This window comes from Streptomyces sp. NPDC053750 (genome assembly GCF_044544295.1).
Taxonomy (GTDB): Bacteria; Actinomycetota; Actinomycetes; order Streptomycetales; family Streptomycetaceae; genus Streptomyces.
Window position 1 is genome coordinate 1 of record NZ_JBITXB010000011.1, and the last position, 56423, is coordinate 56423.

65 protein-coding genes and 2 pseudogenes (1 of these 67 running past the window's edge) are annotated in these 56423 nt (G+C 70.6%); 41 read left to right on the forward strand and 26 right to left on the reverse strand.

Features of this window, described 5'->3' with window-relative positions; genetic code table 11:
• Window positions 1–235 precede the first annotated feature (235 nt).
• Complete coding sequence (gene serS / locus ACIGO6_RS27470; RefSeq protein WP_334540764.1) at window positions 236–1522, reverse strand: serine--tRNA ligase; 1287 nt, start codon at window positions 1520–1522, stop codon at window positions 236–238.
• 376 nt (window positions 1523–1898) lie between these two features.
• Between serS and ACIGO6_RS27475 the strand changes: the two genes are divergently transcribed.
• A complete protein-coding gene (locus ACIGO6_RS27475; protein WP_366841726.1) occupies window positions 1899–2510 on the forward strand; it encodes an HD domain-containing protein in 612 nt (203 codons plus the stop codon).
• A 10-nt stretch (window positions 2511–2520) separates the two neighbouring features.
• On the opposite strand, the gene ACIGO6_RS27480 is transcribed toward ACIGO6_RS27475, so the two are convergent.
• The 6 genes from ACIGO6_RS27480 to ACIGO6_RS27505 form a co-directional block, all read right to left on the reverse strand.
• Window positions 2521–2988 carry an NUDIX hydrolase gene (locus ACIGO6_RS27480; protein ID WP_399880870.1) on the reverse strand — a complete coding sequence of 156 codons (468 nt, stop codon included), beginning with the start codon at window positions 2986–2988 and terminating at the stop codon, window positions 2521–2523.
• Between the two features lie 7 nt (window positions 2989–2995).
• Window positions 2996–3151, reverse strand: coding sequence for a hypothetical protein (locus ACIGO6_RS27485; protein WP_199880944.1), 156 nt, complete (start codon window positions 3149–3151; stop codon window positions 2996–2998).
• 262 nt (window positions 3152–3413) lie between these two features.
• Window positions 3414–4235, reverse strand: a complete 822-nt coding sequence (locus tag ACIGO6_RS27490) for a DUF317 domain-containing protein (RefSeq protein ID WP_006143135.1) — start codon at window positions 4233–4235, stop codon at window positions 3414–3416.
• A gap of 16 nt (window positions 4236–4251) precedes the next feature.
• Window positions 4252–4542 (reverse strand): hypothetical protein, encoded by a 291-nt coding sequence (locus ACIGO6_RS27495; protein WP_061915897.1) that lies wholly within the window; start codon window positions 4540–4542, stop codon window positions 4252–4254.
• A 102-nt stretch (window positions 4543–4644) separates the two neighbouring features.
• Window positions 4645–4998, reverse strand: coding sequence for a DUF317 domain-containing protein (locus ACIGO6_RS27500; RefSeq protein WP_006143137.1), 354 nt, complete (start codon window positions 4996–4998; stop codon window positions 4645–4647).
• An 829-nt stretch (window positions 4999–5827) separates the two neighbouring features.
• Window positions 5828–7228 (reverse strand): Shedu anti-phage system protein SduA domain-containing protein, encoded by a 1401-nt coding sequence (locus tag ACIGO6_RS27505; protein ID WP_399880876.1) that lies wholly within the window; start codon window positions 7226–7228, stop codon window positions 5828–5830.
• A gap of 248 nt (window positions 7229–7476) precedes the next feature.
• Here ACIGO6_RS27505 and ACIGO6_RS27510 point away from each other — a divergent pair, with 248 nt between their 5' ends.
• Window positions 7477–8655, forward strand: a complete 1179-nt coding sequence (locus ACIGO6_RS27510) for a hypothetical protein (RefSeq protein ID WP_399880879.1) — start codon at window positions 7477–7479, stop codon at window positions 8653–8655.
• Between the two features lie 207 nt (window positions 8656–8862).
• Window positions 8863–10386, forward strand: coding sequence for a gamma-glutamyltransferase (locus ACIGO6_RS27515; protein WP_399880882.1), 1524 nt, complete (start codon window positions 8863–8865; stop codon window positions 10384–10386).
• Window positions 10387–11043: 657 nt separating this feature from the next.
• Here the strand turns inward: ACIGO6_RS27515 and ACIGO6_RS27520 are convergent.
• From ACIGO6_RS27520 to ACIGO6_RS27610, 19 genes and pseudogenes are all read right to left on the reverse strand, one after another.
• Window positions 11044–12084, reverse strand: a complete 1041-nt coding sequence (locus ACIGO6_RS27520) for a SpaA isopeptide-forming pilin-related protein (RefSeq protein ID WP_399880885.1) — start codon at window positions 12082–12084, stop codon at window positions 11044–11046.
• A gap of 53 nt (window positions 12085–12137) precedes the next feature.
• Window positions 12138–12626, reverse strand: a complete 489-nt coding sequence (locus ACIGO6_RS27525) for a hypothetical protein (protein ID WP_399880888.1) — start codon at window positions 12624–12626, stop codon at window positions 12138–12140.
• Between the two features lie 30 nt (window positions 12627–12656).
• Complete coding sequence (locus ACIGO6_RS27530; protein WP_399880890.1) at window positions 12657–13523, reverse strand: DUF317 domain-containing protein; 867 nt, start codon at window positions 13521–13523, stop codon at window positions 12657–12659.
• A gap of 31 nt (window positions 13524–13554) precedes the next feature.
• Window positions 13555–14175, reverse strand: coding sequence for an HAD family hydrolase (locus tag ACIGO6_RS27535; protein WP_399880893.1), 621 nt, complete (start codon window positions 14173–14175; stop codon window positions 13555–13557).
• On the reverse strand, window positions 14172–15317 hold the full coding sequence (locus ACIGO6_RS27540; RefSeq protein ID WP_390830420.1) for an MFS transporter: 1146 nt from the start codon (window positions 15315–15317) through the stop codon (window positions 14172–14174). The genes ACIGO6_RS27535 and ACIGO6_RS27540 overlap by 4 nt, the downstream gene beginning before the upstream one ends.
• Window positions 15314–16540 (reverse strand): ATP-grasp domain-containing protein, encoded by a 1227-nt coding sequence (locus ACIGO6_RS27545; RefSeq protein WP_399881358.1) that lies wholly within the window; start codon window positions 16538–16540, stop codon window positions 15314–15316. Before ACIGO6_RS27545 ends, ACIGO6_RS27540 begins: the two co-directional genes overlap by 4 nt.
• A 213-nt stretch (window positions 16541–16753) precedes the next feature.
• Window positions 16754–17056: a hypothetical protein gene (locus ACIGO6_RS27550; RefSeq protein WP_399880897.1), complete on the reverse strand. Its 303-nt coding sequence runs from the start codon at window positions 17054–17056 to the stop codon at window positions 16754–16756.
• Window positions 17057–17088: 32 nt separating this feature from the next.
• Entirely contained in the window at window positions 17089–18324 is a 1236-nt protein-coding gene (locus ACIGO6_RS27555) for an MFS transporter (protein ID WP_399880900.1), read from the reverse strand.
• Complete coding sequence (locus ACIGO6_RS27560) at window positions 18321–18824, reverse strand: regulator (RefSeq protein WP_399880903.1); 504 nt, start codon at window positions 18822–18824, stop codon at window positions 18321–18323. Before ACIGO6_RS27560 ends, ACIGO6_RS27555 begins: the two co-directional genes overlap by 4 nt.
• A complete protein-coding gene (locus ACIGO6_RS27565; protein ID WP_006143148.1) occupies window positions 18821–19663 on the reverse strand; it encodes a winged helix-turn-helix transcriptional regulator in 843 nt (280 codons plus the stop codon). Before ACIGO6_RS27565 ends, ACIGO6_RS27560 begins: the two co-directional genes overlap by 4 nt.
• Window positions 19664–19705: 42 nt before the next feature.
• Complete coding sequence (locus ACIGO6_RS27570) at window positions 19706–20119, reverse strand: hypothetical protein (protein ID WP_006143149.1); 414 nt, start codon at window positions 20117–20119, stop codon at window positions 19706–19708.
• Window positions 20120–20129: 10 nt separating this feature from the next.
• Window positions 20130–20573 (reverse strand): hypothetical protein, encoded by a 444-nt coding sequence (locus tag ACIGO6_RS27575; RefSeq protein ID WP_006143150.1) that lies wholly within the window; start codon window positions 20571–20573, stop codon window positions 20130–20132.
• Complete coding sequence (locus ACIGO6_RS27580; RefSeq protein ID WP_399880908.1) at window positions 20570–21052, reverse strand: hypothetical protein; 483 nt, start codon at window positions 21050–21052, stop codon at window positions 20570–20572. Before ACIGO6_RS27580 ends, ACIGO6_RS27575 begins: the two co-directional genes overlap by 4 nt.
• A gap of 95 nt (window positions 21053–21147) precedes the next feature.
• Window positions 21148–21441, reverse strand: a complete 294-nt coding sequence (locus ACIGO6_RS27585; RefSeq protein WP_061915846.1) for an SH3 domain-containing protein — start codon at window positions 21439–21441, stop codon at window positions 21148–21150.
• A 179-nt stretch (window positions 21442–21620) separates the two neighbouring features.
• Complete coding sequence (locus tag ACIGO6_RS27590; protein WP_399880910.1) at window positions 21621–22361, reverse strand: hypothetical protein; 741 nt, start codon at window positions 22359–22361, stop codon at window positions 21621–21623.
• Window positions 22362–22377: 16 nt separating this feature from the next.
• Window positions 22378–23076, reverse strand: coding sequence for a hypothetical protein (locus tag ACIGO6_RS27595; RefSeq protein WP_006143154.1), 699 nt, complete (start codon window positions 23074–23076; stop codon window positions 22378–22380).
• Window positions 23077–23094: 18 nt separating this feature from the next.
• Complete coding sequence (locus tag ACIGO6_RS27600; RefSeq protein WP_399880913.1) at window positions 23095–23580, reverse strand: hypothetical protein; 486 nt, start codon at window positions 23578–23580, stop codon at window positions 23095–23097.
• Window positions 23577–24119, reverse strand: coding sequence for a DUF4913 domain-containing protein (locus ACIGO6_RS27605; RefSeq protein WP_399881360.1), 543 nt, complete (start codon window positions 24117–24119; stop codon window positions 23577–23579). Before ACIGO6_RS27605 ends, ACIGO6_RS27600 begins: the two co-directional genes overlap by 4 nt.
• Before the next feature lie 259 nt (window positions 24120–24378).
• Window positions 24379–25128: pseudogene (locus ACIGO6_RS27610) on the reverse strand (DNA-methyltransferase); the annotation flags it as partial.
• A 515-nt stretch (window positions 25129–25643) separates the two neighbouring features.
• Here ACIGO6_RS27610 and ACIGO6_RS27615 point away from each other — a divergent pair.
• The 38 genes and pseudogenes from ACIGO6_RS27615 to ACIGO6_RS27800 all read left to right on the forward strand — a co-directional run.
• Complete coding sequence (locus tag ACIGO6_RS27615) at window positions 25644–26777, forward strand: NlpC/P60 family protein (protein ID WP_365154831.1); 1134 nt, start codon at window positions 25644–25646, stop codon at window positions 26775–26777.
• A gap of 143 nt (window positions 26778–26920) precedes the next feature.
• Window positions 26921–27235 carry a DUF6112 family protein gene (locus ACIGO6_RS27620; protein WP_006143162.1) on the forward strand — a complete coding sequence of 105 codons (315 nt, stop codon included), beginning with the start codon at window positions 26921–26923 and terminating at the stop codon, window positions 27233–27235.
• Entirely contained in the window at window positions 27235–27930 is a 696-nt protein-coding gene (locus ACIGO6_RS27625; RefSeq protein ID WP_399880917.1) for a hypothetical protein, read from the forward strand. Before ACIGO6_RS27620 ends, ACIGO6_RS27625 begins: the two co-directional genes overlap by 1 nt.
• A 37-nt stretch (window positions 27931–27967) precedes the next feature.
• A complete protein-coding gene (locus tag ACIGO6_RS27630; protein ID WP_399880919.1) occupies window positions 27968–29350 on the forward strand; it encodes an ATP-binding protein in 1383 nt (460 codons plus the stop codon).
• Between the two features lie 81 nt (window positions 29351–29431).
• A complete protein-coding gene (locus tag ACIGO6_RS27635) occupies window positions 29432–30904 on the forward strand; it encodes an SCO6880 family protein (RefSeq protein ID WP_365605571.1) in 1473 nt (490 codons plus the stop codon).
• 55 nt (window positions 30905–30959) lie between these two features.
• Window positions 30960–31412: a DUF6238 family protein gene (locus tag ACIGO6_RS27640; RefSeq protein ID WP_362491144.1), complete on the forward strand. Its 453-nt coding sequence runs from the start codon at window positions 30960–30962 to the stop codon at window positions 31410–31412.
• Between the two features lie 28 nt (window positions 31413–31440).
• Window positions 31441–32955 (forward strand): ATP-binding protein, encoded by a 1515-nt coding sequence (locus tag ACIGO6_RS27645; protein ID WP_399880922.1) that lies wholly within the window; start codon window positions 31441–31443, stop codon window positions 32953–32955.
• A gap of 331 nt (window positions 32956–33286) precedes the next feature.
• Window positions 33287–33547: a hypothetical protein gene (locus ACIGO6_RS27650; protein ID WP_399880925.1), complete on the forward strand. Its 261-nt coding sequence runs from the start codon at window positions 33287–33289 to the stop codon at window positions 33545–33547.
• A gap of 106 nt (window positions 33548–33653) precedes the next feature.
• Entirely contained in the window at window positions 33654–33902 is a 249-nt protein-coding gene (locus ACIGO6_RS27655) for a hypothetical protein (RefSeq protein WP_399880928.1), read from the forward strand.
• Entirely contained in the window at window positions 33892–34818 is a 927-nt protein-coding gene (locus tag ACIGO6_RS27660) for a hypothetical protein (protein WP_399880930.1), read from the forward strand. The genes ACIGO6_RS27655 and ACIGO6_RS27660 overlap by 11 nt, the downstream gene beginning before the upstream one ends.
• Before the next feature lie 30 nt (window positions 34819–34848).
• Complete coding sequence (locus ACIGO6_RS27665) at window positions 34849–35622, forward strand: hypothetical protein (RefSeq protein ID WP_399880932.1); 774 nt, start codon at window positions 34849–34851, stop codon at window positions 35620–35622.
• Window positions 35623–35913: 291 nt separating this feature from the next.
• Entirely contained in the window at window positions 35914–36708 is a 795-nt protein-coding gene (locus ACIGO6_RS27670) for a hypothetical protein (protein ID WP_399880934.1), read from the forward strand.
• 141 nt (window positions 36709–36849) lie between these two features.
• Window positions 36850–37365: a hypothetical protein gene (locus tag ACIGO6_RS27675; RefSeq protein WP_360965049.1), complete on the forward strand. Its 516-nt coding sequence runs from the start codon at window positions 36850–36852 to the stop codon at window positions 37363–37365.
• A gap of 48 nt (window positions 37366–37413) precedes the next feature.
• Window positions 37414–38157, forward strand: coding sequence for a glycosyltransferase family 2 protein (locus ACIGO6_RS27680; RefSeq protein ID WP_399880936.1), 744 nt, complete (start codon window positions 37414–37416; stop codon window positions 38155–38157).
• Window positions 38150–39256, forward strand: a complete 1107-nt coding sequence (locus ACIGO6_RS27685; RefSeq protein WP_399880938.1) for a hypothetical protein — start codon at window positions 38150–38152, stop codon at window positions 39254–39256. The genes ACIGO6_RS27680 and ACIGO6_RS27685 overlap by 8 nt, the downstream gene beginning before the upstream one ends.
• Window positions 39257–39294: 38 nt before the next feature.
• The gene (locus ACIGO6_RS27690) at window positions 39295–39753 is read left to right on the forward strand and encodes a hypothetical protein (protein WP_399880940.1); all 459 of its coding nucleotides are present in this window, start codon (window positions 39295–39297) and stop codon (window positions 39751–39753) included.
• Complete coding sequence (locus ACIGO6_RS27695; protein ID WP_399880942.1) at window positions 39750–40940, forward strand: hypothetical protein; 1191 nt, start codon at window positions 39750–39752, stop codon at window positions 40938–40940. The genes ACIGO6_RS27690 and ACIGO6_RS27695 overlap by 4 nt, the downstream gene beginning before the upstream one ends.
• A 951-nt stretch (window positions 40941–41891) precedes the next feature.
• Complete coding sequence (locus tag ACIGO6_RS27700) at window positions 41892–42389, forward strand: hypothetical protein (RefSeq protein WP_399880944.1); 498 nt, start codon at window positions 41892–41894, stop codon at window positions 42387–42389.
• A 99-nt stretch (window positions 42390–42488) separates the two neighbouring features.
• Window positions 42489–42914 (forward strand): hypothetical protein, encoded by a 426-nt coding sequence (locus ACIGO6_RS27705; protein ID WP_399880946.1) that lies wholly within the window; start codon window positions 42489–42491, stop codon window positions 42912–42914.
• Window positions 42911–43699, forward strand: a complete 789-nt coding sequence (locus ACIGO6_RS27710; RefSeq protein ID WP_399880948.1) for a hypothetical protein — start codon at window positions 42911–42913, stop codon at window positions 43697–43699. The genes ACIGO6_RS27705 and ACIGO6_RS27710 overlap by 4 nt, the downstream gene beginning before the upstream one ends.
• Entirely contained in the window at window positions 43696–44547 is an 852-nt protein-coding gene (locus ACIGO6_RS27715) for a relaxase/mobilization nuclease (protein WP_399880950.1), read from the forward strand. The genes ACIGO6_RS27710 and ACIGO6_RS27715 overlap by 4 nt, the downstream gene beginning before the upstream one ends.
• 13 nt (window positions 44548–44560) lie before the next feature.
• Window positions 44561–45262 carry a hypothetical protein gene (locus tag ACIGO6_RS27720; protein WP_399880952.1) on the forward strand — a complete coding sequence of 234 codons (702 nt, stop codon included), beginning with the start codon at window positions 44561–44563 and terminating at the stop codon, window positions 45260–45262.
• Between the two features lie 25 nt (window positions 45263–45287).
• Entirely contained in the window at window positions 45288–46052 is a 765-nt protein-coding gene (locus ACIGO6_RS27725; protein ID WP_399880954.1) for a hypothetical protein, read from the forward strand.
• The gene (locus ACIGO6_RS27730; RefSeq protein WP_399880956.1) at window positions 46049–46252 is read left to right on the forward strand and encodes a hypothetical protein; all 204 of its coding nucleotides are present in this window, start codon (window positions 46049–46051) and stop codon (window positions 46250–46252) included. The genes ACIGO6_RS27725 and ACIGO6_RS27730 overlap by 4 nt, the downstream gene beginning before the upstream one ends.
• Before the next feature lie 275 nt (window positions 46253–46527).
• A complete protein-coding gene (locus ACIGO6_RS27735) occupies window positions 46528–46911 on the forward strand; it encodes a hypothetical protein (RefSeq protein WP_061915785.1) in 384 nt (127 codons plus the stop codon).
• Window positions 46908–47711: a DUF317 domain-containing protein gene (locus tag ACIGO6_RS27740; RefSeq protein WP_399880959.1), complete on the forward strand. Its 804-nt coding sequence runs from the start codon at window positions 46908–46910 to the stop codon at window positions 47709–47711. Before ACIGO6_RS27735 ends, ACIGO6_RS27740 begins: the two co-directional genes overlap by 4 nt.
• Before the next feature lie 29 nt (window positions 47712–47740).
• On the forward strand, window positions 47741–48097 hold the full coding sequence (locus ACIGO6_RS27745; protein WP_360965084.1) for a hypothetical protein: 357 nt from the start codon (window positions 47741–47743) through the stop codon (window positions 48095–48097).
• Window positions 48088–48909, forward strand: a complete 822-nt coding sequence (locus ACIGO6_RS27750; protein ID WP_399880961.1) for a DUF317 domain-containing protein — start codon at window positions 48088–48090, stop codon at window positions 48907–48909. The genes ACIGO6_RS27745 and ACIGO6_RS27750 overlap by 10 nt, the downstream gene beginning before the upstream one ends.
• A 74-nt stretch (window positions 48910–48983) precedes the next feature.
• Window positions 48984–49508: a hypothetical protein gene (locus ACIGO6_RS27755; protein ID WP_399880963.1), complete on the forward strand. Its 525-nt coding sequence runs from the start codon at window positions 48984–48986 to the stop codon at window positions 49506–49508.
• Between the two features lie 2 nt (window positions 49509–49510).
• Window positions 49511–49840, forward strand: a pseudogene (locus tag ACIGO6_RS27760) (DUF317 domain-containing protein); the annotation flags it as partial.
• Between the two features lie 70 nt (window positions 49841–49910).
• A complete protein-coding gene (locus ACIGO6_RS27765) occupies window positions 49911–51704 on the forward strand; it encodes a type IV secretory system conjugative DNA transfer family protein (RefSeq protein ID WP_399880965.1) in 1794 nt (597 codons plus the stop codon).
• Entirely contained in the window at window positions 51701–52159 is a 459-nt protein-coding gene (locus ACIGO6_RS27770) for an XF1762 family protein (protein WP_399880967.1), read from the forward strand. Before ACIGO6_RS27765 ends, ACIGO6_RS27770 begins: the two co-directional genes overlap by 4 nt.
• A 182-nt stretch (window positions 52160–52341) precedes the next feature.
• Complete coding sequence (locus ACIGO6_RS27775; RefSeq protein ID WP_399880969.1) at window positions 52342–52944, forward strand: hypothetical protein; 603 nt, start codon at window positions 52342–52344, stop codon at window positions 52942–52944.
• A 196-nt stretch (window positions 52945–53140) separates the two neighbouring features.
• Entirely contained in the window at window positions 53141–53611 is a 471-nt protein-coding gene (locus ACIGO6_RS27780; protein ID WP_399880971.1) for a hypothetical protein, read from the forward strand.
• Between the two features lie 38 nt (window positions 53612–53649).
• The gene (gene trpA / locus ACIGO6_RS27785; RefSeq protein ID WP_399881362.1) at window positions 53650–54447 is read left to right on the forward strand and encodes a tryptophan synthase subunit alpha; all 798 of its coding nucleotides are present in this window, start codon (window positions 53650–53652) and stop codon (window positions 54445–54447) included.
• Window positions 54440–54955 (forward strand): hypothetical protein, encoded by a 516-nt coding sequence (locus tag ACIGO6_RS27790; protein ID WP_399880973.1) that lies wholly within the window; start codon window positions 54440–54442, stop codon window positions 54953–54955. Before trpA ends, ACIGO6_RS27790 begins: the two co-directional genes overlap by 8 nt.
• Window positions 54952–56223 carry a DNA cytosine methyltransferase gene (locus tag ACIGO6_RS27795; RefSeq protein ID WP_399880975.1) on the forward strand — a complete coding sequence of 424 codons (1272 nt, stop codon included), beginning with the start codon at window positions 54952–54954 and terminating at the stop codon, window positions 56221–56223. The genes ACIGO6_RS27790 and ACIGO6_RS27795 overlap by 4 nt, the downstream gene beginning before the upstream one ends.
• Window positions 56223–56423 carry the 5' end (the start) of a DnaB-like helicase N-terminal domain-containing protein gene (locus ACIGO6_RS27800; RefSeq protein WP_399880977.1) on the forward strand. It continues 918 nt past the right edge of the window, so 201 of the gene's 1119 nt are visible here — the first part of the coding sequence; its start codon is at window positions 56223–56225; its stop codon lies off the right edge, out of view. The genes ACIGO6_RS27795 and ACIGO6_RS27800 overlap by 1 nt, the downstream gene beginning before the upstream one ends.

Consider the following 56423-nt stretch of genomic DNA (forward strand, 5'->3'; position numbering starts at 1 on the left):
CGCCAGCCGGGCAGCGGCCGAACAAGTGAACCTGAAACCACGTCAATCCGCCCTGACCTGCTAGTCAACCACTCCCGCGCAGCGGGGGAACCTCAAGCCCGCAGCAGACTGGTCACCGCATCTTCGCCAGCACCAGACGTGGTGTGGAGAGGTCACACTGCGATGGCTGGCTAACCGGCGTGGTTGGGCATTCTGACCTGGGGCCCACCCGTGTTCGACAGACAGCCCGCTCAGCTCAGGCCGAGGGCGGTGCTGTCAGGACACCGCTCGGGATCCACTTGCGCAACACGTCGGGTACCTCCACCGTGCCGTCGGCCCGCTGGTGCTGCTCCAGCAGCGCGGGCACAAGCCTGCTCGTGGCCAGACCTGAGCCGTTCAGCGTGTGGACGAACATCGACTTCCCCTGTTGCGGCCGGTAGCGGATGTTGCCACGCCTCGCCTGGTAGTCGCGGGCATTCGACACCGAGCTGACCTCGACGTACGCCTCGATGCTCGGCAGCCACACCTCGACGTCGTACGTCTTGGCCATCGCTGCGCTGGTGTCCCCGGCCGCGAGTCGCGTGATCCGATAGTGCAGGCCCAGTCCCTTTACCAAGTCCTCCGCTCTGCCGAGAAGCTCCTGGTGTGCGGCGTCCGAGGCGTCCGGGTGGGTGAACTGGAACAGCTCGACCTTGTTGAACTGGTGACCGCGCAGGGTCCCCCGTTCAGCCGTGCGGTAGCCGCCGGCCTCCTTGCGGTAGCACGGCGTGTACGCGACGTACTTCCGAGGCAGCTCGGTCTCGGGCAGCGTCTCGTCCCGGTGCAGATTGACCAACGCTGTCTCCGCGGTCGGTAGCAGGAACCGCTCCGGACCGTGCTCCCCCTGCTCCAAGGCGAAGACCTCGTCCGCAAACTTGGGGAACTGGCCCGCGGTGTACCCGGCCGCGAAGGTCAGGATGTGCGGTGGCAACACGAACTCATAGCCGTCCCGCACATGGGCCTCCAGGAAGTGGTTCAGCAGCGCCCACTCCAGGAGCGCGCCGTCGCCCCGGTAGATCCAGAAGCCGCTGCCGCCGAGCTTCGTGCCCCGCTCATAGTCGACCAAGCCCAGAGTTCGAGCGAGCTCCACATGGTCCCTGGGCGTGAAACCGAACTCCGGACGCTGGCCGGCTTCACGAATGACCTCGTTGTTCTCCTTGCCCCCGGCCAGCACGTCCGCGTCGGGTAGGTTCGGCAGCGGATCAAGGAAGACCTGACGCGCATGCTCCAGTTCGATGAGCCGCGCCCCGACGGCGGTCAGCTGCTCGCCCACGGCCGATGCTTCACCGTGCAGACTTGCCACGCCCTCGCCAACCCGCTGCCGTTTCGCGATCTCGCCCGAGATCCTCTTGCGCTCCCCACGGAGGCGTTCCATCTCAGCCCGCACCTGTCGGTAGTCGTCGTCCAGTCGAAGAAACTCGTCGAGGTCGACGTGGACCGCCCGCTTGGCTAGCGCCTGCTGGACACGGACTGGGTTCTGGCGAATCAGGGTGACATCGATCATCCTGCCGTGCTCCATTCGATCAGTCATCATGACGTGATCCCTTGGGAGCGCGGGCGAGAAGGGGCAACTCGCGGTGCCACCGCGCCTTCGCCACCAGCAGATGGTGGCCTCATTCACGACCCGGTCACGGGGGTCAACCGGCGGGGCATTGGACCTTCCCTGAGGCCGTTCCTCCCCGCACTCGGGAGGGGATTCACCTGGGGCGCGAGGCTGCCTTCCCAGCTGCCAGCAGCTCTCTCGGCTCGCGTGATCCCTGGCTACTCGTCTCCGTCAACGCGTTGCCCGGAAGGATACGTACGCCGCGATCGGGTCCGCAATCGAGAAACGCTTCGGCGGCTCCCGCAGCGTCCAGGCTCCCCCTTTGCGCACGGCCAGGATGTCCAAGACGTCCTCGCCGTCGCTGCCATATCCTCCCCAGGTGGCAACGACCAAGGTTGACTGGGCGTACGAACTGGCTGGTGAGCTGCTGAGTAGCAGCCTCCCGCGCAGGTGGGCACACTCGCAGGGCGTTGCCGCTTGCGCCCAGACGCTGGCGCCGCTGGCCGGTAACAGCGCCGAGGTGCTGGAAGCCGCTGCGGTGCTGCATGACATCGGCTACGCGCCCCCGCTCGCCTCTACCGGATTCCATCCGCTGGACGGAGCACGGTACCTCCGTGACGTGCACGGGGCGGAGGGACGGGTTGTCCGCCTGGTCGCGAACCACTCGTATGCGCTGCTCGAAGCCGCGGAGCGTGGCCTCCGGACTGAGCTGGCCGACGAGTTCCCCCTCCTGGATGATCCGCTCCTCGTGGACGCGCTGGTCTACTGCGACATGACCACGACGCCGGACGGCCGACGGACGACGCCCCATGAGCGGCTGCAGGAGATCTTGGGCCGCTACGGCGAGGACAGCGTGGTCGGGCGTTTCATCCGCCGGGCCGCCCCGCACATCCACGCGAGTGTGGATCGGGTGCGGGCGGCAGCGGTCGAGGCCGGCGTGGAGCTGTAAGTCCGAGCGGTCAGCCGAGGTAGGGGTAAGCCCCGGTCAGGTAGTGGCCGATCTGCTCGTGCATGCTCGGGTGGATGTCGAGCTTGTCCAGGTCGTCCGGGTGAACCCAGCGCACGCCGTCGGCCTCCTCATTGACGGTGGGCTTGCCCCCTACGGGGCGGCCGATGTACACGGCCTCGTACTGCTGCCGGATCTCGCCGTCGGTGTACTCGATGATGTGCTCCGGGTTGGAGTAGACGCCGAGGAAGCCGGCGACCGCCGCGACGATGCCGGTCTCCTCCTCGCACTCGCGGACGGCGCACTGCGCCGGGCTCTCGCCGATGTCCTGGGCTCCTCCGGGCAGGGCCCACTGGCCGGTGTCGCGGCGTCGCTGGAGAAGGATGGCGCCTTCGTCGTTGACCACGAGCAGGTTGCTGGCGGGGATAAGGGTGTTGGCCTTGGGGGCCTTGGGGTCGTGGTAGTACTCGGTCCTGCCCACGGCAGTGCTACTCCTGTCTGTCGGGCGCCCAGGGGCGCGCGGATGCCCACACGGCCTCGAAGCTGTCGCCGTACCGCTGGAACCACTCCCCGCCGTCTATGTTGCGGAGCTGGAGTAGCGGGTTGGCGCTCGCCGGCTGGCCCCAGATGTGCGGGTTGACCATGAGGTGGTCGTCGTAAGGGTGAACATGGACGAACGATGGCACTCCGGTCTGACAATCGGGGCGAGATCGCGGAACGCATCGTCTGGGCAGGCAAGATGGCACTGCTGGTGGGGATTACGGGTTCTGTCGCCGCTGTCGTCACATACTGCCGTCACGGTCCGAACCCCTCAGCGCACCGGCAAACACAGCAGCATGAAGCCCGCCCTTCCCGAAATCGGGGAGGCCGGGCTTCATGCGTCGAATGAAGGACGGACACCGGCGTTCAGCCAGCCGGGGCGCGCAGGAGCCGGTCCCGCGTGCTCGCCGGCAGCACCCGGCGCAGGACCGGTGCGGTCGAGCTGAGCGAGGCGGCGAACGCGGCGACCAGGTCGTGCGGGACGCTGGCTGCGAAGGACGCCGCCCACAGGCACTGCGTGCCCAGCGCGGGCTCGGCCCATGCCTGCCATCCGGCCGGTCCCGCAGCGTCGGCCTCGGCGACCAGGGTGCGCGGGTCGGCGTCCTGGATGAGCGGCGGCACCTCGCCAAGGCTGATGTGCGAGGTGAACGTCGGGTCCGTCGCTGCCGCCTGGGGCTGGTCGATGTCGCGGAGCCAGCCGTGTGCGGCGACGGTGTCGAGGACCAGCTCGGGGCCGGCGAGCGGCAGGGCGGGCTGGTCGCGGGCGTCGAGCGCGACGAGGAAGTCGGTCACGGCCTCGCCGGGGACGTCGGGGGTGAAGTAGGCCGACCACTGGGCGAGCGGGTTGTTCGTGTCCGCACGGGCGGAGATCTGCCAGGCGATCGGCAAGTCGCCCAGGTGGAACGGCTCGTCCGCCAGGCTCCACTGCGCCCAGCAGCGCGCGTCGGGGCTGATGTGCAGGACGGTGCTGCGCAGGACCTGGCGGTCCTCGGGTGCTTCGTCCGGCTCGTGCCGTCCACGGACGATCGTCAGGCTCGTCCAGCCCAGGCCGGCGAGCGTGTCGGCGACGGTGTCGTAGAGGCGCCCATCGTCACCGGCCAGGTGCCGGGGGCCGACCCAGAACGCGAGCTGGCCGCCGCGTGGAGTGGACGGGTTGGGCGGGAATTCGGGGTACAGGGGCGCCTCCAAAGGGCTCGGTGCGGGTCTAGTTGCCGCCGGCACGGCGGCGGGGGCGGCGCGGCGGTGCCTGCGTGTCGCCCTGCCAGGTCAGAGCGACGGCGACCTCGGGCGGCAGATGGCCGAGCTGTGAGCCCTCGTCTCGGCCTTCGGCGAGGTAGACGACGGTTTGGCCGGTCTCGTCCACGGACTGCACGACTTGCGCCAAGCGGTGTGCCATCGGAAAGAACGGGTTCATGGCCTGGCGGACGGGAGCACTGCGGTCGCAACCAGACAGCAGGTCGATGAGATCGCCGACGGTCATCTCCGTGGACGTCATGAACGGCCTCCTTGGGTGAGGAAAACGGTGAGCGGTGGAATCAGCCGGCGGCCTGGCAGTCAGCCGGCCACCCTCCCAGCGAGGACTACGCGTGGGGCACTGTCATACGCGACGTGAGGTTTCCAGCACGCGCGCCACGGCGGCAGCGACGATGTCGGCCGGCGTCTCGGTGTCGAACGACAGCTGGTAGCCGCGTACGTTGGCCGTGCCGGTGACGGCGATCTTCCATCCCTCGCCGTCGGTGCCGGGACGACCGAGCGGGAACCAGCCGAGGTAGAACCGGCCGTCCTTGGAGCTGACGTGTACGTCCGCACGGTCGTCCACGATGAGGTTGAAGTCCTCCGCGGAGAACTGGTCCATGACGAGCGTGGGCTGGCCAGGACCCAGCTGCCACTCGCGCAGCCGCAGGGCTTCGACGGTGGTGGAGAATCCAGGGCCGGCGGGAGCCACGGTCACGGGTAATCACCTCTCTGACCTGGGGTTTCTTGCAAGGTCGTCTACGTTGACATGCTCTCGCGCACGTTGGCCAGTCCTTCCGCGATCTTTCCTGTCTGCCCCCGGCGAACTGCTGTCCTTCGACACTGAAGTTAGTCGACGTCGTCGCTCTGATCTGGGGCGACTGGCTTCCTTGTCAAGGCGTCTGCCCTCTCGCCACCCGGCACAGGACGGCGAGGAGTCCTTGGCTTCGCCAGGCGCGAAGGGCCAGCCCGTCGCAACGTCAATCCCACCGTCGTGGCAGACGTACTCGGCCCCGGGAAACTCGCGCAGCCACACGGCCAGAGTCGGGGCGGAGCGGTCGGGCAGGACGTCAATCCGCTCAATTGACGGCGTCGATGCCGAGGTGCTTCGCCACCCCGGCGATCTGGCGGCCAGAGGCGCAACCGTCCGGCGATCGCCATCCGGGATCAGGTTAAGGTTTTCCGGGCCAGTCCGGTGGCGATGAGGTGTTCCCAGACCGTGAGACCTCGTCTTTCGCCCATATCCCACGCGATGTCGGTCTCGTCGGGACGCCACAGGGAAGCGGGGGCGATCCCGGGGTCGTTCCAAACCGTCTAGCAGGGAGGCGATTTCCGATTTCGCTGTCAAGGCGTCTGGGTTGGCGACGCGGGGCTTCGGCTTCGCCTGGGGGGAACTGCGCGACCCCAGACGTCGCCGCGGCGACACCCTCAACCGCCCGCGAGGCATGGGGAGCTCAGCACCGGAGTATTCCGGCGGGCGACGTAGTGCGTCAGCTGATCCTCAAGACCGCGAGTTGGCAGACCCCATCAGGCCCGTGTCCGGCGTGTCAGTCTTCCTCGTCCCAAGATTCATCGAGTTCGATGTCCAGGGCTCCGATGCCCATCGGCGGACGGGACGCAGCCGCTCGGACGAGCCAGTCATAGGTGCGGATCTCAATGCGATTCTCTTCCAAGAACTCGTTGCGCATCGCCTCGGTCGGCGCGCCAGGGTTGTCGCGTCCAATGATGATGAGTCCGGGGGGATTCACCCGGATACCTTCAAGCCCTGTGCCGCCGCGGTCCTCGGGAGAGCCAGCTGTGTGGAAGTGTTCTGTGATCCACCGGCGCCAGTCCCGGATCTGCTGCGTGGCCTTGCGGAGCTCTTTTGAGGGTTGCCCGTCGTTGAGGACTAGCCGGGCGGTGGGGCTTTCCAACTCGACGAGCCGCCAGATCACGCCCATGGACGTGACCCCGCCGACTACGAAGTCGGCCACGAACTTGTCAGCGAACCGCACTTGGTGCCTGACGAAGGTGTGGTGGTTGCCGGTGACCAGGTGCCCGAGGATCTGCGGGTGCTGTTCCAGGACGAGCTGCATCGGTCGTTCGTCCGGAGCCTGAGCGAGAGCATCTTCCAGAGCGCGCAGATCACCCAGGTTGGGCGGGTCTTCTACCCTCCACTTGTGCAGCCGCTCCAGCTGTCCAGTGCCCAGCACATGCGCGTTCTTCCGCCGAAGCGCGGACTGTTGCTGCGCCTTGGCAAGGGCATCCACGTACTCCTGCTCGCCTGGCCGAATGATGCGCTGCACGTGCTGTGGCCACGCCCACTGGCCACCACCGCCACGGAAGTAGAGCCTTCCCGAGGCAGCGATCGAGGAGATCACGTCGAAGCGGTCCCCGGGCCCACTGCGGCAGACAACCACCTGGCCGGGCTCGGGCTTCCAGATCTCAAGGCTTTCCGCCACACGCTGAGCGTGTAGGGCACTGATCCATCCGTGGGCGAGCTCCCGATCGATGCCTGCATCCGGCACGACAGCACCGGTCGACTTCGCTAGATCATGCAGATACGAGGACTGCCCATAGGTGCACTCGCGGGCTCTGCCCAGTTCGAGCGGCCCCCGCAGATGCATGCGCAGGATGCCCGCCGCCACAGCAGCTGGAGTGTCTCCTGCTAGGTCCACATCCAGACCGGCAGCAAGCTCCAACTGCGCCGCCGTGGGAGCGGAACGGTATCGCTTCAGTTCCGCCGCGACCGACGCCCACCGTGGTGCGGTCACCGTCATCGCTCCTTTGCCGTACAGGTCATCATTCAGATCACAAAGTTCTTCCTCTCCGGCCAGCAGCTGACTTGTTTTGCGTTCGCTCAGAGCTGGGCGGAAGACACGCTGCGTGAGGGTATCGATACCACCCCGGACGCGGGGAGAGTTCCCCGAAGTCGGCATGTGACGAAGCCGCTGCGCCACCAGCGCCACAGGGCGATCAACCTCGCATGACTGGGTTGCTGTCGCCGACGCCGAACGGCCGGGTTCACTGTCAAACGTCTCGCTCGCATGACGAGGGACAACTGCCGCCCGACGACATCGGATGGCATTCAGATGGCGTCACCGCATCTCACGACCGCTGGCTGCTCGGTGGCCCATCTGCCACAGATGGGAGACCACTTGTTTCCCGTGCCAGTCGACCATGCCTCGTTGTCAGTGCCTTGCGACACACTTCGAGGATGATCCTCGTACTGATCGAAAACCCACGCCTGTTGGTCGCCTTACTCGCTCTGATCGCAGCCGTCTACGGTGCGCGGCGTGCATGGGTGCGCTGGGCGCGCCCGGTGGTACGAGCCCGGGTAGATACCTTCTCGGCCGACACCGAACGCAGGATCTCCACCGCAATGCGGGAGGCCCTGGAAGGCGTCGTGACCCGCGGACCGGAGACTCGTGGCCTTGTCGCTGTATCCGTCCGGCGCTGGGCGCGAGCCATGCCCACGACCATGGTCTGGCAGCTCGCCGTCGTGCTCGTGGTGTTCCTGCTCGTAGACCTTGGCCCCATACCGCACGACATGAAGACCTGGGGTGCCGCAGCGCGTGGGGAGTGGGATGCGATAAAGAGCCTGCCGGGAAAGGCCGTTGCTCTGGGGCAGCATCCGGGCCGGTTCTTGCCGCTTCGGTTTCTCTTTTTCTGCTTGATGTTCGGTCTAGCCCTCTTGGTGTGCTGGCCCGCGCACCTGGCGCGTTCAGGAGGCGAGGCTCAGCTCACCGGTTCGCCGACGCAGACGCATAGGCGCGAGGCCGCCGAAGCTGCCGCACTGAACTGGCCGGTCGTGGCACTGGCCGTGTGCGCGATCCAGTGCGGCCGTGCGTATCACGAGTTGCAGCGACAGTCCCAAGCGCCGACGGGAGTGCTGGAGCGCAAGCCAGTCTCCGTGAGGCGAGCGGAGAACGTGATCAAGCAGGCATGGCGCACGTGCTATCGGGTCGGCCCGTTCAACGGGGTGCGCCGCCACGACCGGAACGTGCTCAAACAGCACGCCGAAAAGGTCATAGCCGCTCTGAGGAGTGCCGAGAGTCGCCAGTACAAAGACCCCTCGGGTGCGCTGCCCGAGTTGGCGACGATGCTCTTGGTGATCGCCGAACGGTACGCACAAGGCCGAGTCTCACAGCTGCTGGACGACGAGCAGCTCGAGAACGTACAGGTCCCGCGGGATTGGGGGTGGCTACGGCTGCTGTTCGGCGGAGTGCTGATCACAGTCGCGCTGGTTGGCGTGGCACAGATAGGGCTACCCGACACCGCCGTAAGCCCTGTAGCGGCACTGCTCATCACGCTGGTTCTCACCATGGTCTACCGAGGACGCCTTCCGAGCCTTGGCGACCTGATCGACATCATGCGGGGTGCGGATCGACGCTAGCCGATGATCATCAGCGCCCAGCACACCAGAGGTTGTCCAGGATTGTAAGACTCACCAGCATGGCCGTGGCGCAAAGAGAATCCAGAACCAGCGGGCCAGGAGCGCAATTGCGGCCGGAGGGCGCTGGAACCTACCTCGGCCCCTGTCCGTGATGCTCCTTGATACCCGGCGCCGGGAGACCTCGAGGCCCGTGCCAGAGTGATCGACATGATCCCCGCAGACGTTCCCGACGAGCCGCCGCTCACGTATGCCGACAGCTTCGACGTGCCGGTCCTGTTCCGTAACGGGCCCGCGAACAAGCCGCGCAGACAGTGGCGGACGGCCGAGCATCAGCCGTGGGCCGGGTCGAACGGCTTCCCGGAGGCCGACGGCTGGTACGCCCCGACCACCACGTGGCGGGAGATCATCAAAGCCGCCACCGAGGTCGGCCGGGACGTCACCCCGCACCTGCAGAACCAACCACGCTACGCACACGGCGAACTGGTCGCTCGGGTTTCCCCGCTGTACGCCTACCTCGGCGCGCACTCCGTCGAGCCCCGTCACCCTGTGCCTGGGTCCAAGGGACGACGCCTGACCTGGAACCCGGTGTACGCGCACGGCACCGAGCGCAGCGCGAAGAACGCCGCCGGCTACCGGCTGGGCATGACGATGACCGAGTGGGCCTGCCGCTCGCTGCTGGGCCTCGGTCAGACTCAGCATCTTGAACTCGGCGGCCCCATCCCGGCTCTGTACGACACGTTCAAGGATCCAAAGAAGAAGCTGCCCGACCTGTGGGGGCGCCACGAGGCAGAGGAGATGTACTGGCTGATCGAGGCCAAGGGGGGCGACGTCGGCCTGGGCACGCTTCGCAAGGGGTGGGCGCAGCTGGCGGCCGGCAGCAAGATCCTCGGCGCGTACGCGCACCGCACCGTCCTGGTCGGAGCATCCGTACGGCCCGGTGACGATCTCTTTCTCACCATCGACCACGACCTGCACCCCGGCCAGCCGCCCATCAGCCCTGACGGGTCCGGCATCGACGAAGAGGCGGTGGGCCCGGGCAACCTGGAAGACCACCTCAGCGACAGCAACGACGCGCTCATCGGCGCGGCCCGCGCCCAGATGCTCACCTACCTCGCCTTGCGCTCCGCTCCCGCCTCGCAACTGCGCACCGTGCCGGTGGCCGCCGACCGCACTTCCCGCCGCCGACGCACCGGGCTCACCACGCCCCTGGAGCACGACGGGCTCACCCTGGCCATGCGGGCCGACGCCCGCGGAGCAGCGCTCCAAGCCGAGCAGCAGACCTTGCGCGCCGGTATCCGCTCCATGGGGCTCGACGACTTCCTCACCTGCCGCATCCCCGGAACCGAAGTGCATCTCGGCATGTCCCGGAAGCTATTCGCCGCCTGCGAGCGCCTCCACGAGGAAGACCTAGCCATCGCCCGGCGCACTCCAGGACTTCGCGCCGAGGACGAGCCGAGCTTCGACCAAGAACTCAGCGACGAAGCCCAGGAAGAACAGCGGCTCACCCAACGGCGAATCTTCCGCGAACAGCAGGAGGAAGCCCGCCCCCGGCTGCGCCTCTTGCTCCGCGACGCCTACGAGCGGGGTGCGACGAGCGACTGGAGCGAACTGCTGCGCCGCCCCCAGGAGCCGGCACTCGACCTGGAAGGCGACGCGAGTCTTCTCGAAGCGGCGACCCCAGAGACGTACCTGGCTGTCAGTCGCTACCACCTGCCCCCGGTACGCGCCTAGATCTCCACATCAACCGACCCCGAACGGTGGCGGTGCGTTCCTGGGAGCCGCTCACCCAACCTGGATGACAGGGCGGTAGGTCAGCTGCGGTAGGTCAGCTGCCGTCGGCCAGCTGGAGCACCGTACGCACGGAGACGATTCGCTGATCTTGGGGCGCGGCCGACAGTCGGAGGCGGGAACTGATCACCGGCCGCTGGTCCTCATCGGCACCCCCAAGGGCGGTCCGCAGCGTCAAGGGCATCACGGGCCGCTGGTGTGGCGGGAAGTTCCCTACCGATTGTGCGTCCGCGAGCGCCGACTGAGCGTCAGCGTGCGTGGTGCTCAGGTGCTCACGCGCCCGCCCCTCAGTGTCCAGGGTGGATCACGACTGCGTGGCGGAACGGCAGTCTACGGAACCGCCGGCTGCACCCTGTTGGTCCTGGCGGACACACAACTCCAGCAGCGTCGCGAGGCGCAGATGGGGCCTCCTCCGGATGGCACCGCCTCCCATCCGGGCGAAGGAAGTATCGCGTGCGCCGCCCGTCTCACTCCCGTGTGAGGTAGCCGACTTGTTCCAGGTCCTCGATGATGCTCTGAACGGTGCGGTTCGGCGTCGATAGACGCCAGCAGGCCCCCGGATTCGCTTCACGGGGGCCTGCGGCGGTGGTTGATGTTCGGCTAGTTGGTCTTGCTGTTGTCGTCGGGCTCGGACTCGGTCGTCGTACGACGGCGGACGGCGACCAGGGTGACGACGCCCGCGATGACGAGGATCCCCGCGCCTGCGGCGATCCAAGGCGTGGCGTCGGCACCGGTGTGGGCGAGGGAGCCTGCCGGGGTCGGCGGCGAGGAGTCGCCGTCCGGGGCCGTGGCTGCGGTGGACGAGGAGTCAGCATCCGCTGTGCCGGTGTCCGGCGCTGAGGGCTTGACCCCGCCGGTCCCGTCGCCCGGCGTGTCCGCAGGAGTCGCGGTGCCGGTGGGCTTGGACGTCCGCTTGTCCGAGGGGTGGGGCTTCGGGCTGGTGGCGGTTTTGGTGTTGGTAACGGTCACCGTCACCGGAGCGCCGGGGCCCGCGGTGAATGTCTTGGACGGCTTGTAGCGGTCGTATCCGGCGGGTGCCTTGACCTGCTTGACCCAGAACTCCATGTTCCGGCTCGACACCGGCAGCTCCCCTGAGGCCGTGCCCTTGTCCCCGGTCGTCAGGGTGAGCAGCGTCGATGTGCCGGTGCCGATGTTCACCGTTGCGCCGGGCAGGAGCTTGCCGGTCTTGTCGTCCTTGGCCTGCAGGAGAACCTTGGCGGCCTTGAATGGGTCGGTGATCGTCAGTCGCGTGGTGGCGCCAGGCGTGATGATGACGTCCTGGTCGGCGACAACCTCGTGGAGCGGGCTGTTGGAGGCGGTCTCCTTGAGTCGGTAGATGCCCGGGGCGAGGTCGGGGAAGGTCAGCTTGCCCTGCGCGTCGGTTGTCCCGTGTCCGGCCTCCTGGCCAGCTGAGTTGAGCAGCAGGAACGCGGCGCCGGGGAGCCCATCGCCGGCCGTGTCCCTGGTGGTGATCTCGACGCTGCCCGCGTCCGGGGCCGGTGTGTCGGCAACGGTGGCCGACGCGGAGGGGGTCGGTTCGGAGGGTTGGGCGTTCGCGGCCGGCGCCCAGGTGAAGGTGCCGGTCACTGCGGCGACGACTGCGGCGGATCGGACGGCGCCACGGACGAAACGAGCGTGCACGAGAAAGGGGGCTCCTTGATCGGTTGGTGGAAGGTCGGTCACCGCACGGGGATTCAGCGGGTGCGGGCTTGGCTGCGGGTGGCTGGCGGGGCGGGCGCCCGGTGCGCTGCGCGGCTCGCCGCGGGGCTTGGCGTGGTCGCGGCCCAGGCGCCGGGGAACCAGACGGTGGTGTACTGCTCGATGGCGTCGCGCAGCCCGGTGGTGACGGCTCCCTCCCAGGGTGGCCGACCGGGGCGGCGGTTGGTGCTGAACGTGCCGTACTGCTTGGTGTTCGGCCGGGTGTTGTGGGCTTCGCCGCGGCGGTGGAAGGTGCCGTGATCGAGGAAGCTGAGGGCGACCACGTCGATTTCACCGCGGTCCGGGTGGATGACCGCCACACGAAGTCCGCCGTAGGTGTCCGCGTGGACGGTGGCGGTGAAGTCGATCCGCAGCCGCAGCGGTGCGCCCGGGACCGGGGCGGCGAAGTAAGTGGCGCCCACGACGGCGTGGTCGTGGAAGGGGAGGCACAGTTCGGCGAAGAACTCGGCGGCGTGCAGGGACAAGGGGGATCTCCGGTCGGGGACGGGCCGGCGCTATCGGCGCGGGCCGGGCAGGGCCGGTCGGCTGTTGGTGCTCCACCGAGGGACACTCGCAGCCGGCAGCGCGGCCGGCCGGCGAGAGGCAGCCCGCTGCACGTCGAGCGGAGTTGGGGCCTGCGGCTGCGGTGGGATGATGGGGGTGAGCTGGGCCATGCCCTCGATGTAGCTGAGGGTGTCCTGGCGCCACCGGGGAAGCGGAGCCGGATCGGCGACGCACTGGGTGACTGCGGTGAGCAGGGCGACGGGGGTGTCGGTGCTGGCCGTCGCGTACCAGACGGGCCGGTCGATGGATCTTCCCGCCCACAGCTGCCAGCGAGCGTCACGGGTGGTCAGCTCGGCTTCCGGATCGAGGTCCCCGGTGGTGAACTCCAGACCGGCGAGGCCGTCCGGGGCCTGGACGGCGAACACGCCCCAGCGGGGACGGTCGATCTCCCAGTCTTGTTGCAGGAGAGGCACGACGGCGAGGAAGGGATCGTGCTCGTCGGTTCCCGAGACCGGTCTGGCGAGGTAGGCGTCCGGCCCCTGTTCGTAGGCGGTGGCGAGGGCGGTGGTGAACGCCTGGACGAACTCGGTGGGGACGCGGTCGTTGAAACAGACGCCCCATGTCGGCGGGCCAAACTGGTCCTTGTAGGCGTTGATGCGCCAGAGCCCGTCGTCCTCGCCTTCGGGCAGGTAGCCCAGGCGCATGCGCCGGTCGGGAGCGTTGACGTACACGTTGCCGAGGTCGTCGTGCTGGACGTCCCAGCCATGGTCGATGAGCGGGGTGAGGGCGGGGTCGCCGGTGTTGGTGCTGCTGGCGAGATGGCGCGGTGAGACGAAGACGTCTCCGTCAGGCGTGTGAGGGTCGTCGTGGAGGGACACGGGTTCCTGATTGGCGGCGTGGGCGGATGAGTCAGTCAGCGGGCAGCAAAGCTGCTCGTAGGGCGTCGGTCGAGCCGGTGTAGTGCAGCGTGCGAAGGCCCAAGCGGGCGGCGGCCTGGCAGTTGTCGGGGCGGTCGTCCACGAACAGGACACGTCGTGGATCACCGACCCCGGTGGCCGCCAGCGCCTGCTGGTAGATAGCCGGGTCGGGCTTGCACAGCTGCAGGCGGGCCGAGTAGAGCGCCTGGGTCATCATTCGGCGCCAGTCGTGGGTGTCCAGCACCGTACTGAGGTGGGCGGGTGCGTTGGACAACGGCACCATCGGCAGTCCGTTGGCATGGGCGCGGCGCAGGACGGACAGGACGCCCTCGTCGGTCGCGGTCCACATGTCGGTGTCTGCGGCGAGGAGTTCGCGCAACAGGCGGGGGCCCGGATGGAAGCCGAGGACGCGGACCCAGTACGCCAGGTCGCTGAGCTGGCCGGCGTCGTAGAGGTCGCGGGCGTTCCAGAAGACGCGCTGGAATGCTGCGAGATCGTCTTCGGGCCAGGAAGCGGTACGGGCCAGCCGTAGCCACTGGGCGCGGGTGGGCTGCAGGCCGAGGACGCCGTTGTAGTCAAGGATGACGGCGTCGGGGCCGGTGGGGCGGGTCAAGGGGCGGTGTTCTCCAGGGCTCGGCGGGTGAGGGCGGCGAGAGCGGCTGCGAGGAGGGCGGGCAGCAGCAGGGCCGTGGGCAAGGTGGTGGCGCTGGCGAGGGCGCCGATGACGGCGGGGCCGGCGAGGAGGCCGAGGTAGCCGGTGACGGAGACCGTGGCGACGGCCCTCGGGCCGTGTCTGCCGGCGGCGGTGATCAGGGAGGGGACGGTGCTGGACAGGCCGAGCCCGAAGACCGCCCAGCCGGCCAGCGCCGCAAGCACGCTGCCGACCAGGACGCCGGTGGTCAGTCCGCCGGCGGCGAGCGCAGCGCCGGTGCGGACCACGGCAGGAGCGCCGAAGCGGGTCGTGAGCCAGTCGCCGGTGAGCCGGCCGATCGCCATGCCCATGCTGTAGAGGGCAAACGCTGTCGCGCTGAGGGCGGTTGTGGCGTGCAGCGTGTGCAGGTGCACTGCGGCCCAGTCGGCCGCCGCCCCCTCCCCCAGCAGGCTCGCAGCCGCCAGCGCACCCAACAGCCACACACCTCCCGCCCGGCCCTGACCGGCCCCCTGGGGCTCCGGCAGCTTGGGCTGGTCGGCGCCGCTCAGCGCGAGGGTGCGCGGCCCGGCCACGAGCACGGTCGCGGTCAGCGCGAGGCCGGTGGCCATAAACAAGGCACTGTGGGCTGTGCGCGCAGTGGCAGCGGCCAGGGCGGCACCGCCCAGGGCACCGATCGAGTACGCGGCGTGCAGGGAGGACATGACCGGCCGGCTGGCGGCGTTCTGGCAGCGAACCGCCGCGGTATTGGCGGCGACGTCCAGGACACCGTGCGCGGCACCGAAGGTGACAGCCGCCGCGAGTAGCGAGGTCAGCGTCCGGCACTGCCCCAGCACGGCGAGAGCCGCTCCCAGTGCGACAGCTCCGCCAATCAGGAGCAGGGGAAGTCGGTCGGGCCGGGCGAGTCGGCCGCCGGCCTGCAGTCCGGCAACCATGCCGACAGCGGCGGCGAGCAGGACGAGCGACAGGCCAGCGGTGGTGAGGTGAGCGGCGTGCTGGACGGCCGGCATCCGGGCGCCCCAGACCGCCATCACCACGCCCAGGCCGAGGAAGTAGCTGGTCAGCAGGACACGGCTGCGGCGCACGGAAGCGTCGGCGCGGGTCATGCGGGGCGGCCACCCGCAGCAGACTCGTCGGCCGTGTGCGGCACCAGGGCGACCTGCAGATGGCGCACAGCCTGCTTGGCGCGGGCCTGTGCGAGGTCCGCGGTGGGCGCGGTGGTGATCAGGTAGCCGATACGGGCGGTGAACATGTTGCCGCCGTCGGCCGGGAGGAGCAGCTGGTCGCCGACCTGGTGCTGGAAGTGCACGCGTTCCAACCAGCGCGGGCTGACGCCGTCGAATCCGAGGCGGAGCAAGGTGCCGGAGGTGTCAGGGTAGAGCAGCTGCATCGCGGCGGCCGAGGACCGGGTCGGGGTGAGGTCGGGGGCACGGCCGCAGGCGATGTCGGCGGCGGTGCGCGGCAGGTCGATGCCGGTGGCGAGCTGGACGAGATGGCCGATCATGTCACCGGCGATCCGGCCGTTGACCTCGACCAGCCGCGGCCGGCCGTCGACCAGCCGCATCTCGACATGGGAGACGCCGTCGGTGATTCCCAGGGCGTGGATCGCGGCGCGTGCCGCCGGTGCGACCACGTCGAGCAGTGGGTCGGCGGCGTCGACCGAGTGGGCCAGTTCCTCGAAATACGGCGGGGCGCTGACCGTCTTGCGGGTGACGGCCACCACGGTGGTCTCACCGCCGTAGGTGACACACTCGGCCGACACCTCGGGTCCGTCGAGATACTCCTCCACCAGCACGCTGGTGGACTCGAGTCCCAGCCCGGCCGCCTGGTCGGCGAACGCGAAGGCGGCGGTGAGCTGTTCGGGGGTGTCGGCGCGGATCACCCCGATGCTGGCCGCGTGCGCGGCGGGCTTCAGCACGACCGGGTAGCCGATCCGCTCGGCCGCCACCTGGGCCTCGGCACGCGTGCGCACGCTCACCGAGGCTGCCGACGGAACCCCGTGCTGGGCGAACAACGTACGGGAGGTGGCTTTGTTGCGGCATGCCTGCATGGCTTCCGGGGCAGTGGTGGGCAGGCCGAGCTGGCGGGCGAGGCGGGCGACCGGGACGAGGTACCACTCGGTCCACGTGAACACGCCGGCAAGGTCGTAGCGGTCGGCCAGGTCCCGGCCGGCGGCGGACAGCGCCGCCTGGTCGGTCGGATCGGACACGACCACGCAGTCCCGCAGGTACGGCGTCTCCCACGAGGGCTCTTCGCCGGTGATCAGGACGACGTCGTAGACGGCGGCCACGGACTGAAGGCAGTACCCGCGGTACGCCTCGGCCTCCATGTCGGATGCGGCGACGACCAGGACGACAGGACGGTCGGGCAAGAACAGGCTCCTCAGAATCTAAAGAGGGGGCAGGGATATGTGGACGGCGGCCCTCGGCGGCGCAGGGCCGCTGAGTGTCCGGCGAGCAGCCGCCGCGAGCGGGGCCGGCGGAGCAGAGCGGCGAAGTCGGTGCCGGCCGAGGATGCTTAGGCGGGAGGAAACCGAGAGCTGTCAGTCGGCACGACGGCGGCGCAACTCGAACGCCGCAGCCCATTGCGGGTTTTCGCTGATCAGCCGACGGGCGTAGAGGGCGGTGAAGTTGTTGTTCAGCCCGGCGACCCCGTACGGGAGTTGGCGGCGCAGGTCCTCGAAGAGGTCCTTCACGCCGACGCGTGTGGCGCCGGAGGCCAGACGTCGGGCGGCCATGCGTTCCAGGGCCCGGTAGACGTTCGGGTTGTGGGCGTCGAAGGCGTGGAACTGCTCGGTGATGGTGCGACCGGTCGCGCGGTGCGATCCGAGGGCGGCGATAGACATGAAGTTCTCCACAGGCTGAGGACGCAGCAGGGTCAGGTGCGCAGGACGGGATCGGTGCGAAGGCGGGCGAAGGAGCAGAACAGGCCGATGGCCTGCAGGGCGGCGCATGCGGTGATGACGTGTCCCAGTGCGTCGGGCGGGGCGAGCGCGGTGAGTACGCCGGCGACGGGGAAGGGCAGCAGGAGGATGAGGATGGTCGCCGACAGGGTGCTGCCGAACTTCTCCGGAGGGATCAGGCGGGAGCGCAGGGTGCGCAGGACGACCGTCATGCCTCCTTCGCCCGCCATGAGGACCGCGACTAGGACGAGGTAGGACCGGTAGTCGGGGGCCTGGGCGGCGGCGAGACAGCCGAGTGAGGCGAGGGCGGCGCAGGCGGCGCCGACCGGCCACAGACCGAGGCGGTCGATCGCAATCCGGCAGAATGTGACGCTGAGGAGCGTCGCTGCGGCAGCGGCGGACCAGACGAGGCCGACGGCGGTGGTGGACTGCCCGAAGTGCTTGACGACGATCACGGGGCCGGCCGCTTGGAGAAGGCCGGTGGCCAGGTTGGACAGGGCCAGCCCGGTCACGAGCCAGCCGAGCGCGGGCAGCGAGCGGATGGTGCGCCACCCGGTGAGCAGTCCGGCGCCGGACTGCCCCTTCGGCGCGCGGGCCGGTGCCACGGGCGAGGGCGGGGTGCGCAGGGCGAGCATGGCAGCCAGCAGCGAGAGCACGCTGATCATTGCGAGCAGCGGCGGCGGCCCGGCGAGCAGGAGCACTGCGGCGAACGCCGGCCCGGCCATGGTTGCGGTCTGGTCGATGCCAAGCAGGACGGCCTGGACACGGTGGGCCCGCCGTCCTGCTCGCCGTCCGGCGGCGGCGCCCGCGGTCTCGGCCGCGATATAGCTGAACTCGGTGAGCACGCCGGTCGTCGCCGCCAGCACCATCACGGTCGCGCCCGCCACGGTGCCGGACGGGTGGAGGTGGAGCAGGACCGCGCCAGCGGCGAGGGCCAGCGCCCTCCCCAGGGAGGCAAGGTGGAAGACCACCGAGGCACCGCGCCGGTCAACGACCGAGCCGGCCCACCCGAACGCAGCCAGCCGCGGAATCCACTCCAGGGCGAAGGCGGCGCCCGTCAGCGCAGCGGATCGCGTCGTGGCTAGGACAAGCAGCGGGATGCCGTAGGTGGACATCGCGAACGCCAACGCGTCCGCCGTGCGCGGCAGGTAGATGCTGCGCATCAGCCCGCCGGTGTGGCGTGCGTGCCGCGGTGTGACCGCTGCGCTCACGCGACCGGCTCAGGCTCGGGCACCCTGGCCACCCGGGGGTTGTCGGCCAGCCACTGGATCAGGAGGGTGCGGGAACGGGCCAGCCCCGCCTCGGCACCGTCGCCGGTCAGCGGAGAGAGAGCGTCGGCGCGCTCGGTGGAGAGCGACGGTGCCAACAGGTCGAGGACGTGCCGGATACGGCGGCTGAACTCGCAGACGGGGGCCGGGACGGCGTGACGCCGGGCCCAGCGAGCCATCGCGTCGTACAGGTCGGCCAACTCCACTCCTGCCTCGGTAAGTTCGAGACCGGAGCCGGGTGCGATCCGGACGAGGCCGTGGGCGCGGGCCGTGTCGGAGGCGCTTCGCAGTTGGTGCGTGGAGAGGCCGGGCAGGGTGCCGGCCAGCCGTCGCGGCGGTATGGCGCCGTTGTCGTCGATCTCGGTGACCAGGCGGATCAAGGAGCGCGAGGCGAGAAGTTCGACGGCGTGGCGTACTTCGGCAGGGGTGAAGGGGGTGCTCATCGGCGCGGGCCTCCCGCCGGGATGGCTGCCTTCGGGCGGGCGGTCGTTGCGTGCGAGAAGAGATCGCGGTGGTGCCACGCCGGAGAGGATGCGGTCGTGCGAGCGGGTGGGAGCGCCGCGGGGGTCGGCCGTGGCTGGCTGCTGAGCCACGGCCTCGGCGCGGGCTTCGCCTGCGGGTGTCCCCAGACCGGGTGTTGGGCCGCCTGGTCGAGGCTCTGCCCGGCGGACCAGGCGGACAGGGCGCCGAGCACGGGGCCAAGGCCGTCGCCGGCTGCGGACAGCCGGTAGGGCTGGCCGATGCCATCGGTGTCGACCAGGCCGTCGGCGACGAGCTGCCGCAGCGGCGGATAAATGTTGGTCCAGTCGCTGCTGGGCATCACGATCCGGGCCAGAGCCCGGCCGCTGACCTCCTGTCGGGACTTGAGCACCCACAGGATGGCGGCGGCGTGGCGCCGGGTGAGCAGGGTAAGGCCGTCCTCGATCTGCTCGATCGCGGGCAGCGGACCGTCCGCCTTCTCCAGGTGTTCCTCGGCCCAGGTGACGATCACCGGCAGGACCGGCAGCAGGGCCGCGCCACGTTCGGTGTGGCGGTAGCTCACGTGCCGTGCGGTGTGTTCGGTGCGTTCGACGAGTCCGGCGTCGCACAGAGACTTGAGCTTGGGGTGGAGCTGGCCGTTCTGCAGCCAGGACACCTTGGCCGCCAGCTCGCTGTAGCGCAGCGGCGGGCCGGAGAGGGCCAGGAGGATCCTCACGTTCCAGCGTGGGGTGATCATGGCGAGGGCCTCGGTGACCCGGGCGATGTCGGCGTCGGTGTCAGGGGGCAGAGCGGTGATGGCCAAGGGAGGAACTCCTGGGTGAAGGAAAGAGAGAGATCGCCTGGGTCAGCGGCTGTGTGCCGGGCTCGGCACCGGTAGAGGCGGAGCTGGAACGGACGGCGAGGGAGCCGGCGGGGCAGGCGTCGGGGCCGGGACGCGGGCCAGGCTCTGCAGGACGGCGGCGACCGACTTGGCCTGGACGTCGCGGACGGCGACGGCTTCGGCGAGCCGGCGTGCACCGTCGAGGAGGTGGGAGACCTCGTGCGGGTCGATCTGCCGCTCGGGGTGGATGAGCCGGGCGAGGTGGTCGCGGTGGACGTCGATGCTGCGCTCGGCGAGGGCGAGGTCGTCGTGCATGCCGAGCAGGGCGGAGAGCATGCCGGGCGGCTGGTCCTGGGCGTGGGCCTCGAGGTCGGCGAGCGGCGCGCCGTACAAGTCCTCGATCCGTCCGGCTATGTCGGTGGACGTGAGGTGGGGCAAGCGTGGGCTTTCACGGTCGGCGGGCCCGGGCCGCCCCGGCACGCTGCGGTGCCGGGGCGGCAGACGGGGGCAGGGTTGCGGTGGCCCTGAGCTGAGCCGTTCGTACGGGCCGAGCCTGCTGGGCAGGCGGGGGCATGGTGCGCAGCAGTCCGCCGAGGGCGGCGCGGTAGCCGTCGCGGGCCTCCAGTGCGGCTTCCAGCCACTGCGCGTCGAAGCGGAGCTTGTCCGCCGACAGTTCGCCCATGTCGCGGTCCGGGTCCATGTCGGCGTGGACGCGGTCGCGGACGCGGGCGACCTGCTCCTCGGTGAGCGCCAGGAACGAACGCAGCTCCAGGGCACGGGCGAGCGCGGGCGAGGCACCTGGGCTGGCAGCCGTCTCGTACAGCTCGGGTAGCGGGTTGCCGAAGACCTTCTGCAGGTCGGCGTCCATGGTGCTGGCCTTGTCCCGGCTCATCGGGCGGTCCTTGCCGGCCGCCAGGCCGATGCCGGTGCGGCTGTGCCGGCGGGCCGGTGGGGAGCGCTGGTCTGCACCGCCGGGCCGGTTCGGGGCCGGAGGCGGGCGAGGCGCTGGGCGGCGAGGTCCTTCTTCCCCGGGGCGTCCGGGTCGAGGAGCCAGCGCACGACCATGGCTCGGCCGTCGCGGGCGGTGACGGCCGCGTTCACCCGGTGGGCGAGGCCCATCGTCGGATCGTCGATCTCGCTGGGCTGGGTTTGCAGCGCAGCGAGGAGGTCGTCCTCCGCACGCTCCAACACGGACTGGGCCTCGACGAGAAAGCCATGCCACTTGACGACGTCGGTGGCATCGGGATTCGCGGTCGGCGCGGCGGCGACCGCGGCCTTCAACTGGTCCATGCCCATGTCGAAGCGCGCTTCGATCCGTTCGGTGAGCACGCCCACGACATCCTCAGACTCATCGGATATGCCATCGGGCAAAGGGAAATCTCCTGTTCTGGAAAGGCCGATCCCTGGGGTGGGAGGGGCTGCCGTACCCGGTGGCTGAGCCGCTTACGGGCACCTGCTGGGCTCTGTCAGTCCAGGCACATTCGGACGTCGCGGTAGACGTACGTGCCGGAGACCCAGCCCTTGACCCCGGTGGTCTTGTCCGTGATGTAGAGCCAGTTGCCGCTCTTCTTGTGCACGGTGAACTTGTGGCTCTTGTAGAGCACGCCGAGCGCGGTGGACTTCGTGGTGGCCTTGGACCGGATGGTCACGGCCTTGGTGTGTACCTCGTACGGCAGCGGCGGCTGGGACGAGCAGCTGCTCGCGGGGGTCGCGCTGGCGGTGGTGGCGGACAGCACAGGCAGAGCGAGTGCGCCGAGCATGGCTGCGGATATGGCAATTCGGGTGGAGCGCATGCGGAAGAAACCTCCGTGAAGGCATAGGGATTGCGGGGAAGTGCCGCGGGTGTTGTCCCGGCGGCTGTATAAGAGTCCGGATATTCGCCGGTTTGGCTAACCGGCGATCGTCGGCTATGTTGCGCCGCCCTGGTCGGCTTTGACGCTCAGCGTGAGCGGCCGGGCGGGCGCGGGGCAGGAGCCTTCGGCAAGCCGGCCGGGCGGCTAACTGCGGCTGCCGGGCGGACCGGCGGAAGAGGGCCGGCCTCGCCCGCGAGGCGGTCGTCGCACCACTGCAGTGCCTCGCCGAGCGTGTCGAAGCCGCCCTCGCGCAGGGTGTGCGTCCACGTCTCGGTGTCGACCTCTTCGACCACGACGCGGAACGGCGAGGGAGCTCGCTCGTCCAGGGCACGCAGGGCCACGACGATGACCATGTCGTCCGGGTCGTCGCTGGTGTAGGAGTAGCCCATGGCGTAGTGGTCGCCGTCGCCGGCGAGGCGCAACTCCAGCGCGCGCGTGGCCTCGTCCGCTGGCGGCGGGCCCAGTGGGGCGAGGGCGATGGCATCGGACGGACAGCCACGGTGGATGAGCCAGGACTGCGCCATCGCGGGCAGCGGCAGAGGGGCATGCTCGAAGCTGAACGTCCGCTTCTCGCGGTCCCGTTGCAGATGCACGGCGAGCACCTGCGGGATGCCGGGGTGCCCCCAGGTGGTGGTGCGGTCGAACAGGACGTAGTAGCTGTGCGGGCCGTCGTGGTGTTCGGCGAGGGGAACGAGCATGTCCTCGTGGACGGCGACCTTGCGGTAGAAGTCGAGGTATTTCTCCTCGTCGGCGTCGAGGTCGTCCAGGTCGAAGTCGACTTCGGGGAGGGACTTCCGGTCCGGCGCCGGGTCGGTGGGAGACAACAAGGGCCTTTCGGTGAAGTCAGCGCCGCTGCGCCGGGGTGGGCCGCGATGCGCCGGGGCGAGCCGGGACCTTCGGCGCCTGCACCGTGGGAGCCCGGCGGGCGGCGAACAGCGCGGCCCGTCCGGCGTCGGTGAGCGCGACCGGCTGGCCTGCGTGCACGGGGTGGCCGGTGTCCCGGACGACCAGGCCGGCGTCCTCCAACTGCTGCAGCTTGGCGTGGGGGATGCGGGTACCGGAGGCGGCTGTGACGGACATCCGGCCGGTCAGCAGGTGTTCGTAGAGCTTGGCGCCGCCGGCGATGGCGAGCAGCGCCGCCTGGTCATCCGTCGAGAGCTGCCGTGCGTCGGGCGCGGAAGCCGCCGCTGCGGCTTCGATGGGCTCCAGGGCGGCGAGCACCGCCCGGGCGGCGGCGTCCCGCGCGGCGGCGGCCTCTTCCAGCTGGTCCACGGTGCGGTCGATGCGCGTGAACAGGGCGCTGTCGACGTCGAACTCGCCGCTGGACAGGCGGTTGAGGAGCCGGAGGTAGAAGGTGACGCTGGTCTGGGCCTTGGCCAGTTCACGGTGCCGGTCGACCAGGTGGGCGTGCTGCTCGTCGAGGACGCCGCGGTCGCGGTAGGCCCACAGGGTGTCGATGTCGTGCCCGGTGACGGCTTGGAGGCGGTGGTCGAGCGGGGAGACCGCGCGCCGACCTGGTGTCGGCGCGGGTGGAGGGGGCATAGGCGGACCTCGGTGCGTTCAGCGGGTGGGATGGTGCGCGGGGTTTGGGGCGGGACGGGGCAGCCCCGGCAGTGCGGTGGGCGGCGGACCGGGCCGGGGCACGGGAGCGCGGGTGGTCAGCTGCGGGGAACGCGAGCGTGCCGCGTGGGTGCGGGCGCTCAGCGGCCGGCGGGTCATCCCCAGGCGGCGGCCGACCTCGTCGTAGATGTCGTTGCCTGCTCGCGGCCGGATGGCGACGACGTGGATCTCCTTGGGATGCGCGGACTCCGCGGGTGTCGGGCGGACGCCGTAGACGACGCGCCAGTCCTTGCGCGAGTCCACGAACAGCTTCCGGAATCCCTCCAGGTCACCGTCGAGACGCAGGCCGAAGCGCTGCGCGTTCACGACTTCCTGCAGGTAGGCGAGGGTGAGGTCGCGGATGTCGCTGGGGGCCTGGAGGAGATCGGTCAGCGCGCGGGGGTCGAAACTGAGTCCGAAGGCGGGCTGTCCCGCTCCCGCGGTCATGACGTCGGCTCGTCCGGTTCGGCGGCTTGTGTCGTGTTCGCCGCCTCCGTGCGCACGGACGGCGGCGGACCGGGCAGAAGGCGGTGCGCGGGCCGGTCGGGTGAGGTCATGCAGGCCGACAGCGGCCCACCCGGCGCGCGGATCGCCGCGACGGCGTGGGTGAGGAAGTCCCGGTGCCACACGAACAGGCCGGACAGCCCGGCTTCGGGATCCTTGTGCTGCTGGTAGGCGAGCCACAGGGCGTGGAGCCAGGCCACGACGTCGTCGTGCTCCTGCCACTGCAGGCACCAGGGTGCCGCGGTGGTGACCTCCGCCCCGTACACCGGGAGGAAGAAGTCATCCACCCAGTCGGACAGGGCGTCGAGTTCGTCCTCGCGTTCTTCTCCGTCGAGTTCCAGGATCGGGCGGGGCTCCGGTGGAGCGGCGGGAGGCGGCCCGCCGAGTCCTGGCATGCCGAAGGCGGCGAACGGTGATCCGCTGGGCGGCGGGGCGGACGCGAGGTGGTCGAGCTGCTGAGCCTGTTGCGCCGACTGCTCCATGAGCCGCCGCACGCTCGCCTCGATTCCCTCCAGCTGTCGATCCGGAATACGAACCGGCTCCAACTCGCCATCGTCAGGCGACTTTGTTGATTCGGGCATTGAAAAGCTCGGCCTCCTACGAGACACGGGATGAGAAAAGAACGGAAGCGTCTGCGCGCGGCCCATCCGGCGAGCTGCACGGCCACTGCGGCGGCATTGCGCCGGCGGCTACGCTTGGGGAGCCGGTCGCCTTGGCAGCAGGCAAGGACGGGGCCCAGCCGGTAAGGTCCACGTCGTCCTGCGTGAGGGTTTCGCGGATCGTCTCGGTGAGCCGGTCGGCCGCGATCGACGCGTAGTGCTCGGTCTTCTCCACACCGATGAAGTCCCGGCCTTCCAGCAGAGCGGCCACGCCCGTGGAGCCGGAGCCGGCGCAGAAGTCGAGGACCGTGCCGCCCTCGGGGCTGATCTTGACCAGCTCGCGCATCACCTCGACCGGCTTCTGCGTGATGTGCCGGCGCTGCGCGCCCGAGGGCTGCGACGCCGAGTACATGCCGGGCAGATAGACCGGGTTCCGGGAGCCGTCGATCGGCCCCTTACTGGCCCAGACGATGAATTCGCAGTTCTGGGTGAACCGGCCCTTCTGCGGCCTGGCCTGCGGCTTGTGCCAGGCAAGCACGCCGCGCCACAGCCACCCGGCGGCCTGGATCGCGTCCGTCGTCGTCGGGAGCTGACGCCAGTCGGTGAACAACAGCGCGGTCCCGCCGGTCTTCGTCAGACGGTGCGCTTCGGTCATGATCTGCGTGAGCCAGAACGCGTAGGACCTCTGGTCCATGTTCTCGCCGGTGAAGTCGGCGAGGTCGTTCTTGGCATCGGCGGAGGTGTACTTCTGCTTCGCGGAGCGGGTGGTGCGCTCCTTCGCGGTCCGGCCACCGCTGTTGTACGGCGGGTCGGTGATGACGGAGTCGACGCAGCCGTCCGGAAGGCCGGAGAGAACGGCCAGGGCGTCGCCCTGGTGAAGGGAAAAAGGCAAAGAGGGGCCCCTATTCGGGTGCGGATTCACGGGGGGAACTAGCCGCCTCGCACAGGAGTCCTCGCGGGCCGGAGGTGGGCGTGCAGAAGCCCAGGGCCGCGGACCGAGGAGGCGAGGGGAGTCCAAAAACTGTAGAGGCGAATCCGCCGACGACCAAGAAGTGCCGTGCGAGGGTGCCGGATTCCGGCACCTCGCGCCAGCTTTTTGGTCAACCGCCAATCCGCATCTACTGTTTTTGAACTGCCCGGCGCACACCGCCGCTGGCTACTCCCCCGCCACACCTCACGGAGGTACCCCCTTGCCCCGGCACACCTAGCTCACGGCCCGGCCAGCTGGGAGCGAGCGGCAACTCGCCCCACATCGGTCCGCCTTGATCGCCCACCCCGGCCGCCGCGCCCTTCCACCACGCCTCGCGCACGCGGCACGCCGGACACCGCACCCCCGAAGGACACGCTCATGACGTCTCGCTACCCACCCCTGCCCGACCTCGCTGACCCACGAGCGGTCCGCTCCGGTTGAAGGCGCTCGCCGCCGGCATCGGCGTCGTCTTCCTCTCCCCGCTTCTGCTCGCCGGCACCGGCATGATGATGGCGTCCTCCGCGGACGCCGTTCAAAGCAGCAGCAGCTCCCTCATCTGCCTGAACGACATCAACACCGGCAAGGTCGCCGAGCAGGTCACCAAGATCCTCGACGGGGCGTCCGGCAAGAACGTCCACGTCGAGGGCCTGGACCTGCCCGCCGAGCAGGTGCCCAATGCCCAGACGATCGTGGCCACCGGTATCAGCCTCGACGTCCCCAAGAAGGGCCAGGTCATTGCGCTCGCCACGGCGATGCAGGAGTCGAGGCTGCGCAACCTCAACTACGGCGATAGGGACAGCCTTGGGTTGTTCCAGCAGCGTCCTTCCCAGGGCTGGGGCACCGCCGAGCAGATCCGTGACCCGACGTACGCGAGCGAGCAGTTCTACAAGCACCTGCTCAAGGTGAACGGCTGGCAGCAGATGACCGTCACCCAGGCTGCCCAAGCAGTACAGCAGTCCGGCCTGCCGGACGCCTACGCGCAGTGGGAGCACCTGGCCACCGCGCTGCAGGAAGCCATCGCCAAGACCTTCCCCGGCGCCGGCAACAACAAGGACGCCAAGGAGCCGAACACAGGCAAGGACCCGGGAGCCGGCACTACCGGCTGCGCTCCGGGCCAGGACGGCTCCGGCTTCGGCCCCATCCCCGAGGGCAGCGTCCCGAAGGGATACAAGATCCCCAAGGACGCCCACCCGAAGGCGCGCAAGGCCATCGAGTGGGCGATGCACCAGCTCGGCACCCTCTACCAGTGGGGCGGATCCTGCACCAACGCCCACGGCCCGGACCCGATGGGCCGCTGCGACTGCAGCTCGCTGATGCAGCAGGCGTACGCGCACGCCGGCGTCACGCTCTCCCGCACCACGTACACGCAGGTCAACGAGGGCAAGGCGGTCTCGCCCGCCCAGCTCAAGCCCGGTGACCTCATCTTCAGCCGCGGCACCGCCGCCCGGCCTGAGCATGTCGGCATGTACATCGGCGAGGGCCTCGTGATCGAGGCACCGCGCACATCAAAGCCGGTCCGGATCACCCCGATCAAGGACTGGACGATTCTCGCCGCCCGCCGCGTCATCTGACGCCACCCCGCCAGGGCACCGCCCGGGCGGGCCGCCGCCGCGGCGATCTCCCGCGCCCCGAGCGCATCTCCCCACCCCCTCTGCTTCCCCTCTTCTCGCCGCCCCTCGTCTGGCCCGCGTATGCAAGGAGCCCCGCCACACCTATGTCCCTCCCTCTCGCAGACCGCGTCATCCAGCTCGCCTACGACCCAGGGATCTCGCCCAAGGGTGGCGGCCTGCCCGGGCTCAGCGTGCTGAAGAACGTCGTCAACTCGATCAACATGTTCGGGATCATCGCCGTCGTCGGCGCCCTCGCCGTCTCGCTCGGCGTGTGGGCCTGGGGCCACCACACCGGCGGCCACCAGGCCGAGGCCAACGGCAAGAAGGGCGCCGTCGTCGCCGCGGGCGCCGCCCTCGGCCTCGGCGCCGCGAACGGAATCGTCGCGTTCTTCTCCACCCTCGGCTCGCAGGTCCACTGATGCGGAACCGATTCCCCACCCTCTCGCTGTCCTCTTACGGCGTCGGCTGGTCGGCCAACCGGCGCGTCGCCATCGTCGCTCTGGTCGTCACCGTCCTGCTCACCATCGCCGCAGCCGTCGCCTGGCTGTCCGGCAGCGGCAACGCCCACCGGGATCCGACCGCTGCCGGGCCGGCCGCGACGCACAGCCCGTCCTCCTCCGAGGCCCCCGCCCCGAAACCCGAGGCCGACTCCGGTTCCGTGCCCAAGCCTCCGCAGATCGCCGAGCCGGTCGCGTACGCCAAGGCAGCAGCCCAGATGCTGTGGTCCTACGACACCCGCGACACCAGCCGCGACCAGCAGCTCGCCGGCATGCGCGCGTGGATGACCAAAGAGCCCGCCTACGCCGACTGGGCGTCCGTCTCCGGCCAGGTCCCTGATCCGTTGCTGTGGTCGCGGATGGCCGACCAGGACCAGCACGCCACCGCCCGCGTCACCGAAAGCCACTACCCGGGCGCGTTCAAGCAGGCCCTCGCCGAGGACCCCTCGGCGATCACCGAGGCGTACATCTACGTCGTCACCGTCAACGGCACGCAGCAGATCGCCTGGAAAAAGGGCGGCGGCGGAGCCGAGGACCGCGCCGTGACCCTCGCCGTGCAGTGCCGCCCCGGCCACGACTGTGCCCTGGCCGCCATCGCTCCGAGCGTCACGCAGTGACCCGCGCCTGACACGAGATAAGGAGGAGTAATTCCCCGTGGGTTTCTGTGATTACCCCCTGGCGGACAAGCTCTGTGCGGTCGGCGACGCGGTCGATTTCGCCTCGGACCCTGGCAAGGCCATCGGTGACTGGATGGCGAAGTCCGCAGGTGAGCTGGCTGCGGCAGCGGCCGACTTGGCCGCCAAGGCGGTCAACACCACCACGAGGGTCGACCTGAACGCCGGATGGTTCCGCGACAACTACGAGATGCTGCTGCCGTTGGGCCTGGTCCTGCTGGTCGCCACCTTCTGCGCGCAGCTCGTCCGGGCCGCCGTCAGACGCGACGGACAAGCCCTCACCCAGGCGTTCACCGGCACCATGTCAGGGGTCCTGTTCGCGTTCTGCGCCATCGCCCTGACCACGGTCGCCGTCGAAGTCGTCGACGCCGTCAGCGACGGCCTGTTCAAGACCGCGCACCTGAGCATCGAGTCGGCCGTGCGCCGCATCGTGAAGGTCAGCCAGATCGGGTCCCTGGCCGGACTCGGCTGGCTCGTCCCGGTCGTCGTCGGTCTCGGCGCCGCCATCGGCGCCTTCCTCTACTGGTGCGTGATGATGGTCCGCAAGGTCGGCATCCTCGTCATGGTCACCCTGGCCGTCTTCGCGTCCGCCGGCGGCGGCTGGGAAGTCGCACGCCGCTGGCGCAAGGGCTGGATCGAAGCCACCGCCACCCTCGTCGTCAGCAAGCTGCTGATGACTGTGATCTTCGTGCTCGGCATCGCCGCCATGGGCACGACCGACGCCACCGACGGCATCGCCGCCCTCGCCGACGTCATGTCCGGCATCGTGATCATGATCCTGGTGCTGCTGTGCCCCTATGCCGTCTTCAAGTTCGTGCACTGGGCGGCCGACGGCACCGACGGCGAGTCCATCCACCGCGCCGGCGGCGCAGGAGCGCAGATCGCCAAGGCCCACGCCGAGAACGTCGCCCGCAAGGCCGCGGCAGCAGCCGCCACCGCCGGAACCGGCGGCGCGGCAGCCGGAGCGGGTGTCGCCGCCGCGCAAGGCCCCGACGCCGCAGGCGGAGGCGGATTCCCCGGCGACATCGCCGCCAACCCGACCGGCGACAGCGGCGGCGGCAAGGACGCTTCGCAGGGTGGCGGAACGGGCGGCTCGCCCGGTGGCGGTGCCATGAAATCCGGCCTGGAGAAGGCCGTCCAGCCCGCGCCGACGAGCGTGTCGGATGACACCAGCGGCCAGGTGGGCGGCAGCCCGGGGCCGGGTGGATCCGGCGTGAGCGCCGCGTCCGGCCAGCAAGGCGGCTGGCAGTCAGTGCCGCCGACCACGACCCCGCCGCCGCAGGGCGCACCGCCGTCCCCTGGGGCACAGAACGCCACGCCCAGCGGGACGGCCTCACCGCCGCCGCCTGCGACCGGCCTCTGATCCCCTGTCCGTCTACCGGGGGCGGGACGTGTACTGCACCCCCGCCCCCGGGTTTCCGCCCGCGTCTTCAGGACCCGCCCCTTGACTGATCTCTCCGTCGCTCCGGTCACGGTGAAGTTTCCGCACCGGTCCCGCCGCGGCATCCTCCTCGGCCTCTCCCTGCCGCAACTCGTCCTTGTTTCCTGCACGCTGGCGCTGCTGCTGATGACGGTGGTCTCCACCGGGCTGGTCGGCGCCGTCGCCCTGGCACCGCTGTGGGCGGCTTCCGGTGCGCTCGTGGTGATCCGTCGGCACGGACGCTCCCTGATCGACTGGGCGCCGATCGTCGCCCGCTACGCACAGCGCCGACGCACCGGCCAGACGCTCTGGCTCGCCCGGCCCGTCACCCGGCCCCGGCAGGATGGCATCCTCCACCTGCCCGGCACGGCCGCCTCCCTCAAGGTGGTCACCCCCGGCGACTCCGCCAACGGCGCCGCGGCCGTGCACGACCCGCACCGGCAGACCCTGACCGCCATCGCCCGGGTCAGCAGCCGCGCCTTCGCCCTCCTCGACCCCGCCACCCAGAACCACAACGTGGGCAGCTGGGGACGCGCGCTCGCGGGCATCGCCCGCACCGGGCACATCGCCACCGTGCAGGTGCTGGAACGCACCGTCCCCGACAGCGGCGACACCCTCACCCGCCACTGGGCCCAGAACGGGCAGCCCCAGACACCGGTCGCCGGACAGATCTACTCCGAACTGGTCGCCTCGGCCGGTCCCGCCGCCGCACCCCACGAGACCTACCTCGCCATCTCCCTCGATCTGAAGGCCGCCCGGCGGCTGATCTCGCAGGCCGGCGGCGGGCTGCCCGGGGCGTTCACCGTCATGGAGCAGACCACCGCGTCCATCGCCCAGGCGGCCCGCAACGCCGGACTGATGGTCACCGGGTGGCTGACCGCGCGGGAGATCGCCGCCGTCATCCGCACCGCCTACGACCCGGGGGCCCTCGCCGCACTCCAGCAGTGGTCCGACACCGGCCGCGCCGAGGCCGATCCCGCAGCAGCAGGTCCCGTCGTCCAGGTCGAGGAGTACGACCGCCTCGCCACCGACAGCGCACGGCACTCCACGTATTGGGTGGAGAACTGGCCCCGCACCGAGACGAACGCCGGTTTCATGCACGGCCTCATGTTCACGGCCGGCGTGCGACGCAGCCTGTCCCTCATCTACGTACCGCAGGGGCTCGAGTCCGCGCTGCGGGACGTCCAGCGCAAGAAGGCCGCGATCATTGCCGACGCCAACGAGCGCGCCCGCCGCGGGCAGGTCGACAGCGAGGAAGACTCCGTCGAGTACGCCGACGTCAAACAGCGTGAGCGCCAGCTCATCGCCGGACACGCGGACGTCGCCCTGACCGGCCTCGTCACCGTCACCGCCGAGACCGACGCCCTCCTGGACGCCGCCTGCGCCCAGATCGAGACCCACGCCGTCACCTCGGGCGTCGACCTGCGACGGCTGAACTACCAGCAGCCCGACGCGTTCGCCGTTGCCGCACTCCCCCTGGCCCGCACCACCCTGTAGCTGCCAGTTCGCCCCCACACCCCGCTCCCGCCTCTTTGGCGGCAAGGACCTCCCATTGATCCATCCCCGTCCCAGCGCGCCCGACGCGCACCCCTACCTTCGGGCCGCCACCGCAGGCGTCCGCCACCACGCTCGTGCACTCAACCGTGCCGCGCCCCCGGATCGCGGGCACCTCGACACCCTCCACGCCCACCTCACCGAACTACACCGGTTCATCGACCAGTTGGTCGAGGTAGCAGGGCCCCCGCATCCTGCAGCAGGCCGCCACCTCGCCACCGCGCACACCCGCCTGTGGCAGGCCGCCACCGAGATCCATGCCGCCTTCCACCTGCTGCCCGGCAATACAGCGCAGGCAGACACCGAGACGAGCGCGTGCCATCCGGAACGGCTGCCCGAAGGGCCGCCCGTGCTGACCATCTGCCAACGCCACCTCGCCACCGGGCACAGCATCCGGCGTAAGACCACCCCCACCGACCTCCGCCCACATACCACGGCCTGCGTGCGATGAGCACCACCCGCAGAATCGAGGGCCTCCGATGAGCCACCGGCCCGCTCGCCGCGCCCGCCGCGCCTCCGCCAGCCCGCTGTTCACCCCCCACGGCACCGACCGGGCCAGCCGCAAGGCAGCCCGCCGCCAGCTCGCCGAAGCCGCCGCCAAGGCCCGCGCCGAAGCCACCGCCCACCAGGCCGAGAGCACACCCGCCGAGCACGAGATGCCCGCTCCGCTCTACCCCCCCAGCGGACGGCCCGGGTTCGCCTCCGCGCGCAACAACCGGCTGAAGCTGCCCGCTCACCGCATGACCACCGCCGTGGCCGCCGGCGCCTACCCCTTCCTCGCCGAAGGCGGGCTCGGCGCCGAGGGCATCTACATCGGCCGCGACGTCCACGCGGAAGCGTCGTTCGTCTTCGACCCGTTCGCGCTGTACGGCAAGGTCGAGGGATTCACCAACCCCAACCTCCTGCTCGCCGGGGTGATCGGCCAGGGCAAGAGCGCGCTCGCCAAGTCCTTCGCGCTGCGCTCGGTCGCCTTCGGCTACCGCGTCTACGTCCCGTGCGACCCGAAAGGCGAGTGGACGCCGGTGGCGCAAGCCCTCGGCGGCCGGTCCGTCGCTCTCGGCCCCGGACTGCCCGGACGCCTCAATCCCCTGGACGCGGCCCCGCGACCGGACAGCGTGACGGAGGCGGACTGGGTCGGCGAGATCCGCAAACGGCGCCTGCTCCTGCTCGGCTCCCTCGCCCGGACGGTCCTGGGGCGGGACCTGATGCCCATGGAGCACACCGCCCTCGACGTCGCCCTCGACGCCGTTGTCACCCGCGCCGCCGCCACCGGCCGCACCCCGCTGCTCGGCGACGTCGCAGCCACCCTCAACAACCCCAGTGCGCTCGACGAAGCCGCCGGCATGATGTCGGGCCAGCTCGGCGACGCCGCACGCGACCTGGCCCACGCGATGCGCCGCCTCGTCCACGGTGACCTGGCCGGCATGTTCGACGCCCCCTCCACCGTCGCCTTCGACCCGCACGCGCCGATGCTCACCATCGACCTGTCCCGCCTCGGCGGATCCGGCGACGACACCGCCCTCGTCCTGGCCATGACCTGCGCAAGTGCCTGGATGGAGTCCGCCCTCTCCGATCCGAACGGCGGCAGGCGCTGGATCGTGTACGACGAGGCGTGGCGACTGATGCGGCACGTCGGCCTGCTGCAGCGGATGCAGGCCCAGTGGAAGCTCAGCCGCGGCCTCGGTATCGCCAACCTCATGGTGATCCACCGGCTGTCCGACCTGCTCACCGCCGGCGACGCCGGATCACAAGGCCGCGCCCTCGCCGAGGGCCTCCTCGCCGACTGCAGCACCCGGATCATCTACCGCCAGGAGACCGACCAACTCCACGCCGCCGCCGCCCTGCTCGGCCTGACCTCTGTGGAAATGGACGCCATCGCGCACCTCAACCGGGGCCGTGGTCTGTGGAAAGTCGCTGGCAGATCCTTCATCGTCCAGCACCTGCTGCATCCCAACGAGCTGGCGCTCTTCGACACCGACGCCCGAATGCATTGAAAGCGTCTAGTTCACGAATCCTGACAACACCCCATCGAAGGACTCTCGTATCTCCCCGCGTGACCCGGACTTCGACCTGTACGACAACGTCGGCCGCGACGCCGACCAGATCCACGCCGCCCGGTACAACCTCGCCACCCGCGGCGACCTGAAGCGGTGGGCGCGACGCGACGCGCAGCCCTTCCGCGACGCGCATCCGCTGCCGGACCAGCCCTGGCCCGCACCTGATCTCACCCCCTACCTGGACGCCCTCGCCGCGGCTCAGACTCCGGCAGAGATCGAAGCAGTCACCGACCACGTCCTGGACGCCGCCGAACCTGCACTGCGCGCCGTGAGCGACTACCTCGTCGCCGCCGCCCGGTGGCGGCGGGAGAACCGCGGTGCGGCCAAGGGATCTCCCTCAAACCTGCTGATGACGGCGGCCAGCCGGGCGCTGTCGGTCCTGGCCCTCGCCGACGAGGCCGGCCTGAGCAGGCTGCGCGCCGCCTACGACCCGGCTCCCACCTCCGCGACACCGACCGGCGGCCAGCCTGGGGCCAGCGCAGGCGTCCCGCCCGCTCCTCCGTCCCCTGGTACCGCACCCCGCCGATAGCTCTCTTTCTGCGATTCCAGTGCCGCCCGACTCTCGCAAACGCGATCCCGAGGGACCACCACTGTTGATCGACACGGCACCGCCACCGCCTGCACGCGGAGTCCTCTTGAAACGTCCCCCTCACCTGAACGCCACCGAATGGGCCGAATACCAACAACGCCGAGCCGAAGTCGACGACCTCATGGCACAGGTCGCCGACCAGGACGCCCAGATGGAACACGACCTGATCGCCACCCACGACGAGTACGAACTCGGCTTCAGTCAGGAGTCGCAGCCGGTAGTCAGCCCCACTGGACGGACGCCTCCACCGCACCGATCTCCCGCCTCCTCCCGCGGGAGGAACCGTGGCCGCTGACGAAGCGAGCACCCCAGACTCCCGCCGCGTTGCCTCGCTCGCACCGCTTCCCGACCACCGCAATGTGGACACCCCGTGGTGGCAGGAGCTGTGGCGTCGCCACGCGCACATCACCACGCCGCTGCGGGCGCGCGGCCTGCAGTGCGACATCGAGTTCGGCCTCAGCGCCTACATCGTGCGTGTCTCTCTCCCCGACGACAGTTACCTGATCATCGGTCCGCCGCAGGAGCCGTCCTCCGAGCGCCCGCCCGGAGACCCCGAGGGCTGGATCGCGACGCGTGAGCACCCCGACGACCCGTCGCTGTTCGAGGTCCTCTACGACTCGGCCCCCTCCGACGACCCCGGCGCTCCCCAGCGGCCCGAAGCCCGCCACAGCGGCAGCGCCCAGCCCCTGATCGAGGTGATCAACCACCGCCTGGCCAAGCTCGGACTGCTGCCGCACCCCGTCTTGCCCGGCGAAAGCCCACACGTGCACTCAGCCCAGCCGACGCCCCCGCCCCAGGCCCAGGGCGTCCCCGGCACACCCGACGACGCTCCCATCTACGTCTACGGCGACGCGCTGCGCGCTCTGACCGACCGGCTCAACGGAGCGGAGTCGCATGCGGATGCCGCTGCCCTGCTGCACCAGATCCTGGAGCCCACCGACGGCCTGCTGGCGCAGCTCGGCGAGTTCTTCGAAGCAGCCGGGGAGAAGGCCAAGGAAGCGGAGGAGGACGACGGCTTCGACCTGTCGTACGACCTCGCCGACGCCGCCGCCGAGATCCGCAACCTCGGAGAGGTCCTGCACGTGGCCGAGGACAGGATGCGGGCCCTCACTCCGCTCGCGTCGGCACCGCGACTGCCCTCCAGCCCGGCCCGTACACCGTCCCTGCCCCCGCGAGTGCTCCCGCCGGCACAGCCGCGGCACACGCGCTGACCCCGGACCATCGCTTCCCTCCCGGAACACATGACCTCACTCCGCACCGACCTGGCCGCCTTCGCCGTCGGCCTTTCCGCGCGCCTGCCCGGCACCTGGACCAGCCAGTACCAGCGCCACTCGCAGTACGCCGACCAGTTCCCCCGCACCGAACAGCTCTGGGACACCGGCCACGTCGACTACGTCGTCAGCCAGTACGTCCTCACCCACGACGCCGTGCTCCAGGGGCCGGCCGACCAGCGGCTCTACGTGACCGACCGGCCTCGCTACCCGCACCAGTTCGTCGTCGCTGCGCTCGCCCCCGACGGCGCGCGCATCAAGCCCCACCACTTCGCCGGAGTCGCGGAACCCAACGGCATCGCCGTTCCCAAGGACCCCGCGCGGGCGGCAGCACGCATCGCCCGGCGGCTGCTACCCCGCTACGAACAGGCCCTGCGGGCGGTCCTCAACAACGCGGAGCACCAGCCCCAGCCTCCGCACCGGCCCGCCCCACCGCAGGTCGACCAGGTCCTCACCCTGACCCTGTACAGCGACGGAGCCCTCGGCGCACCGTACGAGAGCGTGCCGGTGGATGCCCGCATGACCCTGTACACCCACGGCTTCCAGTACCACCCGCACCAAGCAGCGTTTCTCCTGCCCACCGCCTACGGGGACACCGGTCGTGCCCTTCGCGTCCACTCCGTGGTCCAGCAGCTCACGGCCAAGGGCATCGGCGTGAACCTGCGCCACTCGGCGCCCACCACCTGCGCCGCCCTGCTGCCGGCCTCAGCGAAGGCCGTGTCCCCGCTCCGCCGTACGCGCTGACCCCCCTGCCCCTAGATCCTTGGAGTCTCCATCCGCATCGCCCGCCGCACCCTGCCGCTGTTCGTCGGCGCCGCCTGCCTCGCCCTGGCGCTCACCGGTTGTGCCACCGACAACGATGCTGCCGTCGCCAAGCAGACGCCCAGCGCCAGCAGCGCGCCGCAGCCGGCGCCTGCCCTCAGCGCCGCCCAGGCCCGCGCCGTCATCACCCACTACTCGCAGATCAACAACGAGGCCAACGCCGATCGCAACCGCGCCCTGCTCGGCACCATCGAGGACGGCCCGCTGTACGCCATGTCCGTCTCGGACTACGCCGAGACCGAGGGACTTCCCGCGGCCGACCGCACGCCCTACAAGCCCTGGTCCTACGACACCGCCAGCACCAAGCTGTACATCCCGCGCCTGGCCGCCGGACAGGACCGCTGGTTCGCCGCCGCGCTCTCGGACGACAAGGGCAAGGCCCCCTCGCGTCTGGCGGTGTTCGCCGAACGACCCCAGCACAAGCGCTGGGAGATGGTCTCCGTCGTCGACCTCGACAGCCCGAAACTGCCGGACATCGCACTCGACCACGACGGGTACGCGACGGCCGTCGCCGCCGACGGTAACAAGCACCTCGCCGCCGACGTCGGCGTTCTGCGTGCCGCGGTGCTCGACAACTTCGCCACCGGCGGCACGCACACCGGGACGAAGGTCTTCACGCCGACCACGGCGAGCAAGCGGCAGATCGAGGTCCACGACAAGACCGGCACCCGCTACGGGGACCAGGGCACCACCGTCTTCGCCGGCGCCGACAACCGCTACAAGGACGCCTACGCCCTCAAGACCACCGACGGCGGCGCGCTAGTTCTCTTCTCCCACATGCACACGCAGACCGACGCCGTCGCGCACTCCGGCCTGCAGATCAACCCGGGCAAGGAGGACCGGGCCTGGCTCCACGATGTGCCCCGCACCTCCATCAGGTACACGTTCGTGTGCAACGACGCCGCCACCGTCCCCGCGAAGGCTGCCCCGTCCCGCCTGATCGGCTACACCTGCGCCCGCACCGATGCCTCCGGCCCGCCGGTCCCGTCCTGGTCGGACCTCGTGTAGACGCACCCGCGCGCCACCTGATGGCCGCCGAACATTTCCCGCCCCCTGCTTGCTGCGGAGAGCTCCCTGTCCACTCGCTCCTTCATCGCCCGCCCCACCGTCGGCACGGGCTACACCGGCATCCACGTCCAGCTCGACGGCGTGCCCAGCCACCACCTCCCCCTGCTCCTGGCCGCCTACCAGTACAAGTTCGGACGCGACATCAAGGCCATGTGCCGGCACCTCATCGACGACGTCGCCGTCGGCTGGGACGAACTCGGCACCGATCTCCTCGACGATGCCCCGCCCGCACTCGTGACCGCGCTGACCGGCGGCAACCACTGGCCCAGCCGAACCCTCGACCACCTGGTCACCCCGGACGGCTCGCCGCCGGTACGCATGTCGGTCACCGACGAGACCGCCGATGCGCAGGACATGGAGTGGGGGTACGTCCTGCACAAGGAGGGCGTCGAGGTGATCAGCCTCCTGCACGAGGACATCGGCCCCATCGTGAGCTGGGCCATCGACCCGCGCACCGCCTTCAACGACCACCCGGCGGCCTGGTCCTCCCGCGACTCCCCGCCCGCTATCCGGGCATCACGCAGCACGCCGAGTCCGAGCGCTCCTGCCGCAGCCCCGGCAAAGGCCGGCCCCTCGCGCCCCACCGCCCGCCGCTAGCTTTCCCTCGTCTTCCCGGAGCCTTCCCTGCCCCCGCGCACCACGCCCTTGATCACCGTCGTCATCGCCAGCCGCCTGCGCGAAGACCGGCTCGACTACCTGACCGCCATGCACTCGAGCCTGACCCGGCAGTCCGTGCCGTGGGAGGCCGTGATCGCACTCGACGGTGCCTCGCCCGACCGCCTGCCGGCCCCGCTCGCACAAGATGCCCGCGTTCGCACCCTGTCGCTGCCCCGGCCGGTCGGCGCCGCCTGCGCCCGCAACCTGGCCCTGAACCACGTACGCACCCCGTACACCAACTGGGCGGACGATGATGATGAGTTCACCGACGATGCGATGGCTCTACGGCTGAACACCCTGGAGTCCACCGGAGTCGGCTGGTGTGCCGGCTGGAGCGAGGACCAGCACCCCGACGGCTCGACCACCCTGTGGCGCTGCCCCACGCCGCCCGGCCGGCACGAGGCCGGTGACGTGTGGACGTACTGGAAGTCACCGGCAGACACCATCCCCATCGGGCCGACTACGATCCTCGCCCGCACCGACCTCGTGCGCGCCGCGCCGATGGGCGGCCTCGTCCAGGGCGAGGACTACTGCGCGGCCCTCGGCGTCACCGCTTTCGCGCCCGGGATCCTGCTGCCGGTCCCCGTGTACCGATACCGCAAGTGGAACGGGCAGATGACAGCCCAGGTCGGATACGACCAGCTGGAGGCGGCTGCCCGTGAGCACGCCTGGGCGTACGGCCGCAGCCTGCGTGCCGTCCTGCGCGGCGGCGAGGACCTGGTCCGTGACTGAGGCGCAGATCATCCTGGCGCACAGCCGGGAGTCCGGGATCGTCGCCATCGCCTCGGGCGAGCGGTATGCCTGGGCGCACACCGCCCTCGCGGAGAGCGGCTTCCAGCGGGACGACGAGGGCGTCTGGCACCTGCCCCCGGACGGCACCCAGACCACCGTGGTCGACCTGGTCACGTGCGCGAAGCGGCACCGCACCAGCGTGCACACGAGCAGCCGCCGGTTCATCGGCGACGCCGCCCGCGACCTCGCGCGCCTCCTGCCCGGCCAGTGGCACGCCTCGGTCGAGATCTACTCGCACCCCGCCTGGCAGGAAGACCTCGTCCCCTGGATCTGGGACAGCGGCGAACTCGGCCGCGCCGTCCAGACCGAGCGAATCCCCTACGCCGCGCTCCTCACCGACGCGGTGCAGGGCACCGCGCTGCTGTTCATCGAACGTCCCGGCCGTCAACTCGACTACCTGGTCGGAGCCTTCTCGCCCGAGGGACTGGAAGGGGGCTACGGCGATCCCCACGCCCCGCGCAGCATCGTCCTGCCGCCGGTTGCCAGGCGGGCTGCCCAGGCCCTCACCGGCCGGTACCTCCCCGCCTACGAGCAGGCCGTCCACGCCCGCCAGACGGCGGCCATCGCCGCCGTGCTCGGGGACATCCGTTGCGAGCACGACACCTGGCAGGCCATGAACGCCTCCAGCCGCTACAGCGACGCCACCCCGCTGAGCGCCGCCGCTCTCGGCGCCGCGACGGAGTTGTTCCTCGACCACGCCTGGCGCCGTTTCCTGACCGTCGTCGACCACGCCCCTGCGCTGCTCGACCGGTGCCGACCCACGAGCAGCCCGTGGCCCGACGACGCCGCGGCCCTCTCCCGTCTGGCCGACGCCGTGATCGATGCCGAGACCCTGGTCGACGAGATCGTCCACGGCGGTTTCGTGCCGGAGCAGGAGCGCCGAGCACGCGCGTGGCCGGCCATCGAGACCTGGCTCACTGACGGCGAAACGTTCTTGCGGCAGGCCCGCATCAGCGCACCCCACCGCCGCCCGGCCCTGCCCGTCGCCGCGCCGGCCCGCCCCTTCACCACGGCCCGCCCCGCGCACCGCGGCCCCTGACCCCTTCCGCCCCACGCCCCGAGGAGAACACTGCCCCCTTGCACCCCGGCACCCACTTCGCCTTCGGCGACCACGAGGAACACGGCTTCGTCGCCTCCTTCACCGCGTCTATGCCCGCGCACCTCGCCCACTGGTACCTGGAGCGCGAGCAGTTCGAGCCCGTTCCCGGAGAACCCGGCCTGTACCGGCTCAGCGAGCCCGAGCGCGACGGAGTCCGCCGCACCCGCCAAGCCGTCCACGACCTGCGCCGCCAGGGCTACACCGTGCAGGCCGACATCCGGCTTGACCCGTCCCTCTCGGCCGGACCGGCACACCCCGCCCGGCCCCACGGACTCGAGGAGCGCCGCAGCCGTCTCGCCCAGGCCGCTGCCGGCCGGACGACGCAGCGCTCTACACCGCCCACCACCTCCCCGCCAGCGGCCCGGTCGATCCCGCCGAAACCCACCTACGCTCCGACCGTCCACCTGACGGCCGCGACCGGCGGGCGGTCCCGATGACTCCCGCGAGCAGTCCGGCCCCCGAAGACCCCTTGCCGACCGCTCCCGAACTGGCCAACGCGGCAGGCGACTTCCGTTTGCGGCTGGCGGTCATCGACCGCGAGACCGAGGCCGCGCTCGATAGGACACGCGACCGCTACGGTCGTACCGTTAACGCGGGCGCCGCGGCTGCCGCACGAGCCCACCGCGACAAGGCCGCGGTGGAGGCGTACGCCGCCCACCTCGCCCCGCACGCCGAGGCTCTCCTCGATGCCGCCCGCCTGGTGCTCGATGAGCTGCCACCCGCTCGGCACCTGGCCGGGTGGCGGGCCGTCCTGGACGGCCTGGCCGTTTCGGCCGCCGAGATCCGCCGGGCGCTCGACCGGCCAGCCGCCCCCGGTTCCCCGGCCGCGCGCGCTCAGCACGCGGCCCTGTGGCCGCACCTGGCCGCCTGGGCGGACCACGGCTCCATCGCCAGCAACCTCGCCGACCAGCAGGGCGGCCAGCACCACAAAGCTCCGCTGACCGACGAGGAACAGCAAATGTGGACCAAGAAGGCCCAGGCCGCGCAAAGGCGCGGCGAGCTGGAGCTGACCGAGTCGTGGTACGCCGCCGACGGGCAGCCGATCACCCTCGCCTATTTGGTCGAGGATGACGACTCGACGGTGGTCGCGCTGCGCGGCGACCCGGACGCACCGGGCTGGCAGGTTGTCGGGCACTACGCCCACGAGTACGAGGCGGGCAAGGTGCTGCCCGCTCCGGTTCCGCCCGGCGTGCTGCGCGCGGACGTCTCCCGGTTCAACCGCCCGGCACCGGTTCCGGAGGGGTCCCTGCAGGACCTCATCCGCGATGTCGTCGAAGGCCACAGTGCCGGTGACGCCTCCAATGCGCTTCTCAGCGCTGTCCAGCGCGGCTATGACGCCGGCCCGATGGTCCGCCTGCAGGAACTCCTTGAGACCAGCGGCCAGTTCGCCAGCGCCCTGGAGACCGTGCAGTGCCGCCAGATCGCCGCCCGCCTGGCAGCGCTGAGCCGGCAGATCGAGTTCCTCACCCGCGAAGTCGAAGAGGCGGCCGAGGACCTCGGCGCGACCGTCGCCGTCCTGCCCCCGCACCGCACCCCCGTGCTGCGCACCCGTCCGCGCCCCGCCGTGGACACCACACCGCCCACGCCGCCACCCCGCGCCAGCACCACCGCCCGACACCGCTAAGCCCATGTCCCACCTGGTCTTGACGAACACGAGCCCATGGAGCAGTACGCGATCAACCTTGCCCTCGCAAAATACGAGCACGATCGTGAGCTGTCTTGAGCGCCCACGGCCTAGGGGCGGCCATGCCAGCCGCCCCGGAGCAGCGCGGCTACTACTGACGCTTACTCACATGTGACACGGCGTCATGCCGGCGCCGTAGGTGAAGGCAAGGACGGCCCCGCCAGAAGCGACGGCGGTGAGGGCAGGCTGCCCCAGAACAGCGGAGCCGATCCCCGCAACCAGCCCAGCGATGACGGATACCAGCGCAACGACGACAACGTGATACACGCGGTGGTCACAGGTAGAAATGGTGGCAGACAAGTAGGGCCCTCCCATACTCCGTCGGAGCGCCGGCACCTGAATCAGGGCAGGGTGCATCCTGCGCTGGATTCACGTCACAGCGTCGCCGCCCAGCGGGCGTCGCGATAGGGAAGCGCCGGCCAGGCGCGCCTATCGCTCCTCGGATGGAGCGCCGTAGCGGTTGGCCATCATCACCGATGCACCATGCCTTTCAAGGATCTCGTCGACCACGTCCATAGTAGCCAACCCCACTGACACACAGACAAGTTGGTGACCTCGGGGAAGCCCAAGCGCCGATCTGCAGCGACTCCCACTTACCTGGTCTTCACGCGCGAAGCCTCGTTGCAGGCACTGGTGGCCGTGCTCCTGGCCAAGCGTCCCGCCCGCCGCACTGCCCTCGCCGGACACCTCGCCAAGCAGCCGCTCGCCGACCCGGCGCTCCCTGGCACCGGCGCGGCCTTCGCTCTCACCGTCCTTCTCGCCGCGCGCCGACGTCTGGGCCCCGCGGGCAGTCGCGGTGCGGCTGGCGCCGGTGCCTGCTCCGAGGCCGGCATAAGACGCCCTGATCAGGGCGCAACCCCCACCTTGCAACCCCTTTGAGGAGATCGAATTATGGCTGTTCGTAGGCACTGGACCGTGGAGCACCCCTGCTCCCACCGCGTGGATCATGACCTGTCCAATCGCCCTGCCGACAAGCGGGCAGGCTTCGCCCGCTGGCTCGCGTCGAAGGACTGCACCGACTGCTGGAAGGCGGCGCGCGACGCCGACACCGGGTCCAAGGAGGAGTGGCTCGCGGCCAAGCGGGCCGAGGAGCAGGAGGCAGCCCTCGCGTGGGCGAAGCAGTTCGACATGCCGCAGTTGGAGGGCCCGGCCAAGGCCCTGGACTGGGGCGAACGCTCCCGCCACCAGCTGATGACATCCGCGCACACCGCGCTCGTCATCGAGGGTACGTGGGACGAGGCGGACTGGGCGGAGCTGGAGGAGAAGGCCCGCGCCATCACCCGTGCCGGATGGTGGATCGACCAGCGCGACGCCGAAGGCACTGACCTGCTCGAACTCCTCGACGCAGCCAGTGAGGCGGACCGCGGGACGGAGAACCCGTTCCACTGACGGCTGGGCAACATAGCCGGATAACGCCGGTTAGCCAAACCGGCGTTCCTCCGGACTATTGATGCTCCCACCCCGCCAGCACTTGCGTGGAAGGAACTCATGTCCCAGCTTCCGCCCACCTCGGCGTTCGCACCGACGCCCGACCCGCTCACCCCCGATCGAGACATCACCCACGCCCACTTCCAGGCCGGTGACACTGTCGTCGTCCTGAAGGGGATGGCCGGCGGAGAACTGTGGGGCGATGCGATGCGCGTCGTGGCCCCGTCCTGGCACACCCCGACCGACGAGGACGGCTGGCGGCTGCGTGATGCGACCGGCGGCGCCCAGTCCTACGTCACCGCCCACCCCCGCTACCTCGTGCACCTCTCGCGCCGCTGCCCGGACTGCCTGATCTACCTGCGCGCCATGGAGGATGCCCTCTTTACGCGGTTCGCCGACCGCGACGATCTGATCGACTGCGGCTGGTACACCACCACCGCCCTGGGCCAGCTCGTGCACATCGCGGACATCCGGAGTGGCCGATGACTTCCCCCACGCACCGTCCCGGCCGTTCCGCCGCGCTCGACAGAGCCAGGGCCCGAGCCACCGCATCTCCGGTCGATTCTTCCTGGCCGCTTCACCTGGCCGAAGACCTCCGCGACATCGAGGCCGACTGGAGAACTTCGGCCGAGGTGTGCGCGGATGCTGCCTGGGCGGCACGGTCGGCCGGCCACAGCGTCCTGGCCCTGCTGTCCCCGCAGGACGTCACCGCAATGGGCCTTGACCCGATCACCGCCCGCACCTTGGCTCATCTGTACCTGAGCGCCCTGCGGTTCGACTTCCGCTGCCCCACCCTCCAACGCCTCGTCGAACAACTCGCGGAAACCGCGCGTCAGCCGCTGGACTGCTACACCCGGGCCTTGTACGCCTTCGCGCTGCTGGGCCAGTCCCGCCCGGAGGGCCTGGCGGTCATGGACGAGGTCCTCGCGAAGGCCGGGCAGCACACCAAGACCCTGCACGTCCTGCTGCACGGGCTGTGGCTCGGCCAGGACCTGGACCAGGGCGCGGAGCGTCTCCTGGCCCTCAGCTCCCGACCGGCCCTCGCCACCGGCAGCGACCCGATCGTCCTCTTCCGCGTGGCGGGTGCCCTGCGCCGGCTGGGCCGGTACGACGAAGGGCTGGGCGCCATCGACAGGGCGATCGACTGTCTCCCTCCGGGGGACACCTCGGTGCACGCCGACCTGGTCCGCGAGCGCTCCCTGCTCTGCACAGCCCGCGACCTTCATCAGCACCGGCCGCCCACCCGCACGTCGAGCGGGGTGCCGTCATGATCCCCCGCCTGCACGCGCGGACCCACTCGCCGCGCGACCCGCTCGCCGAGGCACTCGGGCGGCCCCTTTCCCCGAACGAGGGTCTGACGAAGTACACCATCGTCGCCCACTGGCCGGACCTGGACTACTACACCCCCAACGACGAGCAGAGAACCTGGACATCCTCTCAGTGGGCCGAGCACCTCGAAGATCCCTACCTGGAGTATCCGTTCACTGCCAGTGCGGACGACGACCGACGGGCGATCCTCCATCTCGACATCCGCCTCCACCCGGACGACCGGGAGCTGACCGGTCCCGAGTGGGCCGAAACCGCTCACCGGTTCGCGCGAGCCGCCGGTATCGAGATACCCGGCGCCGCGGAGCACGGCTGGCGGTGGATCGCCGTCCAGGCACAGCCCGGGCGCCTGGACCTGATCGCCAACCTGATCCACCTCGACGGCACCTGGCGCACCCCGCCCTCAGACATACTGCGGCGCCTTGCGGACGAGGCACGCCGCATCGAACAGGACCTCAACTTGATCCCCGCCCGCACCGGACCCGCGACACGCCCCGCTGTCCGTACGGCGCCCACCGCATCCGCGCAGTTCGCGAGCGTCCTTACGCAGCTCGCCGACGAGCAGGCCGGCCCGCTGGCCACGGTCCGCGGACTGATCGAGCACACCGCTCACCGCATCGCCCGCCAGCCCGGAGCCGCCAGCACCGAAGCAGCACACGGTCTGGAGCTGATCGCCCGCCGGCTCCACGCGATCCAGCAGGACCTGGACACCACCGCGGCCCACCTGGTCCGCCGGTCCCGGATCGCCGCCGCACCGCCCGTAGCCCGGCACACCGCCCACAGATCTCCGTAGGAGCAACGCCTTCTTGCCCCATACCGGCCGCTTCATGGACATCCGCCGCGACTCGAGCTCCAGCGAACTCCTCGCGCGCGGCGGCGACTTGGAGGCACACAGCATTCTCCAGCGCGCGGGACTCATCGCGGTCGTCCGCCTCCACGAGACCTACCACCGCGCCCCCGCCGGCCTCACCGAGGACGACGAGTCCCGTCTCGCCACCGATGCCGTAGCGCGCCTGCGGGCTGCCGGGTACCACGTCGACTGCGACGAACCTTTCGACACCGACGCCCGCCCCGCGCGCTATCCCACGCTCGGTACCTCGGTCTCCCACCTCGCCGAACGCCTGCGCGAAGCCACCGACACCGCCGAGGCAGCCGACATCCTCACCGCACTCACCGCGCCCCACGACGGCATCCTCGCCGGGTTGGAGGAAACCCTCGGCGCTCTGGCGGAGTTCTTCGACGGACTCGGCAACGCGACCGATCCGCACACCGCCCGGCGCCTGCGCTACCTCGCCGACGAATACGTCCGCGTCATCCACTCCGACCTCGCGTACACCCGCGAACGGCTGGCCGACCGGCACGCCCCTCACCCCGGCCGCCGCCCCTGCGCCGAGCAGGTGCCCGACCACGAGCCCGAACGCTCCGCCGTGTGCGCCTGCCCACCCCCGCCGCGTGCACTGCCGGCCCCGGCACCGCCGCCCGTCGGTGCCACCCGCCTGCGCCGCTGAGCCCCTGCAACTGCCCAAGGACACCATGCACGACCACGACACCTCCGAGCACCTCGCCTCGTACGCCGACGTCCTCGCCGGTGAACTCCCCGATACCTGGACCAGCACGCACCTGACAGCCGACGCCAAAGACGACCTCGCCGAACTCGCCGACCGGATCTGGGACCTGGACCTGGTCGCCGCCTCCCTCGCCGAGCACCCGCTGACGCAGGCAGCCGTCCTCAGCCGCCCCGACGGCGCCCAGCTCGTCCTCCTGGACCGGCGCGACGGACGCGACGGCTTCCTTCTCACCGCCGTCGCCCCGCGCGCCCTGCCTGACGAGGCGTACCGGGCTGTCCCTGAGCCCAACGGCGTCGCCCTGGCAGACGACCCGTTCCTGAGTGCCGAGCAGGTCGCTGGCGATCTGCTCGCCCGCTACGACCGTGCGCTCGCACAGGTCCGGCACAACGCCCTGGGTGGCATCCAGCCCTCCCAGCCGGACCGGATCGTCCTGACCTGGCAGCCGGACGGCAGCGTCGCCACCGCCACCGCCCCCGCCGACGACCGGGCCGGCACGATCCTCGTCGCCCACGGCTTCATCCAGGACCCGCAGAGCGGCATCTACCGCCTGGGTGGTGACGACACCCAGGTCCAGGCCCGCGCCCTGCGCGAGATCGGCCCGCGCCTCGACGCGCTCGGCATCGGTACCGCCCTCCAGCACCCCGCCGGACGAACCGCGCCTACCTCAGCCCCGGCATCCATGCCGCCGACCCCGTCCGGCACCCGTACGCCAACCGCCAGGACTCGATGAACCAGGCGGAGGCCGACCTGGGCATCCCCTCCCTGCTCCTGACCGGTTATGACGTCAAGTGCACGCCCGGCGTCTTCGACGAAGCCACCTACCGGCGGGCCATGCACGGCCTCCGCACCAGAGCGGCCCGTCCCGCAGCGCAGCAACCGGCACCGGACGGTTCCCCGTCGCACTCCGCACCGGCCCGCTGTACCCCGTAAGACGCCCGAGCGGCCCCGGCACCACGCCGGGGCCGCCCAGCACACCGCCCGACTCCCGGAGAAACCCGTAGCACCCCGCACACCCCCACCGATCAGCAACCGGCTCAAGCCCCGGCTCGCCACAGCCCTGTTCCGCCGCTATCTGCGCGCTTGCATACCGACCGGTCCCGACCACACCTCCCCGCTGACCGGCGCCCGCCCGGGGGGCGTCCTCACCGAGTCACAGCGCGTCGGGCAGCGCCACCACCACTGACCGTTCACCGCCCCGGAGGAGCATGTCCCACCCCGCCCCCTATCCGGTGAGACTGGCCGACGAGATCACCCGCCAGCTCGGCCAGCTCGCCGACCACCTCTCGCAGCTTCCCCCGCCCCAGGCCGCGCAGGTCATCGCCCGCGTTCTCGACCCGGACGCCGGAGTCCTCGGCGGCGTCACTCACCTCGTCGCCACCGGAAGCGTGTTCGCCAAGGACCAGGCAGAGCGCGGCGCGCTCCCCGCGGAGGTGTGGCTCGCTCTGGGCCGTGCCTCGAACGAACTGCACGACATCACCCTCGACCTGGACGAACACAAGGACGCCCTGGCGCACGTCAGCACCCAGCCCGCCACCACCGAGGCGAAGCGCCCAGTGCCCGCACCGCTCGTGGTCCGGCGGCGCCGGTGAAGAAAAAGCAGTGGCAGGGCTGGGGGCCCGGCGAGCAGGCCGAGCAGCACTACCTCGTCCAGCCCCGTGCCCTGGCAGGCGGCGGCGACGTCCGGCACGTCTCGGAGTTCCTGCGTGCCTCGGGCTGGCGGGACAAGTCCAAGACCGGCGGCCCTTTGTTCATGGAGAGCCCGGACCGGACCGTCCGCGTCGCCTACGACCCTTACGTCCTTCCCGGCGGCTGGACCATCCACGGCCGGGCAGACGGGGCCAGCGGCGAGTGGTCGGCGCACCTGGGCCGTCAGGCCCCGGTGGAGATCGTCGCCGGCCTGATCGACGCCCTCACCCGTCCCCGCTCCGCACACGCCCCCAACGTCTGGGCTCCGCTGCAGGAACAGAACTGGCACACGCGTTTCGATGGCGAAAACTACGTGGCGACCAGCCCCGACAGCACCGCGTGGATGCAGTACGGCCAGAACCCCGACGGCACGGCGATGTGGTGGAGCGGAGCGCAGGACAAGCAGGGCAATGGCTGGACGGCCCACTTCACGCCGAACACCCCGATGCACCTTGTGCAAGCCTTCTCCACCGAACTCGCCAGCCCCGACCCCGTGATGCGCCCACGCGGACGCGTCCCGCACAGCGCGCAGATCCGCACCTGGTCGGTATCCGTCGAGCCCTCCCAGCTCAGCGCCTGGCAGCAGGCCCGTATCACGGCCGCCCGGGCCGCCACCTGGGCCCGCAACAGCGCCCGAAGCACCAGACCGCGCACCACCGCCCGCGCCCACGCCGCCGCCGACGGCGCACGAACCCGCCGCTGACCACGACACTCACCACCCCGAGGAGCCCGATGCCCGCACTCACCCCGGACACCATCCGCGCCGCGACCGACACCCTGTGCCGTCTCACCGAATACCTGCGCGAGAACCCCGACCCCAAGGAGGCGCTCGCTCTCGTCGAGCCCCTCCTCGACGAATACACCGGCCTGCCCATCCAGCTCGGTGACACCCTGCGCGCCCTCGCCCGCGCCGTACAGAGCCACCCGAACACACCGCGCAGCGAGAAGATCAGTGATCTGGTCACCGAGCTGCGTACCGCGGCGTGGGTGCAGACCGACCAGTACATGCTCCACTACGTCCTGGACGAGCTGCGCAAGGTGATCGGCAGCGCCGCCGCGAGTGAGCCGGGGTGCGGTCGGTGCCGCTGAGCGAACGGCAGCTCGCCGGGTTCGCCGACAAGCACGCCTGGCGGATCCCCTTCGACACCAGCCCCCGCCATCTCGCCGGCCCCGGGGATGCCCGCCACGTCACCCACGGCTTGGCCGCCGCCGGATGGAGCGCCGTCTCCGACCCTTTGAGTGCCGAGATCGTCCTGCGCAGTCCCGACCTTCGCCACAGCCTCCAGTTCGACCCGCAGTCCGCCACCTCTGCGTGGTGGCGGCTGCGGGCCGAGCCCACCGACACCGAGCCCGGCTGGTACGCCGAGTTCGGTGAACTCGTGCCCGCCGAGGTCCTCGCCGGCTTCACGGACGCCCTCATCGCCCCGCCGCCACAACAGCCAGACCCGTGGCAGCCGGTGACCTCGGCGGGCTGGCACCGCGACTCGGATGGTACGGCGCGCTCGCCGGACTCCATGTGCCACATCGAACTGCGCCCGTTGAGCGAATTCAGTGGCCGGTCGTCCTGGCACGTTGAGACCTGCGAGCCCGGCGACGGGCAGTTCCCCGGCCCGCGCATCTGGCACGCCTACTTCGACGAGGACGTCCCCGCCCACCATGTCGGATCGTTCCTCACCGCGCTGGCCGACCGCAGCCCGCTCCAGCGCGGCATGTACGACCGCACCGGCCACTACAGCGCCGTGCAGGAGCCCAGCCCGCTGCGCCCGCAGCAGGTGGTCGACGCCCACACCGCCCGTATCGAGTCGCTCCGTGCCCGGGCACGCTCCGCCCGCAGGCAGCAGACGAAACCCGCACCGACCCCGGCAAAGGCCCACACCGCCCAGCCGGCCGCCCGCCGCTGAACCGGCAGGACCCCTTTCCCATTTCCGCCGATCACCGCGCCCACCGCGCCCTCCTCCGTCACCTCGACCATTACGTGAGCGACAGCAAGAAGATCCTCGACGCCTGGGACGCCTACTCCGACGAACACACCGACCTCGACGGCTGGCCCTACGACGACCACGCCTACGGAAGGCGCGCGAGCCAGCGCGACGCCGACACCGCCGAGGCGTTCGAGCCGCTCCGGTACGGCGCCCGTCACCTGCTGGCCACGGCCGAAACGCAACTGGCCCACCTGCCTGAGACCAATGTGCAGAGCCGCTGGGTCTACCAGCTGGGCGTCCTGCGCGACGCACTCGACCGACTCGACGAACTGCACAAGCAATGGCTGGTCACCCGCGACGCCCTCCCCGCCACCGCCAAGCCCGGCACCCCGGACTTCGACGACGCACTCGCAGAACATCACACCGAATCGTGGAGCTACCTCGACGACTGGGGCACCCACGGCAAGGCGCTCCGCGAGATCAACACGGCCGCCCGCAAAGCCCCTTCACCCCTGGCTCCCACACCGACACCGGCCCCGGCCACCGGGCCCGACCGGCGAGCTGCGGCACGGAAGTGAGCATGCCCCCGACCCCCGAGACCGTCGAGGTCGACTTCATCACGCCGCGCCACCTGGCCGGCGGCGGTGACCCAGCCTGGATCACCGTCCCCCTGCACCGTGCCTGCGGCTGGAGCCACGGCAACGACGCCCTGATGCCCCACGTCCTGCTCTCCAGCCCGGACCAGAAGGCACTCCTGCGCCTGGAACCCGACCCCGACGGACAGTGGTGGACCCTCAACCATGCGGCGGAGGCGGACCGGCCCGCCTGGTACGCGAGTTTCGGCGCCCGCACCCCGGTCGAACTCATCGCCGCCTTCAGCGACGTCCCGCCGGCAACTCCAGGCCCGCCGCGCCAGCCGCTGGCCAGGAACAGCCGCAGCCGCTGAATGCCCCGCCCCCGCCCGGAAGGCACGTAACTCTTTGCCCCCCACCTCCTCCAACAGTTCCACCGACGGGTACGACATCGTCCTGCGCCTCCTGATCGGCCTGGCAGCCGTCGTCGTCCCCCTGTCCCACCTCGCCTGGCTGTCCGGCAACATCACCGCCTACCTCACCGGAGCCGGCTGGGCGCCGTACCAGCCGACCACCGCCCTGCTCCACCCCCAGCGCCTCTGGCCCCACGCGGGAGAAACATCCCTGCTGATCGGGGCACGCATCGTGCCCGTTCTCCTCCTCCTGACGCTCGGGACAACAGCGGGCATCCTGTGGGCCCGGCACAAGAACCGCAGCGGCGGCCGGAAGAAGAAGATCACCGGCATGGCCAAGGCCCGGGACATCGAACCGCTGATGGCCAAGGCGATCAGCGACAAGGCCCGCTCCCTGCGCCCGAGCCTGAAGGACGCCAAGCACATCGATGCCCGCGACACCGGCATCCTTCTCGGCAACCTTCAGGGCACCAAGCAGGAGATCCGCATGGGCTACGAGGACGTGGCCGTCGCCATCATGGCGCCCCGCTCCGGCAAGACCACCTCACTCGCGATCCCCTCCATCCTCGCCGCGCCCGGCCCGGTCCTGCTGACCTCGAACAAGGCCGCCGGCGATGCGTTCACCGCCACCTACGACGCCCGCGCCGCGGTGGGACGGGTGTGGTCGATGGACCCGCAGCAGATCGCGCACGCCGCACGCGAGATGTGGTGGAACCCCTTGGCGGACGCCAAAACCCTCGACGGCGCCGGGCGGCTGGCCGGCCACTTCCTCGCCGCCTCCGTGGACGCCTCCCAGCAGGGCGACTTCTGGTCCAAGGCCGGATCCAACATCCTCGCCCAGCTCTTCCTCGCCGCGGCCCTGGACGAGCGGCCGATCACCGACGTCATGCAGTGGCTGGCCTTCCCCGCCGACCGCACCCCGCTCGACATCCTCCGCGACCACGGGTTCACCGCCGTCGCCGCCCAGCTAAAGGGCACCGTGGAAGGACCGCCGGAAACACGGGACGGCATCTACGAAACCGCCCGCCAGTACGCCGCCGCGCTGCTCAACAGCGAGATCGCTGCCTGGGTCACCCCGCAGAAGAACGTCCCCGAGTTCAAGCCGTCCGCGTTCGTCACCTCCACCGACACCCTCTTCCTGCTCAGCAAGGACGGAGGCGGCGGAGCCTCGGCGCTGATCGCCGCATGCGCGGATTCGGTGATGCGGGCCGCGACCGCCCAGGCCGAACGCGCCGGCGGACGCCTCGACCCGCCCATGCTCGCGATCCTCGACGAAGCCGCCAACGTCTGCAAGATCAGCGACCTGCCGGACCTGTACTCCCACCTCGGGTCGCGCGGCATCATCCCCATCACGATCCTGCAGTCCTATCGCCAGGGTCAGAAGGTCTGGGGGGACGCCGGCATGGACGCCATGTGGTCCGCCTCGACCGTCAAGGTCATCGGCTCCGGTATCGACGACCCCGACTTCGCCGACAAGCTGTCCCGCCTGATCGGCGACCACGACGTCGAGACCACCTCGACCTCGCACTCCGAGTCCGGCAAGTCGACCTCGGTGTCGATGCGACAGCAGCGGATCCTTCCCGCCGACGAGATCCGCGCCCTGCCCAAGGGCACGGCCCTCTGCTTCGCCACCGGTCTGCGCGCCGCCATGCTCGACCTGCGCCCGTGGTACCAAGAGCCCGGCGCGGCAGAACTGTCCGCGGCGTCCGACCGCGCATCCAAGGCGATCACCGCCCGGGCCATCGCCAAGCACGCACCGGTCCAGTCCGACTTCGGGCCCGCCGCGTGAGCGAATCGCGCCTGCACCTGGTGCCCGTCCGCTCTCGGGACGCCAAGGAGTTCGTCCGCCTCTGGCACCGGCACCACCCGCCGACCGCCGGACAGATCTTCTCCCTCGGGGTCGCCGACGAGGCCAACATCCTGCGCGCCGTGGCCGTGGTCGGCCGCCCTGTCGCCCGCCACTTGGACGACGGCACCACCCTCGAAGTCACCCGCACCGCCAGTGACGGCACACGCAACGCCAACTCCCTGCTCTACGGAGCTGCTTGGAGAGCGGCCAAAGCGCTCGGATACCGGCGGCTGATCACCTATACGCAGGCAGGGGAGAGCGGAGCCTCGCTGCGCGGCGCGGGGTGGCGCATCCTGACCCACCCTCCTCCAAGGCCGGGCTGGCACACGCCGTCCCGGCCGCGGACGGACCGCGGAACCTCGCAGATCGCTCGCACACTGTGGCAAGCGCCCTGACAGGACACGCTCATCGGCACCTACGCATCCCACGAACGCGACGACATGACGTCCGTCAGCAGCGCTGGACGCGGTCATCGCCGCGGCCGTCCCGCTCAGCAGGCGCGGTACCACCACGTGCAGGCTCGCCGGGCCCGCTGAAACAGCCAGCAGATCCCGTTTCCCCGATCCCCTGGACCACCGTGTCTCTTTTGGACTTCCCCGATGTGTTCATCGGGTCCACCGACGACGGGCACACCTTCATCGTCATCAACCGCCGCATCCGCGATGCCGACCGGCTGCTGACCGAGGCCGGGTTCCTCGCCCGGGAGCACCTCGGCCGCACGCTCTACCTGCTGCCGCCGGGCACTGCCCAGGACGCGCACGAGCGTGCCGGGATCGCGATGTACGGGCTCCTGGCCCACACCCACGACCTGGTCGATCTCTGCTGGACGACCCGCTGGAGCCCCGACAGTCCCGTCGCCGATCCGGAGATTCGCTTCCACTTCAGTGCCGGCACCGTGGCGGTGACGGCCAGGACCGCCGCCGCCCGTTCCCTCCTGGAGCAGCACGGCTTCACCCCGGTGGCGAACGGCTCTTCCTATCGCCCGCCGGACGGGCTGGACGAGCGCGGCCTGCTCGGCGCCGTGACAGCTGCCGAAACCCACGCCTACACCCACGGTCTCGGTGTCCGCGTCGACCTCGGCATCCCCACGCCGGCCGACATCCCTCCCGCTCCCCGCCGCCCGTCAGCTGCCGCCGCCCGCACACCGACCACGCCTTCGACCCGCCGTCACACCCGTTGACCCCCACGCGGGTGGGGTCGGGGTGTGAACGATCGTCGAGCCGCGGTCAGGGGCGCGCGGCGGTACACAGCTTCGCACTCCAGCCGTTGACCGCTATCCCTCTTGGAGTCTTGCCACGTCATCCGAGACCCCGAGCGCGCATGACCTTGCCTGCGCGCTTGTCGACCAGATCCACCCCGGCGCCGCTCCCCGTGATGTGACCGTCAGCTTCAGCGTCCGCCGACAGGCGGCAGCCAAGTACGACCACGGCTCCTGCGGCGGCCCCGTGACGATCTTCGCCCAAGCCCTGCACGCCCAGCTCTACGGCCTTCCCACGGACGACGATGCGCTGCCTACCGCCCTCGACGCGCTCCTGCAGGCCACCCACACCGCGACCGCCCCCGAGCAGCAGACCGCGATCCTGCAACAGCTCGCCGAGCAGCTGCGCAACGCCACCGAGATCATCCAGCGCTACCAGTACCAGGCTCAATGGGACCGGCTCCCCGACAGCGTCGCCGAGCAGCTCCGGGAGGCCCACGACCAGGCTCAGCAGGTCACCAAGATCCTCGACGCCGTCGCACCCGCTTTCAGCAGCCAGCCCGCCGCGCCCGTGCCGCCTGCCGCGCAACCGCGCCACACCGCCAGCCCACCCGCGCCCACGACTCCACCGGCCGGGCGCCGCCGCTGACCTCCGGCGATAGCCCACCCGCCGGGAAAGGCACCAACCTGGCCACCTCCGATCCCCTCCAGACCTACCTCACCCAAGAATCCTGTGCGCTGGGCGTGTTCGTCCCCGCCGGCCTGCACCCGGCAACCGCACAGCGCCAGCACCTCGATCAGCTCGCGCACGCAGGTGCCGACCTGTTCGAGGTCGGCCTGCCCACCGAGGACGCAGCCCTCGACGGTCCCGTCATTCAGGCCGCCTACCACCGCGCCCTGCGCAGCGGAAACGCCCTCGACCACGCGGTGCGCGCCGTCGAACACGCCGCCAGCCTCCGGCCGACCGTTGTCATGGCCTACTGGGAGCCCGTGAGCCGCCACGGCCCCGCGTACGTGGCCCGCGTGTTCGCCGACGCCGGCGCCGACGGCGTGATGATCGTCGACCTGCCCGCCCACCAAGCGGCCCGCTGGCACGAAACCGCACGGGAGACGGGCCTTCGCACCCCACGCCTCATCCCCCGCACCACCCCTGACCCGCTCCTCCCGGGCGCAGTCGCCGGCGCGTCCGGATGGCTCTACGCACCCGCCAGCACGGCCCCCACCGGCTACCGAGGGCCTCTCGACATCCCGGCGCTCGCTGGCTTCACCCAGCGGCTACGCACCGCGAGCCCACTGCCCGTGGTCTCGGGAGTGGGGATCTCCACCCCGGCCCTCGCCGCACGTATCGCCCCACTGGTGGACGCCGTCGTCATCGGCACCCCCGTCGTCCGCGCCCTGGCCACCGACCCGGCCCAAGCCCCGGACCTGACGGCCGCGTTCGCCCGAGCCCTGCACCCGACCACCCTCACGGAGACCCGTGCCTGATCGCTCCGCCCCGACCGAGGCCCTCGACCAGATCACGGCCGACGCCCTCACCCTGCACCAGGCCCTGTGCACCAACAGCATCGGCCACGCGCACGCGCTGGCCGCGCGGATCACCGACGCCCAAGGCATCGCCGGCGCCGCCCTGCGGCTGTTCCTCGACCTCGCCCAGCACACGCCGCACACCACGGCCGGGGAGCTGCTGCTCCTCGACCACGTCGCGCAGATCGCCAAGGCCGCCCAGGACGCAAGCGCCGAACTGACCGCAGCCCTCGCCCGCGCCGTGGAGAACCAACGCCGCCGAGCCGACGCCACGACGGGGTCGGCCGTCCTCATCCGCCCCTCACCACAGCAGTTCATCGAGTCGGCCACCGACCTCCTCGACCGCATCCCCACCCTCCACCACGCCATACGCCGCGACCGGCTCGGCGTCGTGGACGACTGCTCCCCCTGGGCGTGCCGCGGGGACGCGGAGGCGCTGACCCGCGACGACTTCGGGCTGGCCACGTGATACTCGACCTCTTCGCGGGGCCGGGCGGCTGGAGCAGGGCACTGGGCGTCCTCGGCGTGCGCGACGTCGGCCTGGAATGGGACGAGTGGGCCTGCAAAACCCGTGTGGCCGCTGGACAGTTGACGATCCGCACCGACGTGGCCATGTATCCGACGTGGCCCTTCCTCGGCCGCACGCACGGGCTGATCGCCTCCCCGCCGTGCCAGGCATGGAGCATGGCCGGCAAACGCCTCGGCCTGCTCGACCAGCCGCTGGTGCACACGGCGGTGGAGGACCTCGCCGTCGGCCGTGACACCCGCGAGCGTCTCCTCGCCGCCTGCCGCGACGAGCGCTCCCTGCTCGCGGCCGAGCCGATGCGCTACCTGCATGCCCTGAACACGGTCGGAGAGCCCGAGTGGGTCGCGATGGAGGAGGTGCCGGACGTTCTGCCGCTGTGGAAGCAGTACGCGGCCGTTCTGCGCGGCTGGGGTTTCTCGGTCTGGTACGGGATCCTCAACGCCGCCGACTTCGGCGTTCCACAGACGCGCAGGCGAGCGATCCTGATCGCCTCCCGGGTCCGTACGGCACAGCCTCCCACGCCCACCCACGCCCAAGTCGCCGAGCCTGACTCGCTGTTCGGTCCGGGCCGCGCCCGCTGGGTCAGCATGGCCGAGGCCCTCGGATGGGGCGCGACTAACCGGCCCGTTCCCACCGTCTGCGCCGGCGGCGGACCCGGCGGCGGACCCGAACCGTTCCCTTCGGGCTCCCGCAAGTCCCTCTCCGACGCCCGGGAGCGCGGCACCTGGATGCCCAGGCCGGACGGTGTGCTCCTGCAGTCCCGCCGCGAAGGAACTGGCTGGAAGGCACGGCACGGCACACGACAGAACCGTGCCGCCGACGCTCCGGCGCCGACGTTCACCGCCGACGCACACCGCTGGTCCTGGTCCCTGCGCAGCAACAACCAAGCGAACGCCACCGTCCGCCCGCTGTCCGAGCCGGCGGGCTCACTGTTTTTCGGGCACCGCGCGAACGAGTGCACCTGGGTCGCCGGACCAGCCTCGCCTCCGACCGAGGACACGGACACACCAGCGGTACCCGAGCCGATCCGGATCAACGCCCGCGAGGCCGGCCTCCTGCAGACCTTCCCCGCCGACTACCCCTGGGCCGGCAACAAGGGCCAGCAGTTCTCCCAGATCGGCAACGCCGTACCGCCGTTGCTCGCCGGCCACCTCCTCGCCCCGCACCTCGGCGTCACCCTCAACCCCGACGACTTCACCCTCGCAGCCTGATGCCCCACGTCCCCGAACCCGAAGAAGACCACCTCGACGCCATCGCACCGCCGCAGCCGGTGTTCCACGTCGAGCAGGCCCTCCTCGGCGCCCTCCTCCTTCATCCACACCGCCTCGGCGACGTGACCGGCATCGCCGCCGACTCGTTCTCCACCGCCGCGCACGCCGCCCTGTTCACCGCCATCAGCACCCTGCCTCCG

Coding starts and splice junctions, on each gene's coding strand:
- ACIGO6_RS27545 (WP_399881358.1), bottom strand. CDS start 16,540: ATGGAGGCCGAGGCGTACCGCGGGTACTGCCTTCAGTCCGTGGCCGCC.
- ACIGO6_RS27495 (WP_061915897.1), bottom strand. CDS start 4,542: ATGACGTCCACGGAGATGACCGTCGGCGATCTCATCGACCTGCTGTCT.
- ACIGO6_RS27745 (WP_360965084.1), top strand. CDS start 47,741: ATGCCCGCACTCACCCCGGACACCATCCGCGCCGCGACCGACACCCTG.
- ACIGO6_RS27645 (WP_399880922.1), top strand. CDS start 31,441: ATGAGCCACCGGCCCGCTCGCCGCGCCCGCCGCGCCTCCGCCAGCCCG.
- ACIGO6_RS27595 (WP_006143154.1), bottom strand. CDS start 23,076: ATGCCCCCTCCACCCGCGCCGACACCAGGTCGGCGCGCGGTCTCCCCG.
- ACIGO6_RS27715 (WP_399880950.1), top strand. CDS start 43,696: ATGATCCCCCGCCTGCACGCGCGGACCCACTCGCCGCGCGACCCGCTC.
- ACIGO6_RS27725 (WP_399880954.1), top strand. CDS start 45,288: ATGCACGACCACGACACCTCCGAGCACCTCGCCTCGTACGCCGACGTC.
- ACIGO6_RS27735 (WP_061915785.1), top strand. CDS start 46,528: ATGTCCCACCCCGCCCCCTATCCGGTGAGACTGGCCGACGAGATCACC.
- ACIGO6_RS27695 (WP_399880942.1), top strand. CDS start 39,750: ATGACTCCCGCGAGCAGTCCGGCCCCCGAAGACCCCTTGCCGACCGCT.
- ACIGO6_RS27560 (WP_399880903.1), bottom strand. CDS start 18,824: ATGAGCACCCCCTTCACCCCTGCCGAAGTACGCCACGCCGTCGAACTT.
- ACIGO6_RS27620 (WP_006143162.1), top strand. CDS start 26,921: ATGTCCCTCCCTCTCGCAGACCGCGTCATCCAGCTCGCCTACGACCCA.
- ACIGO6_RS27510 (WP_399880879.1), top strand. CDS start 7,477: ATGATCCTCGTACTGATCGAAAACCCACGCCTGTTGGTCGCCTTACTC.
- ACIGO6_RS27540 (WP_390830420.1), bottom strand. CDS start 15,317: ATGACCCGCGCCGACGCTTCCGTGCGCCGCAGCCGTGTCCTGCTGACC.
- ACIGO6_RS27475 (WP_366841726.1), top strand. CDS start 1,899: ATGTCCAAGACGTCCTCGCCGTCGCTGCCATATCCTCCCCAGGTGGCA.
- ACIGO6_RS27710 (WP_399880948.1), top strand. CDS start 42,911: ATGACTTCCCCCACGCACCGTCCCGGCCGTTCCGCCGCGCTCGACAGA.
- ACIGO6_RS27515 (WP_399880882.1), top strand. CDS start 8,863: ATGATCCCCGCAGACGTTCCCGACGAGCCGCCGCTCACGTATGCCGAC.
- ACIGO6_RS27485 (WP_199880944.1), bottom strand. CDS start 3,151: ATGGTCAACCCGCACATCTGGGGCCAGCCGGCGAGCGCCAACCCGCTA.
- ACIGO6_RS27705 (WP_399880946.1), top strand. CDS start 42,489: ATGTCCCAGCTTCCGCCCACCTCGGCGTTCGCACCGACGCCCGACCCG.
- ACIGO6_RS27670 (WP_399880934.1), top strand. CDS start 35,914: ATGTCCGTCTCGGACTACGCCGAGACCGAGGGACTTCCCGCGGCCGAC.
- ACIGO6_RS27625 (WP_399880917.1), top strand. CDS start 27,235: ATGCGGAACCGATTCCCCACCCTCTCGCTGTCCTCTTACGGCGTCGGC.
- ACIGO6_RS27605 (WP_399881360.1), bottom strand. CDS start 24,119: ATGGAGCAGTCGGCGCAACAGGCTCAGCAGCTCGACCACCTCGCGTCC.
- ACIGO6_RS27730 (WP_399880956.1), top strand. CDS start 46,049: ATGAACCAGGCGGAGGCCGACCTGGGCATCCCCTCCCTGCTCCTGACC.
- ACIGO6_RS27575 (WP_006143150.1), bottom strand. CDS start 20,573: ATGAGCCGGGACAAGGCCAGCACCATGGACGCCGACCTGCAGAAGGTC.
- ACIGO6_RS27550 (WP_399880897.1), bottom strand. CDS start 17,056: ATGTCTATCGCCGCCCTCGGATCGCACCGCGCGACCGGTCGCACCATC.
- ACIGO6_RS27600 (WP_399880913.1), bottom strand. CDS start 23,580: ATGACCGCGGGAGCGGGACAGCCCGCCTTCGGACTCAGTTTCGACCCC.
- ACIGO6_RS27585 (WP_061915846.1), bottom strand. CDS start 21,441: ATGCTCGGCGCACTCGCTCTGCCTGTGCTGTCCGCCACCACCGCCAGC.
- serS (WP_334540764.1), bottom strand. CDS start 1,522: ATGATCGATGTCACCCTGATTCGCCAGAACCCAGTCCGTGTCCAGCAG.
- ACIGO6_RS27665 (WP_399880932.1), top strand. CDS start 34,849: ATGACCTCACTCCGCACCGACCTGGCCGCCTTCGCCGTCGGCCTTTCC.
- ACIGO6_RS27700 (WP_399880944.1), top strand. CDS start 41,892: ATGGCTGTTCGTAGGCACTGGACCGTGGAGCACCCCTGCTCCCACCGC.